This is a genomic window from Bacillus sp. UNC322MFChir4.1, assembly GCF_000746135.1.
Classification (GTDB): domain Bacteria; phylum Bacillota; class Bacilli; order Bacillales; family Bacillaceae_G; genus Bacillus_A.
In genome coordinates this window covers 145,445-203,115 of record NZ_KN050810.1, presented here as the reverse complement: position 1 = coordinate 203,115, position 57,671 = coordinate 145,445, and the positions used below count along the sequence as shown (strand labels likewise).

57 protein-coding genes, 1 pseudogene and 1 other annotated feature (1 of these 59 cut by a window edge) are annotated in these 57,671 nt (G+C 37.9%); of the genes and pseudogenes, 35 read left to right on the top strand and 23 right to left on the bottom strand.

The window, feature by feature from the left end:
* Nucleotides 1-2,310, top strand: the 3' portion of a protein-coding gene (locus BR72_RS20090; RefSeq protein WP_035436087.1) for a collagenase ColA. It extends 327 nt beyond the left edge of the window; 2,310 of the gene's 2,637 nt are visible here — the last part of the coding sequence; its start codon lies beyond the left edge, outside the window; the stop codon is at nt 2,308-2,310.
* Nucleotides 2,311-2,646: 336 nt separating this feature from the next.
* Here BR72_RS20090 and BR72_RS20085 read toward each other — a convergent pair whose 3' ends face one another.
* Entirely contained in the window at nt 2,647-3,075 is a 429-nt protein-coding gene (locus tag BR72_RS20085; RefSeq protein ID WP_035436085.1) for a DUF5412 domain-containing protein, read from the bottom strand.
* A 342-nt stretch (nt 3,076-3,417) separates the two neighbouring features.
* On the opposite strand from BR72_RS20085, the gene BR72_RS20080 reads away from it, so the two are divergent.
* The 4 genes from BR72_RS20080 to BR72_RS20065 all read left to right on the top strand — a co-directional run bounded on the left by BR72_RS20080 (nt 3,418) and on the right by BR72_RS20065 (nt 7,017).
* On the top strand, nt 3,418-3,963 hold the full coding sequence (locus BR72_RS20080; RefSeq protein WP_081904949.1) for an RNA polymerase sigma factor SigX: 546 nt from the start codon (nt 3,418-3,420) through the stop codon (nt 3,961-3,963).
* A gap of 3 nt (nt 3,964-3,966) precedes the next feature.
* Nucleotides 3,967-5,142 carry an anti-sigma factor family protein gene (locus BR72_RS20075; RefSeq protein WP_035436082.1) on the top strand — a complete coding sequence of 392 codons (1,176 nt, stop codon included), beginning with the start codon at nt 3,967-3,969 and terminating at the stop codon, nt 5,140-5,142.
* A 65-nt stretch (nt 5,143-5,207) separates the two neighbouring features.
* Nucleotides 5,208-6,173, top strand: a complete 966-nt coding sequence (locus BR72_RS20070; protein WP_035436080.1) for an ABC transporter ATP-binding protein — start codon at nt 5,208-5,210, stop codon at nt 6,171-6,173.
* Nucleotides 6,145-7,017: an ABC transporter permease gene (locus BR72_RS20065; protein WP_035436078.1), complete on the top strand. Its 873-nt coding sequence runs from the start codon at nt 6,145-6,147 to the stop codon at nt 7,015-7,017. Before BR72_RS20070 ends, BR72_RS20065 begins: the two co-directional genes overlap by 29 nt.
* Before the next feature lie 174 nt (nt 7,018-7,191).
* Here BR72_RS20065 and BR72_RS20060 read toward each other — a convergent pair whose 3' ends face one another.
* On the bottom strand, nt 7,192-7,935 hold the full coding sequence (locus BR72_RS20060; protein ID WP_035436076.1) for a hypothetical protein: 744 nt from the start codon (nt 7,933-7,935) through the stop codon (nt 7,192-7,194).
* A 430-nt stretch (nt 7,936-8,365) separates the two neighbouring features.
* On the opposite strand from BR72_RS20060, the gene BR72_RS20055 reads away from it, so the two are divergent.
* The 3 genes from BR72_RS20055 (at nt 8,366) to BR72_RS26825 (ending at nt 12,673) form a co-directional block, all read left to right on the top strand.
* Nucleotides 8,366-9,556 (top strand): MDR family MFS transporter, encoded by a 1,191-nt coding sequence (locus BR72_RS20055; RefSeq protein WP_035436074.1) that lies wholly within the window; start codon nt 8,366-8,368, stop codon nt 9,554-9,556.
* A gap of 50 nt (nt 9,557-9,606) precedes the next feature.
* Nucleotides 9,607-9,820, top strand: a binding site (T-box leader).
* A 68-nt stretch (nt 9,821-9,888) separates the two neighbouring features.
* The gene (gene leuS, locus BR72_RS20050) at nt 9,889-12,297 is read left to right on the top strand and encodes a leucine--tRNA ligase (protein WP_035436072.1); all 2,409 of its coding nucleotides are present in this window, start codon (nt 9,889-9,891) and stop codon (nt 12,295-12,297) included.
* 34 nt (nt 12,298-12,331) lie between these two features.
* Entirely contained in the window at nt 12,332-12,673 is a 342-nt protein-coding gene (locus BR72_RS26825) for a hypothetical protein (protein ID WP_197059959.1), read from the top strand.
* A gap of 243 nt (nt 12,674-12,916) precedes the next feature.
* Here BR72_RS26825 and BR72_RS20035 read toward each other — a convergent pair whose 3' ends face one another.
* The 5 genes from BR72_RS20035 to BR72_RS20015 form a co-directional block, all read right to left on the bottom strand.
* Complete coding sequence (locus tag BR72_RS20035) at nt 12,917-13,333, bottom strand: pyrophosphohydrolase domain-containing protein (protein ID WP_035436070.1); 417 nt, start codon at nt 13,331-13,333, stop codon at nt 12,917-12,919.
* Nucleotides 13,334-13,418: 85 nt separating this feature from the next.
* The gene (locus tag BR72_RS20030) at nt 13,419-13,601 is read right to left on the bottom strand and encodes a hypothetical protein (protein WP_035436067.1); all 183 of its coding nucleotides are present in this window, start codon (nt 13,599-13,601) and stop codon (nt 13,419-13,421) included.
* Between the two features lie 116 nt (nt 13,602-13,717).
* Nucleotides 13,718-14,824 (bottom strand): Ger(x)C family spore germination protein, encoded by a 1,107-nt coding sequence (locus BR72_RS20025; protein ID WP_035436065.1) that lies wholly within the window; start codon nt 14,822-14,824, stop codon nt 13,718-13,720.
* Nucleotides 14,800-15,894: a GerAB/ArcD/ProY family transporter gene (locus BR72_RS20020; protein WP_035436063.1), complete on the bottom strand. Its 1,095-nt coding sequence runs from the start codon at nt 15,892-15,894 to the stop codon at nt 14,800-14,802. Before BR72_RS20020 ends, BR72_RS20025 begins: the two co-directional genes overlap by 25 nt.
* Before the next feature lie 16 nt (nt 15,895-15,910).
* Nucleotides 15,911-17,962 (bottom strand): spore germination protein, encoded by a 2,052-nt coding sequence (locus BR72_RS20015; protein ID WP_081904948.1) that lies wholly within the window; start codon nt 17,960-17,962, stop codon nt 15,911-15,913.
* A 253-nt stretch (nt 17,963-18,215) separates the two neighbouring features.
* On the opposite strand from BR72_RS20015, the gene BR72_RS20010 reads away from it, so the two are divergent.
* From BR72_RS20010 to BR72_RS19995, 4 genes and pseudogenes are all read left to right on the top strand, one after another.
* A complete protein-coding gene (locus BR72_RS20010; RefSeq protein WP_035436062.1) occupies nt 18,216-19,340 on the top strand; it encodes a homoserine O-acetyltransferase family protein in 1,125 nt (374 codons plus the stop codon).
* A gap of 72 nt (nt 19,341-19,412) precedes the next feature.
* Nucleotides 19,413-19,718: a rhodanese-like domain-containing protein gene (locus BR72_RS20005; RefSeq protein WP_035436060.1), complete on the top strand. Its 306-nt coding sequence runs from the start codon at nt 19,413-19,415 to the stop codon at nt 19,716-19,718.
* Between the two features lie 119 nt (nt 19,719-19,837).
* A complete protein-coding gene (locus BR72_RS20000) occupies nt 19,838-20,062 on the top strand; it encodes a spore germination protein (protein ID WP_035436058.1) in 225 nt (74 codons plus the stop codon).
* Nucleotides 20,063-20,081: 19 nt separating this feature from the next.
* Nucleotides 20,082-20,396: pseudogene (locus BR72_RS19995) on the top strand (hypothetical protein); the annotation flags it as partial.
* Between the two features lie 349 nt (nt 20,397-20,745).
* On the opposite strand, the gene BR72_RS19990 reads toward BR72_RS19995, so the two are convergent.
* Entirely contained in the window at nt 20,746-21,417 is a 672-nt protein-coding gene (locus BR72_RS19990; protein WP_035436057.1) for an NAD(P)H-dependent oxidoreductase, read from the bottom strand.
* Between the two features lie 140 nt (nt 21,418-21,557).
* Between BR72_RS19990 and BR72_RS19985 the strand changes: the two genes are divergently transcribed.
* Nucleotides 21,558-21,884 carry a winged helix-turn-helix transcriptional regulator gene (locus tag BR72_RS19985; RefSeq protein ID WP_081904947.1) on the top strand — a complete coding sequence of 109 codons (327 nt, stop codon included), beginning with the start codon at nt 21,558-21,560 and terminating at the stop codon, nt 21,882-21,884.
* A 41-nt stretch (nt 21,885-21,925) separates the two neighbouring features.
* Here BR72_RS19985 and narI read toward each other — a convergent pair whose 3' ends face one another.
* From narI to BR72_RS19960, 5 genes are all read right to left on the bottom strand, one after another.
* Nucleotides 21,926-22,609 (bottom strand): respiratory nitrate reductase subunit gamma, encoded by a 684-nt coding sequence (gene narI / locus BR72_RS19980; RefSeq protein WP_035436053.1) that lies wholly within the window; start codon nt 22,607-22,609, stop codon nt 21,926-21,928.
* A 17-nt stretch (nt 22,610-22,626) separates the two neighbouring features.
* Nucleotides 22,627-23,157 carry a nitrate reductase molybdenum cofactor assembly chaperone gene (gene narJ, locus BR72_RS19975; protein WP_035436051.1) on the bottom strand — a complete coding sequence of 177 codons (531 nt, stop codon included), beginning with the start codon at nt 23,155-23,157 and terminating at the stop codon, nt 22,627-22,629.
* A gap of 19 nt (nt 23,158-23,176) precedes the next feature.
* Nucleotides 23,177-24,652, bottom strand: coding sequence for a nitrate reductase subunit beta (gene narH / locus BR72_RS19970; RefSeq protein ID WP_035436049.1), 1,476 nt, complete (start codon nt 24,650-24,652; stop codon nt 23,177-23,179).
* Nucleotides 24,642-28,325: a nitrate reductase subunit alpha gene (locus BR72_RS19965; RefSeq protein ID WP_035436047.1), complete on the bottom strand. Its 3,684-nt coding sequence runs from the start codon at nt 28,323-28,325 to the stop codon at nt 24,642-24,644. Before BR72_RS19965 ends, narH begins: the two co-directional genes overlap by 11 nt.
* Before the next feature lie 382 nt (nt 28,326-28,707).
* Entirely contained in the window at nt 28,708-29,400 is a 693-nt protein-coding gene (locus tag BR72_RS19960; RefSeq protein ID WP_035436044.1) for a Crp/Fnr family transcriptional regulator, read from the bottom strand.
* A gap of 297 nt (nt 29,401-29,697) precedes the next feature.
* Here BR72_RS19960 and moaA point away from each other — a divergent pair, with 297 nt between their 5' ends.
* Together moaA and BR72_RS19950 are read left to right on the top strand one after the other, a co-directional pair.
* On the top strand, nt 29,698-30,711 hold the full coding sequence (moaA, locus tag BR72_RS19955; protein ID WP_035436042.1) for a GTP 3',8-cyclase MoaA: 1,014 nt from the start codon (nt 29,698-29,700) through the stop codon (nt 30,709-30,711).
* A 15-nt stretch (nt 30,712-30,726) separates the two neighbouring features.
* Nucleotides 30,727-31,740: a molybdopterin-synthase adenylyltransferase MoeB gene (locus tag BR72_RS19950; RefSeq protein ID WP_035436039.1), complete on the top strand. Its 1,014-nt coding sequence runs from the start codon at nt 30,727-30,729 to the stop codon at nt 31,738-31,740.
* A gap of 30 nt (nt 31,741-31,770) precedes the next feature.
* Here the strand turns inward: BR72_RS19950 and moaC are convergent, their stop codons facing one another.
* The gene (moaC, locus tag BR72_RS19945) at nt 31,771-32,253 is read right to left on the bottom strand and encodes a cyclic pyranopterin monophosphate synthase MoaC (RefSeq protein ID WP_035436036.1); all 483 of its coding nucleotides are present in this window, start codon (nt 32,251-32,253) and stop codon (nt 31,771-31,773) included.
* Between the two features lie 95 nt (nt 32,254-32,348).
* Here moaC and BR72_RS19940 point away from each other — a divergent pair, with 95 nt between their 5' ends.
* The 8 genes from BR72_RS19940 to BR72_RS19905 all read left to right on the top strand — a co-directional run bounded on the left by BR72_RS19940 (nt 32,349) and on the right by BR72_RS19905 (nt 38,239).
* On the top strand, nt 32,349-33,641 hold the full coding sequence (locus tag BR72_RS19940) for a molybdopterin molybdotransferase MoeA (protein WP_035436034.1): 1,293 nt from the start codon (nt 32,349-32,351) through the stop codon (nt 33,639-33,641).
* Entirely contained in the window at nt 33,602-34,123 is a 522-nt protein-coding gene (mobB, locus tag BR72_RS19935) for a molybdopterin-guanine dinucleotide biosynthesis protein B (protein WP_035436032.1), read from the top strand. The genes BR72_RS19940 and mobB overlap by 40 nt, the downstream gene beginning before the upstream one ends.
* A complete protein-coding gene (locus BR72_RS19930) occupies nt 34,120-34,590 on the top strand; it encodes a molybdenum cofactor biosynthesis protein MoaE (RefSeq protein ID WP_035436030.1) in 471 nt (156 codons plus the stop codon). The genes mobB and BR72_RS19930 overlap by 4 nt, the downstream gene beginning before the upstream one ends.
* Entirely contained in the window at nt 34,587-34,820 is a 234-nt protein-coding gene (moaD, locus tag BR72_RS19925) for a molybdopterin converting factor subunit 1 (RefSeq protein ID WP_035436026.1), read from the top strand. The genes BR72_RS19930 and moaD overlap by 4 nt, the downstream gene beginning before the upstream one ends.
* 238 nt (nt 34,821-35,058) lie before the next feature.
* Nucleotides 35,059-36,228 carry a nitrate/nitrite transporter gene (locus BR72_RS19920; RefSeq protein WP_035436024.1) on the top strand — a complete coding sequence of 390 codons (1,170 nt, stop codon included), beginning with the start codon at nt 35,059-35,061 and terminating at the stop codon, nt 36,226-36,228.
* Between the two features lie 196 nt (nt 36,229-36,424).
* Nucleotides 36,425-36,763, top strand: coding sequence for a YmaF family protein (locus BR72_RS19915; protein WP_035436021.1), 339 nt, complete (start codon nt 36,425-36,427; stop codon nt 36,761-36,763).
* Between the two features lie 142 nt (nt 36,764-36,905).
* A complete protein-coding gene (locus BR72_RS19910; RefSeq protein ID WP_035436019.1) occupies nt 36,906-37,745 on the top strand; it encodes a DUF2935 domain-containing protein in 840 nt (279 codons plus the stop codon).
* Between the two features lie 290 nt (nt 37,746-38,035).
* Nucleotides 38,036-38,239 (top strand): hypothetical protein, encoded by a 204-nt coding sequence (locus tag BR72_RS19905; protein WP_035436018.1) that lies wholly within the window; start codon nt 38,036-38,038, stop codon nt 38,237-38,239.
* A gap of 133 nt (nt 38,240-38,372) precedes the next feature.
* Here the strand turns inward: BR72_RS19905 and BR72_RS19900 are convergent, their stop codons facing one another.
* Nucleotides 38,373-40,055 carry an LPXTG cell wall anchor domain-containing protein gene (locus BR72_RS19900; RefSeq protein WP_035436016.1) on the bottom strand — a complete coding sequence of 561 codons (1,683 nt, stop codon included), beginning with the start codon at nt 40,053-40,055 and terminating at the stop codon, nt 38,373-38,375.
* A 234-nt stretch (nt 40,056-40,289) separates the two neighbouring features.
* Here BR72_RS19900 and BR72_RS19895 point away from each other — a divergent pair, with 234 nt between their 5' ends.
* The 3 genes from BR72_RS19895 to BR72_RS19885 all read left to right on the top strand — a co-directional run bounded on the left by BR72_RS19895 (nt 40,290) and on the right by BR72_RS19885 (nt 41,236).
* Nucleotides 40,290-40,694, top strand: a complete 405-nt coding sequence (locus tag BR72_RS19895; RefSeq protein WP_035436014.1) for a VOC family protein — start codon at nt 40,290-40,292, stop codon at nt 40,692-40,694.
* A gap of 121 nt (nt 40,695-40,815) precedes the next feature.
* The gene (locus BR72_RS19890) at nt 40,816-41,052 is read left to right on the top strand and encodes a DUF2553 family protein (protein ID WP_035436012.1); all 237 of its coding nucleotides are present in this window, start codon (nt 40,816-40,818) and stop codon (nt 41,050-41,052) included.
* Nucleotide 41,053: 1 nt separating this feature from the next.
* Nucleotides 41,054-41,236 (top strand): sporulation protein Cse60, encoded by a 183-nt coding sequence (locus BR72_RS19885; protein ID WP_020060291.1) that lies wholly within the window; start codon nt 41,054-41,056, stop codon nt 41,234-41,236.
* A gap of 254 nt (nt 41,237-41,490) precedes the next feature.
* On the opposite strand, the gene BR72_RS19880 is transcribed toward BR72_RS19885, so the two are convergent.
* The gene (locus tag BR72_RS19880; RefSeq protein ID WP_035436009.1) at nt 41,491-42,939 is read right to left on the bottom strand and encodes an MDR family MFS transporter; all 1,449 of its coding nucleotides are present in this window, start codon (nt 42,937-42,939) and stop codon (nt 41,491-41,493) included.
* A 70-nt stretch (nt 42,940-43,009) separates the two neighbouring features.
* Entirely contained in the window at nt 43,010-44,275 is a 1,266-nt protein-coding gene (locus tag BR72_RS19875; RefSeq protein WP_035436007.1) for a BaiN/RdsA family NAD(P)/FAD-dependent oxidoreductase, read from the bottom strand.
* A gap of 153 nt (nt 44,276-44,428) precedes the next feature.
* Between BR72_RS19875 and BR72_RS19870 the strand changes: the two genes are divergently transcribed.
* Both BR72_RS19870 and BR72_RS19865 read left to right on the top strand, forming a co-directional pair.
* Nucleotides 44,429-46,078 (top strand): putative polysaccharide biosynthesis protein, encoded by a 1,650-nt coding sequence (locus tag BR72_RS19870; RefSeq protein ID WP_035436006.1) that lies wholly within the window; start codon nt 44,429-44,431, stop codon nt 46,076-46,078.
* Between the two features lie 44 nt (nt 46,079-46,122).
* Complete coding sequence (locus BR72_RS19865) at nt 46,123-46,851, top strand: pseudouridine synthase (protein ID WP_035436002.1); 729 nt, start codon at nt 46,123-46,125, stop codon at nt 46,849-46,851.
* Between the two features lie 343 nt (nt 46,852-47,194).
* Here BR72_RS19865 and BR72_RS19860 read toward each other — a convergent pair whose 3' ends face one another.
* A complete protein-coding gene (locus BR72_RS19860; RefSeq protein WP_035436379.1) occupies nt 47,195-47,416 on the bottom strand; it encodes a DeoR family transcriptional regulator in 222 nt (73 codons plus the stop codon).
* A 714-nt stretch (nt 47,417-48,130) separates the two neighbouring features.
* Between BR72_RS19860 and pepV the strand changes: the two genes are divergently transcribed.
* The 4 genes from pepV to BR72_RS19835 all read left to right on the top strand — a co-directional run bounded on the left by pepV (nt 48,131) and on the right by BR72_RS19835 (nt 53,641).
* Entirely contained in the window at nt 48,131-49,537 is a 1,407-nt protein-coding gene (gene pepV / locus BR72_RS19850) for a dipeptidase PepV (protein WP_035435998.1), read from the top strand.
* A 302-nt stretch (nt 49,538-49,839) separates the two neighbouring features.
* On the top strand, nt 49,840-50,394 hold the full coding sequence (gene thpR / locus BR72_RS19845; protein ID WP_035435995.1) for an RNA 2',3'-cyclic phosphodiesterase: 555 nt from the start codon (nt 49,840-49,842) through the stop codon (nt 50,392-50,394).
* Nucleotides 50,395-50,461: 67 nt separating this feature from the next.
* Nucleotides 50,462-52,603 (top strand): type I pullulanase, encoded by a 2,142-nt coding sequence (pulA, locus tag BR72_RS19840; protein ID WP_035435992.1) that lies wholly within the window; start codon nt 50,462-50,464, stop codon nt 52,601-52,603.
* A gap of 240 nt (nt 52,604-52,843) precedes the next feature.
* Nucleotides 52,844-53,641 carry a phosphotransferase family protein gene (locus tag BR72_RS19835; RefSeq protein WP_035435990.1) on the top strand — a complete coding sequence of 266 codons (798 nt, stop codon included), beginning with the start codon at nt 52,844-52,846 and terminating at the stop codon, nt 53,639-53,641.
* Nucleotide 53,642: 1 nt separating this feature from the next.
* On the opposite strand, the gene BR72_RS19830 is transcribed toward BR72_RS19835, so the two are convergent.
* Nucleotides 53,643-53,921, bottom strand: coding sequence for a YtzH-like family protein (locus tag BR72_RS19830; RefSeq protein ID WP_035435987.1), 279 nt, complete (start codon nt 53,919-53,921; stop codon nt 53,643-53,645).
* Nucleotides 53,922-54,118: 197 nt separating this feature from the next.
* On the opposite strand from BR72_RS19830, the gene trmB reads away from it, so the two are divergent.
* Both trmB and BR72_RS19820 read left to right on the top strand, forming a co-directional pair.
* On the top strand, nt 54,119-54,772 hold the full coding sequence (trmB, locus tag BR72_RS19825; protein ID WP_035435985.1) for a tRNA (guanosine(46)-N7)-methyltransferase TrmB: 654 nt from the start codon (nt 54,119-54,121) through the stop codon (nt 54,770-54,772).
* Between the two features lie 157 nt (nt 54,773-54,929).
* Complete coding sequence (locus BR72_RS19820; protein WP_035435984.1) at nt 54,930-55,214, top strand: DUF4183 domain-containing protein; 285 nt, start codon at nt 54,930-54,932, stop codon at nt 55,212-55,214.
* 37 nt (nt 55,215-55,251) lie between these two features.
* On the opposite strand, the gene BR72_RS27490 is transcribed toward BR72_RS19820, so the two are convergent.
* The gene (locus BR72_RS27490) at nt 55,252-55,440 is read right to left on the bottom strand and encodes a DUF4183 domain-containing protein (RefSeq protein ID WP_331280401.1); all 189 of its coding nucleotides are present in this window, start codon (nt 55,438-55,440) and stop codon (nt 55,252-55,254) included.
* Between the two features lie 13 nt (nt 55,441-55,453).
* Here BR72_RS27490 and BR72_RS27485 point away from each other — a divergent pair, with 13 nt between their 5' ends.
* Nucleotides 55,454-55,672 carry a hypothetical protein gene (locus tag BR72_RS27485; protein WP_331280400.1) on the top strand — a complete coding sequence of 73 codons (219 nt, stop codon included), beginning with the start codon at nt 55,454-55,456 and terminating at the stop codon, nt 55,670-55,672.
* 606 nt (nt 55,673-56,278) lie between these two features.
* Here the strand turns inward: BR72_RS27485 and BR72_RS19810 are convergent.
* From BR72_RS19810 to BR72_RS19800, 3 genes are read right to left on the bottom strand one after another with little or no spacing between them, the layout of a single operon-like run.
* Nucleotides 56,279-56,503, bottom strand: a complete 225-nt coding sequence (locus tag BR72_RS19810; protein ID WP_051957364.1) for a hypothetical protein — start codon at nt 56,501-56,503, stop codon at nt 56,279-56,281.
* 2 nt (nt 56,504-56,505) lie between these two features.
* Nucleotides 56,506-57,018 (bottom strand): GrpB family protein, encoded by a 513-nt coding sequence (locus BR72_RS19805; protein WP_035435980.1) that lies wholly within the window; start codon nt 57,016-57,018, stop codon nt 56,506-56,508.
* A 23-nt stretch (nt 57,019-57,041) separates the two neighbouring features.
* The gene (locus BR72_RS19800) at nt 57,042-57,557 is read right to left on the bottom strand and encodes a DUF1572 family protein (protein WP_035435977.1); all 516 of its coding nucleotides are present in this window, start codon (nt 57,555-57,557) and stop codon (nt 57,042-57,044) included.
* Between the last annotated feature and the right edge of the window lie 114 nt (nt 57,558-57,671).

Genomic DNA, 57,671 nt, shown 5'->3' with positions numbered 1-57,671 from the left:
CTTCTTGTTACGATTAAGTGGTATCAAATTCCAGAATTATTTCAGTTTACGAATGATAGTTTGAAGTTTTATCAAGATGATAGCCGGATGCAAGCAATCATTGATAAACTAGTAGAACAAGGACAAGCTTATACGAAAGATGATTCAAAAGGAATTGAGACATTAGGAGAAACTCTACGTGCGGCATTTTATTTAGGTTTTTATCATGATGAATTAAGTAAACTAAATGAGCGTAGCTATCATGATAAATGTTTACCAGCTTTAAAATCGATTGCAAGAAATCCAAATTTTAAACTTGGTACGTCGGAACAAAACAAAGTTATTTCATTGTATGGAAAGCTGATTGGAAACGCATCAGCTGATGCTGAAGTTATTCAATATGCAGGTGGAATCTTCAAACAATATAACGATAATCTTGCAACTTTCATTGAAGACATAACAAAAGGAAATGCTGTATATGAATTGCTGAAAGGAATTGATTATGAAGTTCAGTCGTATATGTATACTACGGGCAAGGAACCAAAAGATACGATGTGGTATCGAAACATTGATAGTTTTATTAATGAAATCAATCGTTTTGCATTAATTGGTACGGTAACAGATAAAAACGGATGGTTAATTAATAACGGAATTTACTATGCTGGCCGATTTGGCAAGCTCCATAGTACACCAACAAAAGGACAGCAAGTTGTTACAGAAGCGATGCGGATTTATCCATATTTAGGGGAGCAATATTTTGTTGCGGCAGATCAAATTACTACAAATTACGGCGGAGTAGATGCGAACGGAAAAACAATCAATTTAGATCAAATTCGAGAAGATGGTAAAAAGAAATACTTACCGAAAACGTATACATTTGATGACGGAGCAATCGTCTTGAAAGCGGGAGATAAAGTTAGCGAAGACAAAGTTAAACGCTTATACTGGGCGGCAAAAGAAGTGCGATCTCAATTTTATCGTACAGTTGGTAGTGATAAGCCGCTCGAAAGTGGACATGCTGATGATGTGTTAACAATGGTCATCTACAATAGTCCGGAAGAATATCAATTTAACCGTCAATTGTATGGTTATGAAACGAATAATGGTGGTATTTACATTGAAGGAATCGGAACGTTCTTTACATATGAACGTACACCACAGCAAAGTATTTATAGTTTAGAAGAATTATTCCGTCATGAATTTACACACTATTTACAGGGAAGATACGAAGTTCCTGGACTATGGGGACAAGGAGACTTGTATCAAAATGAACGTCTGACTTGGTATGAAGAAGGGAATGCGGAGTTCTTTGCAGGATCAACACGATTAGATAGCGTTGTACCGCGAAAAAGTATAATTGGCGGATTATCTAATGATCCAGCAAAACGATACACGGCAGAGCAAACATTAAATGCAAAATACGGAACGTGGGATTTTTATAACTATTCATTTGCATTGCAGTCTTATATGTATAATAACCGCCCTGAGATGTTCGATAAAATACATGATTTAATTCGTGCAAATGATGTCCCAGGTTACGATGCATACCGCTCTGCATTAAGTAAAGATAATCAATTAAATGCAGACTATCAATCTTATATGCAAATGCTGATTAATAATCGTGATAAGTATACAATTCCGCAAGTATCAGATGATTATTTAGCACAGCATCCTCAGAAAGCGCTTTCATATGTTACTGCAGATATTACAAATGAAGCGAAGTTAAAAGATGTGAAGGTGACAAAGAATAAATCACAATTCTTTAATACATTTACACTACAAGGAACATATACAGGAAGTGCGTCAAAAGGAGAAACTGAGGACTGGAAAGCGATGAATCAAGCAACGAATGATATGCTAAAACATCTTTCCGAAAAAGAGTGGAGCGGATACAAAACATTGACTGCTTATTTCGTGAATCACCGCGTGAATAGCGCTGGACAAGTTGAATATGATGTTGTGTTTAGCGGCGTGAATACGGAAGAGGATCCTACTGTAGAAAAAGAACCGAATAATGAATTTAATACAGCAAATCCGCTATCTCTGAACATGTTATTACGAGGAAGCCTAAGTGATCAAGATCAAGTTGACCGGTTTGTTATTGATGTAAAGGATCCGAAAGATTTACAGATTACCGTTACGAATGAACAAAACATTGGACTGAATTGGGTATTATATTCTGAATCAGATCTTAATAATTATGCCGCTTATCCAACAAAACGCGACGGAAATAAATTACTTGGAAATTATAATGCGAAGCCAGGGAAATATTACTTGAGTGTATATAAATATGGCGGTGGAACAGGGAATTATACAGTACTGGTAAAATAGTTGAATGAAGAATGAAAGCCAAAACCCACAGAGAAAATAAAATCTTTGTGGGTTATTCTTATTCATCCCGCTATTCGTGGGCAGTAATACTCCCACCTCAAAATTCAGCGGAAGCATTGTCCAGCTCCAGCGGCTAGAACCTCCGGTCGTTTCGCCCCCTCGGACGAGGCAAAAAGCGCCTCTCTGTCAGGGGCGTGGGCGTCCTGCGATTCTGAGCGAGCCGCTTCCGCTTTTCTTAAGAAGTTAGGTAGGAGATAAACTGCCCGTAAAAGCCCGATTGGTTCAACTAATAATCAGTGGGGGATGAAGAAAACCTCCACTGATTAAAGTTTCACTTTATTTCATAAATTGTTTAGGATATGCTCCCGTATGGTTTTTATCGTCACGCCAATCATATGTTTCTTGTTTCGGAATATGTAAAGTTTGATCTCCAATTTTAACTGTAGTTTCATTAAGCCATTCAACAAATGGATCTTTATCTGGATAATTCCAGTATATCGTTTTAGTAGAATTCGTTTTCAGATGGACTAATTCGCCTCTAACATCGTCTGCACTTAATGATCCGCCATCATGGAAATAAGTTTTAATTTTATACTCTCCATTTGGGGACTCAATTGTTCGAATTAGTTTTCCAGTTGGAACACCTTGCAAACTAAAAAACTTCCAATATACAAAACCAACTCCGATAATCAACATAGAAAGTAATACAATTCCTACTTTTCTCTTTGTTTTCTTGATTTCTTTTTGTGCTTTTTTAGTATTCATTTGCTTCTCCTTGAAAAATGGTTATATGTATTTTGTACCATTTTGTGGATAAATTGTAACTATTCAGCTATACATTTCATTTAGAAGTTTTCGGCATATAGATTGCTGCTACGAAGACAAAAATGACAAAGCACCTTGCTACCTTTCTTTGTTTTAAAACTTCGCGCGTGGCAGGAAAGGGCCCTGACCGCTCCTATACATCGCCAGTCCCTCTCGCCCATTTAAAAAAAATGCTTTTTTCTTTTTTTCATAGGGTGATAAAATATTTTTTATCTTTTTGTCACAAACCGCAAATTTGTGGTTTCTTTATAGTGACAGTAGCCAATAAGGAGGAAGAAACGAGTGGAGGTGAAAGCTTCATTGTTAAATATATATGAACAAGATTCAGTTTCCAATATAGAGTTTCAAGATGTATTTAAACAATATTATGCTCACGTTGTGAGACAAATTATGAGGATTGTGCGAGAGCAAGCAATTGCTGAAGATTTAGCGCAAGAAGTATTTTTGCAATTATATCATACAGAATGGAAACAAATTGAAAGTGTATCGGCATGGCTTGCAAAAGCATCTATTTATGCAGCATATAACTATTTACGATCTGAAAAAAGGCATCAAGCAAGAATCGAAAAAGAAGCAAATTATAAGCAGTCAATTAGCAGTCCGTCATCGGAAGAACAATGTATTCAAAAAGAAGAAATTACTCGTGTACAAAGTACATTAAAAGAGATGGATGAGCGTGAACGTACCCTCTTATTAATGAAGTTTTCAGGGTTTCAATATAAAGAAATCGCGGAGGCTACTCATATGGAAGTGTCTTCGGTTGGAACAATGCTAGCACGAGCTAAGGCAAAATTTCGGAAGATGTATAGAGGGATAAAGGAGGAGTGACAAATGAAATGCCAAGATATTGGATTTATTCAGGCGTACTTAGATGGAGAGTTAAACCGCGATGAAAGAAAACAATATATTCAACATCTTGACCAATGTAAATCATGTCAACAGAAGTTAGAAGAAATGAGCAAGCTTAATCAATGGGGACAAGTGGTATTGGATGATGAATTCACAAACGTTGGTCAAGATGTTGATATCGACGTTGATCGAGCTTGGAACACCTTTGAACAAAATATACAAAATCATAAGACGGAAAAAACAAATAGTGAGGAAATTAAAAAGAAGGGAAGATGGGAGAATATGAAGAAATCATCTAAACGTTGGATTACTGCAGCAGCGGCAGCAGCAGTTGTGTGTGTGTCTTTAACAGTTCCAGAAGTACGGGCAGGAGCAAGTAACTTGTTATCGATTTTTCGAGTAAAGGATGTACAGCTCGTTCAACTTACTGATTCGGACTTACGTGAAATTGAAGGATGGATCTCTAAAACGGAAGAAGGAGAAAAGTCTATTAAAGGAATTGGGAAAATAGGAATCAAAGATAATGGAAGCAAAAAAGATGCTCACTTTCAGTCGGATCAACAAGCAAGAGAAGCTGGATATGCTGTTCCAAAAGTGCCAAATGGATACCGTGTAACGAATGTAGATGTGAACCCATCATTTATTATGCAATTTGAACTCGATACAGAAAAAGCTAATAAGTTGTTGAAACAACTACAAAGCAATACGCAGTTTGAGAGTGCTTTGAATGGCAAACAGTTTTCGGTCACAGTTCCGGAATCAGTACGCACACAAATAGAAATTGAGGGCAATCGAGCATCAAGTGGTTTTTCTTATAATGTAATTGATGCACCAAAGATTTCTGTTCCAGAAGGTGTAGATGTTGCGAAATTACAAAAAACAGTTTTAGAGCTTCCGATTATTCCTGGGAATGTGAAAACACAACTTGCAGGTATTCAAGATTGGACACATACATTGCCGATTCCTTATGTAGCAAAAGATGCAAAAACATCAGAAACAAAGGTTCAAGGAGTAAAGGCCGTTTTATATAGTGCTGAATATGAAAACGTGTTGATTTGGGAGAAAGATGGGAAAATGCACATGATCGAGCAGCATAAAGGGCAAGGAAAAGATATGGATGCAAACGATCTTATGAAACTGGCAAATGAATTAAAATAATGATTGAACAAGAGCGGCTCCGCAAAAAGGGGCGGCTCTGTTCCTGTATTGAGCGGAGGTAAAAAATGAACCAAGACTGGATTATTCAAACAAAGAATTTAACAAAACAATATAACGGAAAAGGAGGGATCCGCAACATTTCATTAGACGTGCCGCGTGGTACTGTATTCGGATTTATAGGTCCTAACGGTGCAGGGAAAAGTACGTTTGTGCGAACGATGCTTGGGTTGATTCACCCTGATTCTGGAACAGCACAAATGCTAGGACAGCCGATTGGGACAATTGAATCAAAACGGCGCATTGGCTATTTACCTGAACTGTTTCGCTATCCTGATTGGCTGACTGGTTGGCAGTTACTTGAAACGCATGCGAAATTATGCGGTCTTCCTTTTCGAGAGAGGAAAGAAAAAATGAATGAGGTTATTGAAAAAGTCGGTCTAAAGGGAAGGGAAAAAGAAAAAATTCGTGGTTATTCAAAAGGAATGCAGCAGCGTATTGGACTTGCTTGTGCCCTGCTTTCTGATCCGGAATTGATTTTTTTAGATGAGCCAACATCTGCGCTTGATCCAATTGGACGAAAAGAAGTACGTCATTTAATGGAAGAGCTTCGGGACCAAGGAAAGACCGTATTTTTAAACAGTCATCTATTAAATGAAATTGAACATGTATGTGATCACGTCGCGATTATTAATAAGGGAGAGTTAATCGTACAAGGAGATTGGCGCTCATTGATGATGATTCAAACAGAAGTTGAAGTAACACTTGGTGAAAAGAGCGAATTATTCTTTAAACAACTGCCTTCGTTTATTAAAAATGTAAGGAAGATAGAAGAACAGCAAAATCGTAAACGTTGGATTATAACTTTGCAACAAGAAAATGACATTCCTAGATTGTTAGAAGCATTTGTATCACTACACATTCCTGTATATCAGTTAAATCCGGTTCACCCGCATTTGGAAGATGTGTTTATGTACTGGGTAAATAAGAAAGAGGGGACGCAGCATGTGGACAATCGCCAAGTTATCATTTAAAGAAATTCTGTTAAAGCGTATTTTTACTATTACGTTATGTATGACCTTTGCCTTTTTAATATTTTATGGAGTGGCCATTCATTATGCCGTCAGTGAAATCCTTCCAGGAGAATCTAGCGGTCTTTCGGCAACTCAAGATTTTATAAGCAAAAGTTTTATTTCTACACAGCTTCTTGGTGTGGGGTTATATTTTTCTTCATTTATTACTGCGCTGCTAGCTATTCTAAGTAGTGTTGGCAGCATTGCAAATGAAATTGAAAGTCATCAAATTGATACGTGGCTAACGAGGCCAATCTCACGCTTTTCATTTTTAATGGGGAAATGGATCGGCTTATGCTTGTTACTGATTGCGTACGCAGCTTTTCTATTTATAAGTATCGTGCTCATTCATCAAACAATGGGAGGGAGCACGTTTCATTTAGATTTCACGGCGACGCAGATTATAAAAGCATTGGCTCTTTTTTTAATACAGCCCGTTATTTTAATTAGCATCGCGATCTTACTAAGCACGCGTATGGCGACATTAAATGCTGGCATTGTGTTAATTATTTTGTATGGAACTGGATTTATTGGCGGATTTGTTGAACAAATCGGTACATTGGCACAAAAAACAGCACTTGTAAACATGGGCATAATCGCAAGCCTGTTATTCCCAATTGATACAATGTATCGTAAAATGACAATCTATTTATTTGATTCATCAGACAATCCTTTATCAATCGCGTCACAAGGAGTGTTTGGGAGTGTGTCAACACCGAGTAACATGATGATTGTTTACGCTATTTTCTATGTATTAGCAGCTATTTTTATAGCGATTCGTACATTTAAATCGCGTGATTTATAAGGAGGATGAAACTTCAGTGTATTCTCCCAATCCTGTAAAGTATGAGAAATAACCATTTTGATTTTTGGATTAGCATAAGCTTTACTCCACTATTTGCAGGAGATGAAAAAATAATGGCGGAAGATTCACTTTATATATCATAGTTAAAGCTCCTTCAATTGAAGAGAAGGAGCTTTAACTATGAATTTTTTTCTTATTTATTCTTAATACAATTGCTATAATTAGCAATATAACGCCTAATAAACATGTGAGTATTGGATAAAGTAAAGGAAAGAACACGTTTGGATATGCTCCCATTATGTCTGAATGATGCCCCATCGACATTAAACCCGTATCCGAGAAATTAATAAGTTCTACACCAAGATTATGATTACTTCGTTCGGCATAAGTGAAGCGTTTTTCGAAAGAGGTGCCATCTTGATTGATACAAATAATTTTCCATTTTCTTTTTTTCATAGGATCATGATCATTTGTTAATCTCTGCACAAAATAAACTTGCTGTTCATCAGTTCGTTTATTTTTTACGGTTAATACATCTAACCATGAAAAATACTTTCCACCTTTTTGTCGATTGGAGAGCCATATCTCATCAGGGATAGAAACTTCTTTATTATTTATAAAAAGATGAATCTTAACGATTTCACCAGGAGGAACGTTTTCTTCTGCATCAAAAATAGTAAGTGGTGCTAGTTTATTTGTTTTTTCTTCCTCTATTTTAAGATTGATGCCATTCACATTTAATTCTTGGACATCTAATGAACTTTCAAATCCATCTTTATCTATATAGGCTTCGTGTATTTCATAAGTGTTTTCTATTTTTGTTACAATCCATAACTCTCTTAGTATATGAAACATCGGAATACAAGAAAGAGTGAGTAAGATGAAAGCAAAAATAAAATAAAAACGAGCTTTTTTCATAATTTTTCCCCTAATATAAATATTTGTATGTCATTACATTATCTTTAATTTCTTCTATAATACACCATATTTGTATTTGGTTTGTATAAAACGGTATTTCGAAGTAAAAACCCTTCGGTAATTATTTTTAAAATTTTTCGACATATAAGTTGCTGCTATGCAGAATACATTATGACCTGCACTTGTTTGCTCCCTTTGTTTTAAACCATTGCATGTGGCAGAAAAAGGTCCTAACCGCTTCTATGCATGGCCAGACGCTCTCGCCCACCTAAAAAGAAAAGGCTTTTATGTTAGTCTTTTAACCTATATTTATATAGTTTACATCTCATTATCTGAATGTCACTAACTATTAATCAGTTGCCTTCTTATTTAAAAACGACTACAATTTTACTGTTATATAGGAACGAAAAAATAGAATAGGAGGGGAAATATGCCAAGGAAAGTATGGCTATTAGTAGCCGGGATGATTATTAATGTCACGGGTGCTTCTTTTTTATGGCCTTTTAATACGATTTATTTACATGATCATTTAGGCAAATCATTATCTGTGGCTGGAATGGTATTAATGATTAACTCGTTAACAGGAGTAATTGGTAATTTACTCGGCGGTGTTTTATTTGATAAATGGGGCGGATATAAGTCCATTTTAGTTGGAATTGTAATTACATTATTATCAATTTTAGGTCTTGTATTTTTCCATGGCTGGCCATTTTATATTGTATGGCTTGCGTTAATTGGATTTGGTTCTGGAATGGTCTTTCCGGCGATGTATGCGATGGTCGGATCGGTTTGGCCAGAAGGCGGCCGAAGAGCATTTAATGCGATGTATGTTGGACAAAACGTCGGGATCGCTGTTGGGACGGCGTGTGGTGGTTTAGTTGCTTCTTATCGCTTCGATTATATTTTCTTAGCGAACTTTATTTTATACTTTATTTTCTTCTTAATCGCTTTTATTGGCTTCCGTAGTATGGAGGATAAGAAAGAGAAACGTGTAGCAGTAAAAGAAAAAACGAAAAATGGTTGGCCACTTACACTAGAATTCAAGGCGCTTCTTATTGTATGTGTAGCATATGCTTTATGCTGGGTTACGTATGTACAGTGGCAAGGAGCGATTGCGACGCACATGCAGGAGCTGAATATTAGTCTTCGTCATTATAGTTTATTATGGACGATCAACGGAGCGATGATTGTTTGTGCACAGCCATTAATAAGTATGATTATTCGCGCGATGAAACGTTCTTTAAAACAACAAATTATGATTGGAATTGGTATTTTCGCAGTGTCGTTTATCGTGTTAAGTCAAGCGCAGCAATTTACAATGTTCCTTGTCGCAATGGTGACATTAACAATTGGTGAATTATTTGTCTGGCCAGCTGTGCCAACGATTGCGAATATCCTTGCACCAAAGGATAAAATCGGTTTCTATCAAGGTGTTGTAAATAGCGCAGCGACTGTTGGGAAGATGTTTGGACCGGTTGTTGGCGGCGCAATTGTAGATTTGTATAATATGGAAGTATTGTTTATAGCGATTATGGTCATGCTTGTAGTAGCTATTATCGCAACGAGTATGTATGATAAGAAAGTACGTGTTGAAGAAGCAGAAGAAAAAATTGCAGTTTAGTTTGACGGAACATGCAACTTGTTTTAGAATATACTTTAAATAACTCATATGTAATAACAGTGAGAAGGAGTAGTAGTAATAGAAGCTGGTTTAGAGAGTTGACGGTCGGTGCAAGTCAATCCACGTTTCGTTATGAACTCGCCTTTGAGTTGCAGTTGTGAAACAAAGTAGCAATTGCCGTTTATCCACGTTACGGATCTAAGCGAATGTATTATTACATTAATTTAGGGTGGTACCGCGGGAATATAACCTCTCGTCCCTTTTCTGGGATGAGGGGTTTTTTGTATTTTTGGCGGTGAAAAAATATAGAAAATTTGAATGGAGGGTATTTCATGAGCTTCAATCATCAAAAAATTGAAAAGAAGTGGCAAGCGTATTGGGAAGAAAACAAAACATTCCGTACGCCAGATGAAACAGACAAACCAAAATTTTACGCACTAGATATGTTCCCATATCCATCAGGTGCAGGGCTGCACGTAGGGCATCCAGAAGGATATACAGCAACGGATATTTTATCTCGTATGAAACGTATGCAAGGCTACAACGTTCTTCATCCAATGGGATGGGATGCATTCGGTCTTCCAGCAGAGCAATATGCACTTGATACTGGAAATAGCCCAGCAGAATTTACAGAGAAAAACATTAACACGTTCCGTAATCAAATTAAAGCATTAGGCTTCTCTTACGATTGGGACCGTGAAGTAAATACGACAGATCCAAACTACTACAAATGGACACAATGGATCTTCTTACAGCTATTTGAAAAAGGATTAGCTTACGTAGATGAAATCCCTGTAAACTGGTGCCCAGCACTTGGTACTGTACTTGCGAACGAAGAAGTAATCGATGGCGTGAGTGAGCGCGGCGGACATCCTGTTGAGCGTCGTCCAATGAGACAATGGATGCTGAAAATTACAGCTTATGCAGATCGTCTACTAGAAGATTTAGATGAGCTTGATTGGCCAGAGAGCTTAAAAGATATGCAGCGCAACTGGATTGGTCGTTCTGAAGGTGCAGAAGTTCACTTCGCTATCAACGGTACAGATGAGAAATTTACTGTATTTACAACACGTCCGGATACATTATTCGGTGCAACGTACTGTGTACTGGCTCCAGAACACGCACTTGTTGCCGAAATTACAACAGAGAAGCAAAAAGAAGCAGTAGAAGCTTATATTGATTCTGTAAAAGCGAAGAGTGATTTAGAGCGTACAGAGCTTGCGAAAGAAAAAACAGGTGTATTCACAGGTGCTTATGCGATTAACCCAGTAAACGGTGAAAAATTACCAATCTGGATCGCTGACTATGTGCTTGCAAGCTATGGAACAGGTGCAGTAATGGCGGTTCCAGCGCATGATGAGCGTGATTATGAGTTTGCGAAAACATTTGATCTTCCTATGAAAGAAGTTGTAGAAGGCGGAGACATTACGAAAGAAGCACATACAGGTGATGGTGCACACATTAACTCTGCATTCCTAGATGGATTAAATAAAGAAGCAGCAATTGTGAAAATGATTGAATGGCTTGAAGTAACAAGTGCAGGAAATCAAAAAGTAACATATCGTCTTCGTGACTGGTTATTCAGCCGTCAACGTTACTGGGGTGAGCCAATTCCAGTTATCCATTGGGAAGATGGCACAATGACAGCTGTGAAAGATGAAGAATTACCATTAGTTCTTCCGAAAACAGAGAACATTCGTCCATCTGGTACAGGTGAATCTCCACTTGCGAACATTGATGAGTGGGTAAATGTGGTTGACCCTGAGACTGGTAAAAAAGGTCGCCGTGAAACAAACACAATGCCGCAATGGGCAGGTAGCTGCTGGTATTACCTGCGCTACATTGATCCAAACAACAGCGAAGCACTTGTAGATCCTGAAAAAGTAAAACAATGGCTTCCAGTTGATATTTACATTGGCGGTGCGGAGCATGCGGTACTTCACTTACTATATGCGCGCTTCTGGCATAAAGTATTATATGATATCGGTGTGGTTCCAACGAAAGAGCCGTTCCAACAACTATTTAACCAAGGTATGATTTTAGGAGAAAACAACGAGAAAATGAGTAAATCAAAAGGTAACGTTGTAAATCCTGATGATATCGTAGCAAGCCACGGTGCAGATACACTTCGTTTATACGAAATGTTTATGGGACCATTAGATGCTTCCATTGCTTGGTCTGAAAATGGTCTTGACGGAGCACGTCGTTTCTTAGATCGTGTATGGCGTCTATTTGTTCAAGATAACGGTGAACTAAGCGAGAAAATTACAGATGCACCAAACAAAAATCTTGAAAAAGTATATCACCAAACAGTGAAGAAAGTAACAGAAGACTATGAAGAGCTTCGCTTTAACACTGCAATTTCTCAAATGATGGTATTCATTAACGATGCATATAAAGCAGAAACACTTCCGAAAGAATATGTAGAAGGTTTCGTGAAAATGCTAGCGCCAGTTGCACCGCACGTTGCGGAAGAACTATGGAGCAAGCTTGGATATAACGAAACAGTTTCATATGTAAGCTGGCCAACATTTGATGAGTCTAAACTTGTAGAAGATGAAGTGGAAATCGTTGTTCAAGTCATGGGTAAAGTACGTGCGAAGTTAACAATGAAAAAAGACGCATCAAAAGAAGAAATGGAACAACTTGCAGTTGAAGCAATTAAAGAACAAATTGAAGGGAAAACAGTTCGTAAAGTAATTGTTGTTCCTGGAAAACTTGTAAATATCGTAGCAAACTAATGAGAAAGAGCACCTGTTTTTAGGTGCTCTTTTTATGTTTTATACGGGATGGAAGAACTCAATTTTAGAGAAGACAAACACCTATTTTCCTTTTCGCAATATGATAACTAAGGCAAAGCCAATCGTGAAGAAGAAGGTGAATCGAATGAATTATAATGAACAACGACAAATGCCGAATCCATACGGTATGGGGGGATTTCCACCGGCACAAGTAGGGCATTATCCACATGGAGGATATCCTTATGGCTATCATCATGTAGGGTATCATCCATATCATCCACATCACCACCATTATCATGGCTATCAACATGTTATTTATCACCCACATCATCATCATCATGGCCATCATTATGGAACGCCGTATCAAGGCCAATAAAATGTAAAATTAATCAATTATGTAAAATCTCCTTCCATGCAAGGAGATTTTTTAATTGGGAATGATAAAAAAGAAGGAGGTGTTACATATGGGAAAAGGTAGAAGTAACAATACTGGTCAAAGACAGCCTAATTTCGATACAAATGCTTCGAAAGGAAAGCAACCCCAAATGGGAGATTCGAAAAAGAAATAGAGAAAAGGAGCCATTTAACAGGTGGCTCCTTTTCAAATGGAAATCATATATTATTTTTTTGCTTCTTGACGCTGACGCTCGATTTCCGCACGAAGTTGTGGTTCTGGTGCTTCCCATCCTTCAGGTTTTAAAATTTTGCCGTCACCTTCGCGGAAGCGTGGTTTACCGTCTGGGAATAATTTTGCCATGTTTGCATTATTAACAATTTCAAATCCTTTATCAGGGCGTACACCCATTTCAGCAAATGTTCCAAATGCAAAATAAATTAAGTCAATTAGTGCATCATATTGGTCTTCCACTGTGTTTGCTTCTAAGAACTCTTCTAGTTCTTCTTGCATGAAGCTCGCACGAATTTTTGCACGCTCTTCTGTTAATTTTGTTGGTGCATCTGCAACTGGGTGACCGAATACTTCATGCATTTTCGCAACAAGTTCGTAACCTTTATCTAAACCCTTTTCGTTTGTCATGTTGTTTCATCCTCTCTCGTTTTTGTCCGATTGTTATTGTAACATGATTTTGATTAGGGCAGTGTACATTCTACTTTTATAAATGCTATTCCTTTTTTTCTATTAAGGATAACGCGATATCTATTCCAAACATTCCAATGATAAGAATTGGCACTGTTACAAGGAGATAACGAGTAAGCGAGGCATTTTTTAAATAGGTATGAGCAAATAAAAAGACAGTACAAAAGAGAATGATATGTAACATAGGCTTTATTAATTTTTTAGGCATGAGATCCCCCCGTTTAAAACTCTTACCCTTTAGTATATGGAATGAAATGTAATATGAAAAGCCATTTTGAGGGGAAGCCTCTTTCCGGTTTCGAATTAGGAAAGAGGATGAAATATTTATTCAATAACTCCTGAATTTGTAATATCAACATCATATTGTACTTTTACAGGAACGTCTTTGTACATTTTTCTCCATTCCTTTAATTGAAACGGTCGGTAGTGCTGTTTAAATCTCGCACCTAAAGCGAGTGGATCTGCACCTAGAGATTGAAGCTTTTTTACTAATTTTTCTCCATCTGTATTCAAACTCTTTACAATGTCTTTTCGTATTTTTTCTACATTTTTTTTGTTTTCTAAGTTGGTATGCTTCGAAATTTCCTGAATACGAGCTGCCATTTTTACGTGAATAATAAAGGAAGGCTTTCCGTCCTTTACATATACATGATAAGAAGGAGAGGAACGAATGTTGTTAATCGTTGTGTAGCCTAACTTTGTTTTAAATTCATGTGAGTCGAGTTGACTTTTATCGAGCAGCGTTTTAAGAAGAAACATATCTTTTTCTTCTACTTTTCCCACATATCTATCTTGTTTGAAAAGAGCTATACTGGTAATTTTAATGCTGTTCTTTTTCTTTTTTAATATAGGCATATATGTATCTTGACCTTCACGATAATATCGGAAAGTTTGCATGTATAAATTATCGCTTGGTACGTCACCTGATTTCATATTCTGTTCTAACATTTTTTTGATATAGATTGCTACGTTAGAAGCAGTGTTGTATTTGCCTAATAAAAGTTTTTTGCCTTCTCCATTGCCGCCTCCTTCAAGGATACCAATATATACTAAGTTTCCAATATTCACATCGCGAATCAGCGTATCAAATACACTAGAAAGGCCTTTTTTAGCTAATTTTTCTGTGAAAAGAGTAACGCGTATTTGCCCGCTTGCAAGAGGTTGTCCCGATTCTAAAGAGGTTGTTGTTTTCACTTGTTTAATTGTATTTCCGTAGCCTTGAAGTACTTGTACTTTGTTCCCTTTTCTCTGAATTGGACAAACGTAAGTCACTTGTAATCTTTCACGGTTTGAATCTGTATTTGGAGCGACATCGAAAACAGCACCTTGAATGAGGCTAATGTCGTCAATGATACTTTTTGGGACACATGCTGTTGTCAAAAATAAGCATAAACAAAAAAGGAATATTACTTGCTTCTTAAAGTTTTCCATTTCTTTTTCACCCACATTATGAGAAATAAGATTGGGATGTACACAAAAACAAGCCAAAAGCTTGCTTTGGAGATATAAGTAATAAAATTATTGATGTCATGGCGTTCGGTTAGGAGTTGTGAAATGACGACAGTTATAAATAATAAAGAAATTAATATGTACTTTTGTTTGACATGAAAGACTTCGTATAATCCTCTTGTTGCAGCCCATAATGGTAAGATAATACTTGTAATGACAATGAGTGCATAGCCAGAAATCGCAATATATTCTAGGCGCTCGATGAAAGGAAGGTGAATGACTTGTGTGATCGATAGCTGCGACCAAATTGTTTTTGACAATTGTTTTTCGCTAAAGAATGTAAAAGCAAGGATTGTACTTAATAAATATAAAAAGTTAGAAAATAAAATACCATATTGTGCAAATTTATGAGATTTCTCAGGCGTTTTGATAAAGGGATACATCATCAAAATAACTTCAAAACTAATCATTGTATAAGTTGATGCTTGAGCCGCTTTTAAAATATCTCCAAAAGAATGAGAAAATATAGGAAGCAGGTTTCCGAAATTTGCATATTTAATAACTATAAATAGCTGCATGATATATCCACATGTAGCAATAACAGAAATGACACAAATGCCGGTCATAACCCGAAAGCCAGATGAAATAATGTAATAACTAAGTATGGATAAAAAGATTGTTACTTTCCATGTAGCTGCCGTTGGGAACATCCAAACTTGAATAATCTCTACGTATGTGCGCATAACGGAGACACTGACAAGAAAGAAATATGCCATAAAGATTAGATTGAATGCATTTCCTATCCGTTTTCCGAATAGATGATGATGCAATGTAATCAAATTTCCATTTATACTTTCTAATAAATAGTAAATCATCCACATAATAATATGAATGATGATACCTGCAATAATAACGCCCATCCATGCATCGTATCCGGCCGCTTTTGCAATAACACGTGCAAATCCAAGAACACCAACACCAAATTGCGCGCTATGGACTAAGAAAAAAACAAAAATGGGAGATACTTTATAGTTGATTTTAACTGTACTCATATGCGCTCCTCACTTTTTACTCATCGAAATCTGTCATCCGTTTTTGAAACACTTCCTTTATATAACGCCCAGCATGTTGTGGCCTTGCTTGAACGCCGCGCTTATCTATTTTAGATAATGGCATTCGTACGAAAGAGTCTTTCGTCGACTGCTTGCGAAATGGATAAACAAACCCATACGGCTTTCGAAGAGATGATAATCGAAAAAGCCGTGTTAATAGAAAGATAAATCCTAAAGAAATTCCAAATAATCCCCATAACTCAGCAAGTATGAGAAAGGGAAAGCGAAGTAAACGAACGGCATTGCCCATTTGATAAATCGGTGTAATAAACGATGCAAGCGCAGATAAAGCGACAATGATTAGCAAAATATTACTTGTTAATCCTGCTTGGACAGACGCTTGTCCAATTACGATACCGCCTACAATGCCGAGCGTTTGCCCGACTTTCACTGGTAATCGTGCTCCTGCTTCCCGAAGAAGATCAATAGCTAACTCTAGGAAAATGGCCTCTATTATAGGCGGAAATGGTACTTGTGCCCGCGATAAAATTAATGTCTCCAGCAAATCACTTGGAATTAATTCATAGTGATAACTAAGCACAGCTACATATAGGGGCGTTGCACAAATGGAAAACGTAACTGCGACAAAACGTAATAAACGGGAAAAAGTTGCATAAAACCATGACACGCTGTAATCCTCTGGAGAGATGAAGAAATCCAGTAGAGATACAGGTGATAACAAAACATTTGGTGAGCCATCAACAAATGTAGCAATTTTTCCATCAATGAGCCCGTTGCTGACACGATCAGCCCGTTCTGTATTAATAAATGTTGGGAAAATAGATGTATTACCCATGAGCTGGGGAATATAATAGCTATCATTAATTTGTTCATACTTAATTGTGTTTAAGATATCTTCTAAATATGTAACATTTTCTTTTTCTGCTACATTGCTTAAATACATGATAACGACTTTCGTTTTGGATAATTCTCCAACTAATAGTTCTTTTGTTTTTAATTCAAGAACTGGCAACCGTTTTCGAACAAGATTAATGTTTGTGTCGATATCCTCTACGAATCCTTCTTGCGGTCCTATAACTGTTGATTCGTTAAATGGTATAGTTGGTAATCTATATTTTTCAATTGCAATGTTTGCAAGTAGACATTCCGTATCATGTTCTTGTAGTTGAATGATAGCATGCCCCTTTAAAACCATTTCTTCAATTTTTTTTACGTCACTTGTAATAATGAGTCCGCTGATTGGAATCATTGCTTTTACTTCTTCTAATGTTGGTGCAGTATGATGCAATAAAGCAGGCATTAAATAATTCTGTAATCTCATACCATCCATTGACGTACGAAAATATGAAATCCAATACGGTTTAGTAGGGTCTTCAGAAGTATGATAGTGAACAAAGTCGCTTGATTCTCGTAATTTTTGGATCAATTCTTGTAGTGAATGAGCGGTTTCGTGCTCTGGCTTACTAAAATCGAAAATGTTGTTTTGACTTTGCTTTGATTGTTGGTTTGCTTGCTGCTTGTTGTTTTGAGTTTGTTGCTGGTTTGTTTGCTGTTTGTTGTTTTGATCCTGCTGTTGGTTTTCTTGCTGTTTATTGTTTTGAGTCTGTTGTTGATTTTCTTGCTGGTTTGTCTGCTGTTTGTTGTTTTGATCCTGCTGTTGGTTTTCTTGCTGTTTATTGTTTTGAGTCTGTTGTTGGTTTTCTTGCTGCTTGTTGTTTTGAGTTTGTTGCTGGTTTGCTTGCTGTTTGTTGTTTTGATCCTGCTGTTGGTTTTCTTGCTGTTTATTGTTTTGAGTCTGTTGTTGATTTTCTTGCTGCTTGTTGTTTTGAGTTTGTTGCTGGTTTTCTTGCTGTTTATTGTTTTGAGTCTGTTGTTGATTTTCTTGCTGTTTGTTGTTTTGAGCTTGTTGCTGGTTTGTCTGCTGCTTGTTCGTTTGCGCTACTTGATTGACGTTTGTTTGTTCATTTTGCTTCTTCTTCGTATCTGTATTGTTCTTCTCTACTTGCTTATTATCGTTCTTTTTTTTGCGAAACCATTTGAAAAACATATGTATTCCCTCTTTATCCAAATTAGATAACTTTAGTCTGTGGGAATTTTTATATATTATGCATATATTTGTGGGTGAAAAAGTGAAATGTGAATAGTGAGGGAAGCAATTTTGGATACATAGTGATATGAGTTTTAGAGGAAATAATATTTGAACAAATAAAGGAAATGTGTTTTCTCTTTTTGAATAGTCTTCTGTAGCGCACTTCATTTGTTTTATGTAGAAACGAAGTGTGAATTAAGGAGGCGAAAAGATGTTATATGTACAAAAACAAGTATTTCGGCTAAAGAAATATACATTTGAAAACGGTACATCAATTCCAATCCAAATTGGTTATGAAACATACGGTACGTTAAACAGTGAGAAATCAAATGCTATTTTAGTTTGTCATTATTTTAGTGCAACGAGTCATGCGGCAGGAAAGTATACAGAGCACGACCAGGTTCCAGGTTGGTGGGATGAGTTAATTGGACCAGGGAAAGCAATTGATACAAATAAATATTTTGTGATTTGTACAGATAATCTTTGTAATGTACAAGTGAAAAATCCTTATGTTGTGACGACAGGACCAAAAACGATAAATCCGGAAACAGGCGCAGAGTATGGAATGGAATTTCCAGTCTTCACGTTTCTTGATATGGCTCGTATTCAATATGAATTAATAAAGGATATGGGAATTGCTAGACTGCATACAGTCATTGGTCCATCTGCCGGAGGGATGATTGCTCAGCAATGGGCTGTTCATTATCCGCATATGATGGAACGGGTGATTGGGGTAATTACAAGTCCGCAAAATCCAGTTGTAACGTCGATTAATGTTTTACAACATGCAATCGGTGCAATTCAATTAGACACAGCTTGGAAAGAGGGTAATTACGGAGAGGAGCAGCCTGTAAAAGGATTGCACTTAGCGGCGAAAATGATGTTCATAAATGCATATGATGCCCACTATTATGAAACGACATTTCCGCGGGACAGTACAGAATCGGCGCCTTATCAAAATTTCAGTACATTCACTTCATTTGAAGAGACAATTAATGAAGCAACATTACAGAATATCGCCTTTGTTGATGCAAATTCATGGATGTACACCGCAAAAGCAACTTTATTACATGATATTGCTCACGGTTTTCCTTCATTAGAGGAAGCGCTTCGGCAAGTAGAAGCGAGCGTTCTAATGATTCCTTGTAAGCAAGATTTGCTGCAGCCTCCTCGTTATAATTATAAGATGGTTGAATTGCTTAGAAAGAATGGGAAATTTGCAGAAGTATATGAAATTGAAAGTATTTACGGACATATGGCAGGTGTGTTTGAGACGCATTTATTTGCCGGGAAAGTGCATCAATTTCTTAATCAGCAAATTTCAAGAATGATGTAGCTTTTACACATAGCTTGTTTTCTAAGTGGTCCATGCTAAAATTGAGGAGAAAGAAGGAGGAGAGTTTATTTTATGACTGAAGTGAAAACAATTATGCCAGAAGAGGTACAAGAGCGTTTAGAAAAAGGAGAAACGCTATTTTTAGTAGATGTGCGTGAAGATGAAGAAGTAGCATATGGAAAAATTCCAGAAGCAGTTCATATTAAAATGGGTGATATTCCGCATAAATTAGACTTCTTTGATAAAGAAAATGAATATATTTTTATTTGCCGCTCTGGTGTACGCAGCGAAAATGTTTGTCATTATTTAAATGAACAAGGTTATAAGACACTGAACATGGTTGGCGGCATGATGCAGTATGAAGGAGAAGTAAAGTAACTACTATTTGCTAAAACGTAATTATTCTTTTGAAAACTTGAAACGCGTCCGTTTCAAGTTTTTTTCTTTTGCATACAGTGTAGAAAGCAGGAGATAGTGCTAAGGAAGGTGGTTCAAGAGTGAATTCACTTATTCGAAAAATTAAAGTCATAAATAATAGAGGAGCAATTAATATGGGGGATTGTTACGATCTTTCTCCATTTATTGCGAGGAAGGCATTTAGTGGTGCTGGTGGGTCGAGCGTTGCGACATTTTTAAATGGGAAGTTAGCGCCGCCGATAACACCGCAAACTACTGAATTTACTCCGCCTTTACCAGCTGGTTCATTAACAGCAGGAGTATAATAGAAAGGTTGTATAAAAAATGGGGGTTTGTATTAAGGAATTTGTTATTGTCAATAATACTGGGAATATTTTTACAGGGGATAATTTGCGAGATACTTCGTTTGTTGCTTCGAAGACATTTACAGGATCAACAGGACCAACATGTATGGATGTTGTCGTTGTTATCGGGAATACAAATGAAGTTTGTTTACGCCCTGGAGACGTAGTGACAACTACAATTACACGGGGTACTGGACTAACAGGTAGTAGCCCAAGCAGTGGCGGTGGGATGACCGATGCTTTACAGGGAACTCCGAGTAGCAGTGGGATGACCGGTACTTTACAGGGAACTCCGAGTAGCAGTGGGATGACCGATGCTTTACAGGGAACTCCGAGTAGCAGTGGGATGACCGGTGCTTTACAGGGAACTCCGAGTAGTAGTCAAAGCAATGGCCTAAGTAGTAGCCCAAGCAGTAAACCGGGTGGTAACTCAGGTAGTAGCTGCGAGAGCGCTTTATTAGTAGTTAATAAAACAGATCATACAGATTCTGGAGTAGGATTTTCGTAAAAGAATGATTATTTATTTCAATAAAATGCTTTATAAGTAAGCCCTCCGTTTCTTTAGAAGCGGAGGGCTTATTACTGTTTCTAAAAGCTTTCACCAGTGGAGAATGAAAAACTTCCCCATTGATGGAAGCTTTACTTTAATTGATCCATTCAACAACCATATCCATTGTTTGACGGGTTTTTTCATGTTGTGGTTCTTCTAATCGATAGCCGAAAGCCACTAAACAAGAGACACCGAATGTATCTCCAAAAATAATTCCTTCTTCTCGTAAAAGCGATTCTACCTTTTCTTGATGAAAGCCTTCCATTGGACAAGAATCGATACCGATTTGAGCAGCTGCAGTCATCATATTACCTAGAGCAATGTATGTTTGTTTAGAAGCCCAATCAAACATAGCGCGATCACTTTCTAATAAATTGAAATCAGATTCTTGGAACGTTTTATAAAAATCACCTTTCATATTCACTGCTTCTTGTGGAAGTCTTTGGATGTTTGTCATGAAGTTAGAAATATAGGAAGAGTTATACATCATATCTTCTTTTTTTCGAGCTAATATCACAACAAAATGGCTGGCTGTTGGTAATTGTTTTTGTGCTCCCCATGCTATCGGTAGAAGCTTCTTGCGAATATCTTGATTTTGAATTACGACAAATTTCCAAGGCTCAAAGCCAAATGAACTTGGAGAAAGACGGCCTGTTTCGAGAATAAAATGAAAATCTTCATCAGAGATTTTTTTATTTACATCAAATACTTTGCATGCATGTCTAAACTGATAGGCTTTTAAAATTTCTTCTTTTGTATTTTTCATTCCAATTACCACCTTTTAATAATTTACTTTCTATTTGTAAGTTGGTTACAAAATAAATTTTACTATAATATATTTATAAGTGTAAGTACGCACATTTTTGACATATAGTATCAAAATGTATACTAATGGAGAGTGATGAGATGGAGAAGGAGAATATACGTCGTTGTTCAGTAGAGGTCACATTAGATGTAATCGGCGGGAAATGGAAAGGCGTGATTCTATTTCATTTAATAAATGGAGAAATTCGCTTTAATCAATTTTTACGATTGATGCCTGGTCTCACGCAGCGAATGCTAACGAGACAATTACGAGAGCTTGAAGCTGATGGTGTGATTCATCGTGAAGTATATAAGGAAGTGCCTCCGAAAGTTGAATACTCATTAACTGAATTTGGAAAGTCGTTAGTTCCAATTATCTTAATGATGCGAGATTGGGGAAATCAGTATCGAATACAAATAGAGCAATGAAAAAGTGTGCAACACCTTGATCGCACACTTTTTTATTGCTATTAAAATTTTATCGGTTTTCTTTTTCGGTAAATAACATAACTGCGTCGTAAGTATTTCACTGGTACGCTAAAGACATGAACAAGTCTTGTAAATGGCCATGTTGCAAATAGTCCCATTGCGGCGATGATATGAATTTTGAACCAAATTGGCACCTCTGCCATATATTCCGCTTTAGGTTGGAAAATAAAGAGGCTGCGGAACCATGGGCCAATCGTTGTTCGATAATCAAAACCGTTTGAATCGATATTTAAAAATGTAGAAGAAAGTCCGGCAAGCATTACGATGAGCAACAAGATGAGAGCGATGTAATCCCCAGTTGTACTTGTTGCGATAATTCGTTTTACGGTAAAGCGGCGATACGTTAAAATGAATAATCCGATTACAGAAGCAATACCTGCTGGAAGACCGAAGCTGATTGCCATTATATGATACGTATGTTCAGAAATGCCGAGAGAACTGTAGACGGATTCAGGGATTAAAATTCCCATGACATGACCGCCAATTACGAACATAATACCAAAGTGAAATAGTAAACTTCCGATTCGGAGCATTTTCTTCTCTAATAATTCACTAGATTTTGATGTCCAGCCAAACTGATCGTAGTTGTATCTAAAAATATGTCCACCAATGAAAATGACTAAAATGATATAGGGAAAGAGTACCCATAAAAATTGATCCATCATTCTTGTCCCACTCCTTTCTAGTTTATTTCATACTGCCATGCACGAATAGCAGTAAGGATGCACCTTACAATTGGTTCGTGCATACTGTTTATGCTTGTTAATTGTTCATGCAATGCTTCGATATTGTTTTCATATTTTTTCATAATTGGTTCACTATCTTCTTCATCAGCATTTGCGAGAAATTCTAACATAAGCGGTAAATAATCAGGCAGTTCTTTATCAGTTACAGCGAGACCTGCTTTTTTATAGTGTTGTTTTAGTTCTAGCAGTTCAATCCCTCGTTCTCGTTGTTCACCAGTATTCAAATAAGTGAGATACATATTTGTTTTTTTGCCAAAATCAAATGTATATACAAACGATTGAATTAATTCATCATTTGTTTTTTGCTTTGCTTGTTCGATAAATGTTGTTAGATTAGTACGAATTTCCTCATGTTCGATAGTTTGAACATCATTTTGTAAATGAGTAAGTGCTTCTCTCCATCCTTGTTCAGGATAGGAGAGAAGAAAGGAAGAACAAGAGAAAGCTGTTTGTAAACTTTGATTCATAATTGTTACCTCCTTTATTTTAAGAGATTGTCATGCAAGAGCCAGGACCGCCAGCGAAGGAAAGACCACAGCTTCCTTGCTCGTTATAAAGATCTGCCACTTGCTCACGGTGAGAAGTTGGAATGACGAAACGATCTTTATATTTTGCAATTGCAAGAAGGCGATACATATCTTCAATGTCTTCTTTTGTTAAGTTCAGTTCTTTTAATATAGCTTCATCTGGTTCTTTATTAATTTGCAATGCTCTCATATGAGTACGCATGACAGCCATTTTTTTCAATGTAAGACGAATATGAGATTCATCGCCTGCAGTTAATAGATTTGCTAAATATTGAATTGGAATCCGCATATTATCAATAGCAGGGAAAATGTCTTTTGCTTGCCAGTTGCTTCCTTTTCCTTCGACCATATTCATAATTGGGCTTAATGGTGGGATGTACCAAACCATTGGCAATGTACGATACTCTGGATGAAGAGGAAGAGCAATTTTCCAATCGATAATCATTTTATAAATTGGTGACTGCTGAGCAGCTTTGATCCATTCTTCTGTAATACCCTGTTTCTTTGCTTCAGCAACTATTTCTGGATCATTTGGATCTAGAAATACGTTAAGCTGAGACTCGTATAAGTCTTTTTCATCTTCTACAGATGCTGCTTCTTTTACTTTATCAGCGTCATATAACATAACTCCGATGTAACGAATGCGTCCAACGCATGTTTCCGAACAAATTGTTGGCATACCAGCTTCGATACGCGGGAAACACATTGTACATTTTTCAGCTTTATTCGTTTGCCAGTTGAAATATACTTTTTTATATGGGCAAGAAGATACACAAAATCTCCAAGCACGGCATGCATTTTGATCAACAAGGACAATCCCGTCTTCATCCCGCTTATACATAGAACCAGATGGACAAGAAGATACGCACGACGGATTCATGCAGTGTTCGCAAATACGCGGTAAGTACATCATGAACACATTTTCAAAATCTGTTTTAATTTCATCTTCCATTTTTTTAACGTTCGGATCTTGTAAGCCTGTTATATGTCCGCCTGCTAAATCATCTTCCCAGTTTGGTCCCCATTCAATTTTATCGATAAATTCACCTGTAATAGCTGACTTCGGCCTAGCAACTGGTTGGTGCTTTCGCTGTGGACTGTTTGTTAATGTTTCATAATCGTAGTTCCAAGGCTCAAAGTAATCATCAATTGTTGGTTGATCTGGGTTATGGAAAATGTTCATGAGACGTTTCATTTTTGAACCGGATTTCAACTGAAGGTCTCCGTTTTTCAGCTCCCAGCCACCTTTATATTTTTCTTGATCTTCCCATTGTTTTGGATAGCCAATGCCCGGTTTTGTTTCTACATTGTTAAAGTACATGTATTCAGCACCTGGACGATTCGTCCAGGTGTTTTTGCATGTTACGCTACAAGTGTGACAGCCGATGCATTTATCAAGATTCATTACCATTCCGACTTGTGCTTTAATCTTCAAGCCAATCTACCTCCTTCAGTTTGCGGATGACAACATTTAGGTCGCGTTGGTTTCCAGTTGGGCCATAGTAGTTAAAGCCGTAACTTAATTGACCGTATCCGCCAATCATATGAGTTGGTTTTACGTGAATACGCGTTGGGCTATTATGTGTTCCGCCGCGGTTACTTGTTAAATTCGTACCAGGTACGTTAATATGACGATCTTGTGCATGATGCATAAACGCCATTCCACGCGGCATGCGGTGTGTGACGACAGCGCGGGCAACAACGACGCCGTTTCGGTTGAAGCATTCAATCCAGTCATTATCAGCAACACCAGCATCAGCGGCGTCATCTTTATTCATCCATACTGTCGGCCCGCCGCGGAACAGCGTTAACATTGGCAGTGAGTCAAAGTACATACTATGAATAGACCATTTATTATGCGGTGTTAAATAGTTTAGCGTAATTTCTTTTCCTTCTACTTCAGGGCGAGATTTTCGGAACGGTTTATGCTGCAGTATTGGTTTGAACGTTGCCATTGTTTCACCAAATTCTTTCATCATGTCGTGATCTAAGTAGAAAGATTGACGCCCTGTTATTGTTCGCCAAGGAATGAGACGCTCCACATTTGTTGTAAACGGTGAATAGCGGCGTCCTCCTTTTTCTGAACCAGTAAAAGCAGGTGATGTAATAACTGTTTTTGGCTGCGCTGTAATTTGTTCAAATGTGAAGCACTCTTCTTCACGCTCTTCTGCTAAATCGCGCAGTTGTAAATCTGTTTGTTTTTCAAGTGCCTCCCATGCTTTTACTGCCATATGACCATTTGTTGTTGAAGAAAGAGTTAACACAGCTTCAGCAGCATTGATTGCTTCTGTTATGTTAGGGCACCCTTTTGCGATAGAATCAGTGCGAATAACACCTAATTTACTCTTTAATTGTTCGTATTCTTTTTCCGCAGACCAAGAGATACCTTTCGTGCCAATTGGCTGTTTTCCGACGTTTGGTCCAAGTGCGGTCATTTTGTCATAAATCGTTTTATAATCATGTTCCACAACATGTATTTGCGGCATTGTTTTGCCTGGGATTGGTTCACATTCTCCTTTGCTCCAATCTTTAATTTGTCCAAGCGGCTGTGCTAATTCTTGTGGTGTATCGTGAAGAAGCGGCGTTGCAACAACTTCTTTCATTGGCTCAAGATCTAACTTTTGTGCTAAATCAGCGACTGCTTTTGAAAGGGAGCAGAAAATATCCCAGTCAGAGCGTGCTTCCCACGGTGAACCGATTGCCGGGTTAAATGGATGTACGAACGGATGCATATCTGTACTGCTTAAGTCATGTTTTTCATACCAAGTTGAAGCAGGAAGAACGATGTCAGAGTACAGTGCTGTTCCAGCCATACGGAAATCTAAGTTAATTAGTAGATCGAGTTTTCCTTCAGGTGCTTCTTCCTGCCACTTGATTTCCTCTGGTCGTAGTGAATCACTATCGTCGTTCATTAATCCGTTTGTTGTACCTAATAAATGTTTTAAGAAATACTCGTGTCCTTTACCAGAACTTGAGATTAAATTCGCGCGCCATACGAATAAATTGCGCGGGAAGTTATTTTTGTTATCAGGGTCTTCAATCGCAAATTTGAGTTCTTTGTTTTTTAGCTTCTCTGCAACATATTTCCCGATTTCCTCCTGGGTTGTTGCACCATTAGCGACCGCTTCTTTATATAATTCAATTCCGTTTTTCTCGAATGTTGGATAGGATGGTAACCAGCCAAGGCGAGCTGCCAACACATTGTAATCACCGTGGTGCTGATAGCGTGAGTTGCCGACAACTGGTGATGCTAAATGACCAACTGGTGTATCTTCATAGCGCCACTGATCTGTAACGAAATAGAAGAACGACGTCCCGTTTTGCAGTTTTGGCGGACCTTGCCAATCTCTTGCCATCGCAATTGTTTGCCAACCTTCTGCTGGACGTAATTTTTCTTGGCCAACATAATGAGCCCAACCGCCGCCGTTTACCCCTTGTGCTCCAACGAGAAGAACGAGGTTTAACACAGCGCGGTAAATCGTATCAGAGTTAAACCAATGGTTAATACCAGCGCCGACAATAATCATCGAGCGTCCATTTGTATCAACGGCATTTTGCGCAAATTCACGAGCGATTTGAATAATCAGTTCTCGTTTTACACCTGTCATTTTTTCTTGCCATGCTGGCGTAAATGGAACATCTTCATCGAAACTCTTCGGTTCTGGGCCGCCAAGACCGCGGTCTACGCCGTAGTTTGCTAATGTTAAATCGTAGACAGTTGTTACGAAAAGATCTCCGTTTGGCGTTGTAATCTTTTTCACTGGAATCGTACGTTCTAATACTTCATTTCCGTCATCAGAGAAGTACGGAATTTGGACAGTTCCAATTGAATCTTCCATACCAAGTAAAGAAAGACGTGGGTCGATTTTTTCGCCTGTTTGTTCATCTTCTAAACGTAAGTTCCATTTTTTCTCGTTATCCCAGCGTGATCCCATTGTGCCGTGCGGCGTAGCGAAATCATGACTTTTATCGTTCCAAAGAACAGGTTTCCATTCGCCAAGTTTTGTTTCCCGGCCAATATCAGTCGCATTTAAGAAACGATCTGCAACAAATTGACCGTCTTGCTGTTTTAACGTGACAAGGAACGGGAAATCTGTGTATTGCTTTGCATAATTTATGAAGTAGTCTACTTGTTTGTCTACGTAGAATTCTTGTAAAATGACGTGTCCCATTGCCATTGCAAGTGCCCCGTCTGTCCCTTGTTTTACACTGATCCAGTCATCAGCGAATTTTGTTGATTCGGCAAAATCAGGACTAACAGAAACAACTTTCGTCCCTTTATAGCGCACTTCCGCTAAGAAGTGAGCATCTGGTGTCCGCGTTAGCGGTACGTTGGATCCCCATGTCATAATGTAGCCAGCGTTGTACCAATCACTACTTTCTGGCACATCTGTTTGATCACCCCAAATTTGTGGTGAAGCTGGTGGTAAGTCAGCGTACCAATCGTAGAAGCTCAGCATCGGCCCGCCCATCAGCTGCATAAAGCGGCTGCCAGCTGCGTGACTTAGCATAGACATCGCTGGAATTGGTGAGAAACCAACATTTCGATCAGGACCATATTTGATTACTGTATATAGTAAGGAAGCAGCAACGAGCTGTAATACTTCATCCCAACTTGCACGAATGAAGCCGCCTTTTCCGCGAGCACTTTTATATGCGCGTGCTTTTTCTGGATTTTCAACAATGCTTTTCCAAGCATCTAATGGTGATTCATGTTTTTGCAGTTCTTCTTGCCACATATTCCAAAGAACGCCGCGTACATATGGATATTTCACACGAAGCGGACTATAAATGTACCAAGAAAAGCTTGCTCCTCGCGGACATCCGCGTGGTTCAAAATCTGGCATATCAGGACCAGTAGACGGATAATTTAGTTCTTGTCCTTCCCAAGTGACAATTCCATCTTTTACGTAAATGTTCCAGCTGCAAGAACCGGTGCAGTTTACGCCGTGTGTGGAGCGGATAACTTTATCATGTTGCCATCGTTTTCGGTAGGCATTTTCCCATTCTCGGTCTTCATATGTTTCTTGCGTATGATTATCGTTATAACGATCTATTGGAGAAAAATATTTTAAACGTTGCATAAATGGTGATAGTTTCTTCTTCATATCGTTCACTCCTTTATTGCGTCTCTCTTGCTTACTTTCACTATAAGAGGGCACACAAAATAGAGATGTGATATCTATCACAGTTCAACAGATTGTCAAAATTCATAAGAGTGTAAGGAAAAAAATAGAGAAGATGTGATATTTTGCACATCGCAAAATATGTTTTGTATGTAAAGTAGGGGGAGAAAGAAAAAGAGCAGCATCTTCAATAATATATCCATGTTAATTTTCTGGCAGCTGCTGCTATGCAGAATAAAACGCTTGAAACCTTGCATGTGGCAAGAGAAAGTACTGACCGCTTCTATACACGGCCAGAAGCTCTCGTTCCTCACTAAAAGAAAAGGTTTTTATGTCGTTTTTTTAACTTGTATATATAGGAATGCTACTCAATACTACAAATAGAAGTAGGGCAATCTTCACAAGAGATTGCACATTTTAAAAAATGTAAATTATGAATGGTGATTTTGCCTTTATGAATAGAAATAATATCTTGTTTTTTTAAATCATTTAACATGCGATTGACACTTTCACGGGAGGTTGCACAGAAGTTGGCAAGATCCTGATTTGTTAATGGAAGATCAATCAGAATACCATCTTCTTTTAAAATGCCATAACTATTCGTCATGCGAATGAGAGTGGAGTATAGTGCTCCTTTTTTGCCATGCAATACTAGATCACGGAACTTCGTTTGCATTCTTCGTAAATGTTCACTAACCCACTTCATAAATTCAAAGGCAAGAGCTGGTTTTTCCAGCAATGCTTTTTCTAATGCATCCCGCTTAATGACGCCGATTTCTGCACGTTCAAGTACTTTTGCATTTAATAAATATTTGGCGTTTTCCGTAAATAATGTAAGTTCCCCAATAATATCATTCTCCGAACAAATGCGCAGTGTCAATTCTTGACCATCGGCGCTAATTTTACTAATTTGCACTTTTCCAGAGCGAATAATGTATAGTTCTTTTGCCTCCATACCTTCTTGGAAAATATAATGGGATTTGTTCACTTGCATTTTATATTCAACAGATGCGAGTAATTCATTTAAATCATTTGATAATGCAGTACTGTTTGTCACAGCAGTCACCCCTTTTTTCCGAATAGTCTATCCCTTATTTTGAATATAAATATAGTGAAAATGCAAGAGATTTTTTCCTTTTCCTAATTGTGAACAGTTTTTGACTGGATTTGTGAAGAATTTTTGAATGAGGAAATTGATGTGAGAAATATCACAACATAGATTGTAGTTCTTTTTTATGATGAAGACAAATGAAAGGCATCCAAAAAAAGATAAAGTGCAAGAGCAAAACACCCTAGTTTAAAAATATATTATAATAGAATAAAAGTATATATGCAGCAAGAAGGAGGGGTGACGATGACTGAGAAGATTGTAGATGTATGGCAGCGTCCACTTCAAGATTTACGCATTTCTGTCATTGATCGTTGTAATTTTCGGTGCACGTATTGTATGCCGGCTGAAGTGTTTGGACCAGATTATGCTTTTTTAAAAGAAGAGTTTCTACTTACGTTTGATGAGATTGAACGATTAGCTAAGCTGTTTGTTCGTATGGGAGTTAAGAAAATTCGCTTAACTGGCGGTGAACCGCTACTTCGTAAAGATTTACCACAGCTCATTAAACGTCTTGTGAAAATAGAAGGCTTAACAGATATTGGGCTAACGACGAACGGCATTCATTTAACGAAACAGGCAAAGGCATTAAAAGAAGCTGGTTTAATGCGAGTAAACGTCAGCTTAGATGCGTTAGATGATGATGTATTTCGAAATATTAATGGCCGCAATGTAAGCACAAAACCTATATTACGAGGAATTGAAGAAGCAAAATCTGCTGGGCTCGACGTGAAAGTCAATATGGTCGTGAAAAAAGGAATGAACGATAACCAAATTTTGAAGATGGCCGCTTATTGTAAAGAGCAGTGCATCCCTCTTCGCTTTATCGAATTTATGGATGTTGGAAGTACGAACGGCTGGAACTTTGAACAAGTCATTACGAAGAAAGAGTTAATCGATATGATTGGACGTGTATATCCAATTGAACCGATAGATCCTCACTATTTCGGTGAAGTAGCCAAGCGATATCGATATGTTGGAACTGAGGCTGAAGTTGGTTTTATTACTTCTGTTTCTGAATCATTTTGTTCTTCTTGTACGAGAGCGCGCATTTCAGCAGAAGGACGATTGTATACTTGTTTATTTGCAACGACAGGAACAGATTTACGCACGCTAATCCGGGGTGGAATAGATGATGAGAAATTGTTCCAAATCGTGCAAGATGTATGGAATAAGCGTAATGATCGTTATTCGGATGAACGAACGGAAGAAAGTGCAAATAACCGCCCAAAAATTGAAATGTCATATATTGGCGGATAGAGAGAAGGGGTTAAGATGCAAGAGCGGTATTCACGGCAAATACTGTTTTCTGAGATTGGGGAAGCTGGTCAGCGTAATTTAAGTGAAAAACACGTATTAATCATTGGCGCTGGTGCACTTGGTGCAGCAAATGCTGAGGCGCTCGTTCGAGCAGGCGTCGGCAAGTTGACGATTGCAGATCGTGATTATGTCGAATGGAGCAATTTGCAAAGGCAGCAATTATATACAGAAGAAGATGCGAAGTGCTATGTGCCGAAAGCAGTGGCAGCGGCGCAGCATTTAAGGCAAATTAATTCTGAAGTAGACGTTGAGCCGGTTGTAACGGATGTAACGGTGCAAGAAATCGAGCGGCTTGTGCAAAATGTGGATATCATAATCGATGCGACGGATAATTTCGATACACGTCTTCTTATTAATGATATTTCACAAAAGTATAACGTTCCGTGGATATATGGCGGCTGCGTTGGGAGTTACGGTGTAACGTATACGATTATTCCAGGGAAAACACCATGCTTTCGCTGTTTAATGGAACATCCAACGAGCAGCGCAACGTGTGATACAGCGGGAATTATTCAACCAGCCGTGCAAATGGTCGTTGCTTATCAAGTTGCTGAAGCTTTAAAAATATTAGTTGGAGACTTCGCGGCACTGAGAGAAACGATGGTATCATTCGATCTTTGGAACAATCAATATATGGCATTTAAAGTAAACCGGCAAAAAAAAGAAAACTGTCTATCATGCGGCAAGCTTCGTACATATCCAAGCTTAGCATTTGAAGCGCAAACGAAAACAGAAGCGCTATGCGGCCGCAATACAGTTCAAATTCGTCCAGGCGTAAATCAGCCTCTTAACTTAGAAGAAATAGAAAAGCGCTTACAAAGAAGCGTGCCAGTACAGAGGACGCCGCACCTATTATCATTTCATGCTGATGAATATCGCTTCGTTTTATTTCAAGATGGGCGAGCCTTTGTTCATGGTACAAATGATATACAAGTGGCCAAACGATTATACGCGCGTTACATAGGGTGAATCCAAAGGGGAATCCCCCTTGGATTAAGATTAATTTCTTGAATAATCACCGCTTTTGCCGCCCGTTTTTTCAAACAGGTATGTTTCACCGATAATCATGCCTTTATCGACAGCTTTACACATGTCGTATACGGTAAGAGCGGAAGCGGAAGCGGCAGTTAAGGCTTCCATTTCAACGCCAGTGCTGCCTTCTGTTTTTACTTTTACTTCAATAAGCAAACGATATTGTTCATCTGTAATGTGCCAGTCAAAGGAAATATCGACACCTTTTAGAAGTAGTGGATGACACATCGGAATAATATCCGAAGTACGTTTTGCGGCCATAATACCAGCGATTTGGGCAACGGCTAGGACATCGCCTTTTCCGATTTCATTATGAGTGATTTTCTCGTAAATTTCTTTCGTCAAGGTGATGCTTGAACGAGCAATAGCTGTGCGCACAGTAACTTTTTTATCACTAATATCGACCATTTTAGCACGGCCTTGATCGTTAAAATGAGTAAATGAAGACATGAAATTCCTCCTTGAAGTAATTGCTATTATGATTAGCATTGTACAACAAAAAGTGTAATAAAGATGTGATATTTTGCAAATGCGGGGTGAAAATGATGCTAGAAAAACGAATACCAATTGCTGTTAGCGAGGCAGTAGCACGTGTGATGGAGTATGCAAAACACGGAGAAATTGAGCGAGTACCGCTTACAGAAAGTTATGGACGAATTCTAGGTGAAGATGTAGTTGCCGATCATGACGTGCCTCATTTTGACCGCTCGCCGTACGATGGGTTTGCGGTTCGGGCCGAAGATACGAAGAAAGCAAGTTATGAACATCCGACCGAATTTGAAGTTGTTGGAGAAATTGGTGCTGGTTTTGTTTTTAACGAGGAAGTGAAGGGATTTCAAGCGGTGCGAATTATGACCGGCGCAGCGATTCCAACTGGCTGTGATGCGGTTGTCATGCTTGAGCTTACGGAAGGCTTTCAAAAAGACGAAAAGACATATATGAAATTGAAGCGTCCGTTTCAGTCAGGCGATAATATTTCACGTAAAGGTGAAGATGTCAGGAAGCATCAAGTGCTTGTAGAAAAAGGAACGATGATTAATCCAGGAGTGGCAGCGCTTCTTGCAACGTTTGGTTATAGTGAAGTAGCTACTGTAAAACGTCCGGTGATTGGCATTGTGACGACAGGAAGTGAATTGTTAGAAGTTCATGAGCCGCTTGAACCAGGGAAAATTCGCAACAGTAACTCATATATGATCGGTGCACAAATTATGCGAGCAGGCGGAACGGTCCGGTATTATGGAAAGTTTGCAGATGACTTCGACACTTGCTATGAGATGGTAAAAAAGACAATGGAAGAAGTCGATATTCTCATTACGACAGGCGGTGTGTCAGTTGGTGATTATGACTACTTACCGGCCATTTATGAAAAGCTTGGAGCAAACGTACTATTCAATAAAATAGCGATGCGTCCGGGAAGTGTAACGACAGTAGCAGAAGTAGACGGAAAGTTATTGTTTGGATTATCAGGAAATCCATCTGCTTGCTATGTTGGGTTTGAATTGTTTGTCCGTCCGGTTGCTCGAACGTTTTTACATATGAAAGAGCCTCATATGTACCGCGGCGACGCCATTTTAATGAAGGGGTTCCCGAAAGCAAATCCATTTACACGCTTTGTTAGAGGGAAAGTAGAAATTGGAAACGAAAGGCTGCAAGCTGTGCCAGTTGGACTGGATAAATCCAGTGCTGTTTCTTCACTCGCTGATGCGAATGCGTTTATTGTCTTACCAGGTGGAACGCGCGGATTTGAAGAAGGGATGACTGTGACTGTCCTATTGTTAGACAGAGAGCAAGGAAGTGAGTGGCCGTGGAAAGAACCGTTCCAGTCTTACAAATCGTAGGGTATCAAAATAGCGGGAAGACAACGTTGACAGAGAAGCTGATTAAAGCATTAACGAATGAAGGCGTGAAAGTAGGTGCGATTAAGCATCATGGGCACGGAGGATATCCGGAAGTGCCGCTGCAAAAAGATAGCGAACGTCATCGCCAAGCTGGAGCGATTGTCAGTGTGGTGGAAGGGGACGGATTATTATCTTTATCCGCTAAGGAAGACTGGTCTTTAGAAAAAATCATTCGTTTGTATACATGTTTTGAAGCGGAAGTCATAATTGTTGAAGGCTATAAAAAAGAGCGATACCCGAAAGTCGTTTTACTTCGATCAGAGGAAGATGCTTCTTTATTAGAAAGTGTAGAAAATGTGATTGCTGTTATTACATGGAATAAGGCTCTAAAAACAGGGCAAGAACATTATCAAGTTTTTCATATAACAGAAGATGAAAAGTATATAAATTGGTTTGTAAAAAGAATGAGGGATGCAAAATGACAAATACGTATTTTGAAGTAGTGGATACACCGATTTCGATTGAAGAAGTAGCGCAGAAAGTTATTCAACGTGAATGCGGGGCTGTGACGACATTCATTGGTACAGTGCGCGAATTTACGAAAGGCCGCCGTACGCTTTACTTAGAATATGCTGTGTATCGTTCGATGGCTGAAAAGATGCTTGCCAAAATTGGGGAAGAAACGAAAGAAAAATGGCCGGGAACATATGTGGCAATTTCACATCGCATCGGCACATTGCAAATTTCTGATATTGCGGTAGTTGTTGCTGTAGCGACGCCGCACCGAAAAGCAGCATACGAGGCAAATGAGTACATTATGGAGCGCATTAAACAAATCGTTCCTATTTGGAAGAAAGAGTTTTGGGAAGACGGTGAGAACTGGATTGGCGATCAATTAGAGCAAACACCGTATCCAAACGGAGAACCAGGAAAGGAGAATGCAAAATGATTACAGTATTATTATTTGCTCACCTGCAAGAAGAAGCTGGAACACACCAATTACAAATGGATGTCCAAAACATTGCAGTAGCAGAGCTGAAGGAGCTTGTAACGAAAGACTACAATGTTTCCCTTTCAGAGCACACAATGGTAGCAATTAATGAAGAATATGCAAATGAAGACGATATGATTCAAGATGGTGATGTTGTTGCATTGATTCCACCAGTAAGCGGCGGGTGATTCTTTCCTGCCTAATCATGATAAAGTGAAACTTCCATCAGTGGGGGCTTTATCCCCCATTGATGGAAAGCTCTCACCAATCGGGCACATGCCAGCAGTTATCCTTCACCTATCTTCTTCGCTTCACTCAATCTTGAGGTGGAGGATTATTGCCCGCGAATAGCGGGAAAGAGCGTGATTAGGCAGGAGGGAAGCAATAGAAAATGTGAAATATTGAACAAAATAGGGGGAGAGACTAATGAAAAATCCGAATTTTCAGTTAGGATTACAAACTTCAAATCTTATACTTGGCTTTATGGTATGGGTAATTTTATCTTCTTTAATGCCATTTATTAAAGCAGACATTGCGTTAACAGCAGGACAGATTTCTCTTGTCACAGCAGTACCAGTTATTTTAGGTTCTATTCTTCGCATTCCAATTGGTTACTGGACCAATCGTTACGGAGCAAGAAAATTATTCTTTATTAGTTTTATTATTCTATTATTCCCGGTCTTTTATATTAGTATGGCAACATCGATGCTAGATTTAATTATTGGCGGTTTATTTGCTGGGGTTGGCGGAGCTGTATTCTCTGTAGGGGTAACATCTCTTCTAAAATACTATCCGAAAGAAAAACATGGCTTTGTAAACGGAATATACGGAATAGGAAATATAGGGACAGCGGTTACATCATTTCTCGCACCAGTACTTGCAACTTCATTTGGCTGGAGAACAACGGTACAAATGTACTTAATCTTACTCGCTACATTTGCATTAGCAAACTTCCTGTTAGGAGATCGTAACGAGAAAAAGGTACATACATCATTAACGGAACAAATTAAAGGTGTATATAAAAATGAAAAGCTTTGGTTCTTATGTATTTTCTATTTCTTAACATTCGGTTCGTTCGTCGCATTTACAGTTTATTTACCGAACTTCCTTGTATCTCACTTTGGTTTAGCGAAAGTAGATGCTGGATTACGTACAGCCGGTTTTATCGCTTTAGCAACAATCATGCGTCCGATTGGGGGCTGGCTCGGCGACAAATTTAATCCATTTAAAATTTTAATCTTTGTCTTTACCGGTTTAACATTAGCAGGAATTATTTTATCATTCATGCCACAGATGAATGTATACACATTCGGTTGTTTATTAGTTGCTTTTTGCGCTGGTACTGGAAATGGAACAATCTTTAAGCTTGTACCAATGTATTTCTCTAAGCAAGCTGGTATTGTAAATGGTCTTGTATCAGCACTTGGCGGACTTGGCGGTTTCTTCCCGCCATTAATCTTAACACTCTTATTCCAACTAACAGGTCATTATGCAATTGGGTTTATGGCGTTATCAGAAGTAGCGCTTGCTTGTTTAGTTATTACTGTTTGGATGTATAGTCAAGAGAAGTTAGTTGCGATGTTACAACATAGATAGTAGAAGAGGGTGTCTCCAAGTTGCGATTTTGGAGACACCTTTTTTTATTTTTTAGGAGAGATTGTTCATGGAAGGCTCTCACCAATCGGGCTCTCCTTTCCAAAAAGCAGCAGGATACATGTGAGAGGAATTATCTCGATAGTATAAGCATACTAGTTTATAGAGTTTATCTTTATGCATAAGGGGAATGAAGAGAATGAACAGGGTAGGAAAAAATGATTTTGTTTCTGGTTTTGTGCCACATCATAACCATGGGTCAGTGGATTATACATCTGTTGTGGGAGGTCATGTCCATCAGTGTCTAGATATAACATCCCCGCCAATTCAGACACAGGAAGGAGGGCATATACATTATACAGAAGGATATGTTTTGTTCGAAGATGGACATACACACTATTACAAGGCGTACTCAGGACCAGCAATTCCAGTTGGAAATGGGATGCATGTTCATTATTACGATTTTTATACGACGGAAAATAATGGGCATAAACACCAGGTTAAGGGAGTGGATCAGCCCGCCCCAGGTGATAAATAAATTAGAATTATTATTTATGTTGGGATGAATAGAAAAAAATAAGATTATTTTTATAGCCAGACTGAACTTTTATTGCTGATATGTTTATATATATCTATTCATAAGAATAGAACTAGCATAGTATTTACTGGAGGGATTGAAAATGAATAGGATACATCCTGATACGGGTGTTACATCTGGAGTGTTTGTTGAACGATCATTAAATGAAATTCGTTTTTGGTCTAGAATCATGAAAGAGCATTCTTTATTTCTTCGATTGGGGTTTAGATGTGAGGATACGCAACTAATCCAAGAGGCTAATCAATTTTACCGATTGTTTGAACATATCGAACAAATTGCACATTCCTATACAAATCAAACAGATCCTGAGCAAATAAAAAGGTTTAATTCAGAAGTACAACAAGCTGCAACTAATATTTTCGGATTTAAACGAAAAATTCTAGGATTAATTCTCACATGTAAATTGCCAGGGCAAAATAATTTTCCACTGTTAGTTGATCATACAAGTAGGGAAGCTAATTATTTTAGAAATCGTTTAATTGAATTAAATGAAGGTAAATTGGATGCTCTTCCTGATGCTATTATTAAAGAAAATGTTTTCTTTTTAAGGATTATGGCAGACCATGCTAAATTTATTGGTCATCTTCTTGATCCATCAGAAAGAAAGCTTGTAGATATGGCCCGGAATTTTAGTAATGATTTTGATGAATTGATGTACCAAGCAATTGACTTAGAATCTATGAAACCACAATCTCAAACAGTTCCTCTTTTAGATCAATTTCTGGATCAAAATCGTGTGTCAGTCACATCTCTTCGGGACTTTAAGAAAACGGCACGTGATTTAATTGAGCAATGTAAAATAAAGAGTATCATTCACCCACTATTAGCAGACCATGTTTTCCGTGAAGCTGATAGATTCCTTGAAATAATTGATATGTTTGATGCTCATCTTACAAGCGCTAAATCACAATCTAGAATGTAATGAATCCTTTACTAGCGGATCATGTTTTAAGAAAAGCGAATCATTTCTTCTTTATGATTCACGTTTTAGAACAGCGATTAAAACAAAAATAAATGGAACAATCTGGACAGTAATCATATAGCTAAGATCTCTAGTTGTAATATGGATATTGAATCATACTCTACAAACCTTTATTATGAATATATTGGATGTTATGTATTATTTTAGGGTTTTTATTTTTTGACATATCAATCGCAGGATTTACGCTGGCTTTTATGTCAATTGTATATACATAGTAAAGGTGGATTTTCATGTTCTTTCAGAAATATAAAGGCTCAATTCTTGCAATAGCTGGTGCTGTTATTTACATGGTTACAACACTTTATTTTAAAGATTTGGAGTATGTATATAGAGTGTGTATCAAAATATCAGCAGGAATCATGATAATTATTGGAGGCATTATGATTGAGGAATCAAATCGCTTCTATAAAAAGCAGAGAGATAACAATGTATGATTGTTTAGAATGATACATGCAAAGTAGAGTGCCTACCGAGTATAAGCTTGGAGGCGCTTTGTTTTTATAAGATAAAAAGAAATCAAATTTATCCTCATAAAAGGATTCAATCTGATTTCTTTTTTTATTTCTGTTATTCTCCTTCTCGCTGTGCCTTTCTTCGCAAGAACCAAGCTCCAAGGAGTGCAAGAGCTCCAGCGATTCCAGTTGTTTCAACAGCAGAACCTGTTTTTGGAAGTGACTGGGATTCTGTTGATTTGTTAACTTGACCTGTTCCATTTGTGTTACTGTTATTAGAACTGTTATTGTCACCGTTAGAATTTCCATTGTTACCGTTATTAGAATTGTTATTGCCACTGTTGGAATTTCCGTTATTACCGTTATTCCCATTTCCATTGTTTGTATTATCTGTTTGTGAGAATACTAGTTTTGTTGCTTCACTTTCTAACCATTTATCAGTCTTTTTGTATCGAATGAGGGCTTTTTTGCCTTCTTCAACTGAAAGGTGTCCATCAATCGCAAAGTTATTCCATGTTTTCCCTTCATCAAGAGAGTATTCCATATGCCCAGATACACCGAAAATCTTCTTGTTTTTCATATCAGCAAGGACAACTGGTGCATCTGGACGATCACTGTGAGCTGAGAATTGATAATCAAAAAAATAACCAAAAGCCTCTTGCCCATTATCAGGCTTAAAATTTTGTTGTAACAATTCAAGATGCTTTTTCGCAAATGGTCCATTTTTCAAATCAAATTTATTTTCTTCAATATTTAAATAAAAAAGTTTAGATGTGTTTAAGTTAGGCAAATCAGTCAGTTTATTGTTATTTAATTGCACATTGCGAAGTATTGCGTTTGGATTGAATTGTATAGAAGAAAGCGCATTTTCTTCTGCAAAGAGATCGTGCAATGCGACATGATTTTCTAAGTTTAAATTTGTTAGGTTGTTGTTAGATACATCGAGTATTTCTAGTTTCGATTCTTTTGGTAAACGTAATTCTTTTATGCCATTATGTACAGCTGACAGAGCAGTTAATTTCGTTTGGTTAGATACATCTAATACAGCAATTTGATTGTTTTCTAAACCCAATGATTGTAGATCTTTATTTTCAGATAATGAAAGTGCGTTGAGCCCTAAGTTGCTTATAGCTAAGTGCTTCAGTTTCTTATTGTTTGATAGATCAATAGAAAGAGCAGATTTGGTTAATGCCTTGTTTACTTTATTATTTGCATACAAATTGAGATTTTCTAAATTTGGTAATAAGTGAAATCCTTGTAAGGAAGTGAATGTCCCCTCATTCGCAATTTCAAGCGTTGTTACTAGCTTTAATTCTTCTTCTGTTACTTTATCATTAGGTGTTTTTCCAAGCTCACTAGCAACTGCGCTGGCGATGGTTGCGTCAGGGAACATTTCTGCGATTGTTTGTTTTACTGGCGCTTGTGCTTGTTGGTTTGCTTCCTCTGTTAATTTTTCTTCTTTTGTAGGTGCTGTTTGCTGAGGTGTTGGTTTATTTTCTTGAGAAGGTGGAGCGGTTGTTTTGCTTTGTTCTTGTACAGGTTTCGTTTGTTCAGTTGGCTTTTGCTCTTGTACAGGTTTTGTTTGTTCAATTGATTGTTGTTGTTCGGACTTTGATTCTTGCTTTTGCGCAGTTTCAGAAGCATTCGTTTGTTTTGATTCAAGTTCTTTTTGATTTACAGTTTCTTTTTTTTCTTCTGAAATGACAGTCTTCGTTTCGTTCGTTTGAGCAAACGTACTCATAGGTTGCAGTAATAAAGATGTAGCTGCGACTGCTGGTAAAGCGTATTTTTTCTTCACTAGAAACCACCTCTGGATTTTGAATTTTAAAAAAACATCACAAGAAATTTATACCAAAAATTACAATAATAATCAATAAAATTAAATTTTTTGTAGGTTTTTCTGCTAATTTTGCTAGATGTATATAAGTCTTTTGTGCTACTTTATCTAACCCTAATGAGTGATTTTAAGAAGTATACAGCCATTTTATAATAGAAGTTGAAAGTATTCTAAAATGGATGGAGAGGGAATTGTATGGAAAAGTGGGTTCAATTTAGAATCGCAAGACCGACAGATAAATTTGAAGAAGTAATTCGATTTTACGAAGAAGGATTAGGGTTAAAACGTATAGGTGTGTTTCATAATCATGAAGGTTATGATGGAGTAATGTTTGGATTACCTGGTGTAGAATATCATTTAGAGTTTACAAGGCATGTAAGCGGAACTCCATGTCCTGCTCCGACAAAAGATAATTTACTTGTATTTTATATACCGGATAAAGTTAAAATTGAAAATGTAAATAATAGATTAAATACAATGGGATATTTTGAAGTTGAACCAGAAAATCCTTATTGGAAAGAAAAAGGAACTACAATAGAAGATCCCGATGGATGGAGAATTGTACTTATGAATACAGAGGGGTTACGCTCCAATAATTAAAGCTATAATCTCACTAATGAAATGAGAATTCTACGGCACGTCCCCTTAATTTTTATTCATAAAATAAAAAATCCTTAATACAATAAACCAATCCGTTCTTTTTCGAAAGGAGGGGTGGGAGATGAGCCGTACAATTAAAATTGATATTACAGACAAGGTAGTGGCGAAGTTTAAGACAGATTATTTGGAATTATACTCTAATAAATTTATGATTGGTAAATTTTATGTCTATACTGAAGAGAAGCAATATGTATTAGAAGATGGTTACTTATATGAAGATGGCAAGTTTTATCGCATCATTGATACACACCGAGATAACAGTCCAGCAGTAGAAGGTTGCGACTTAGGATGGTGTTAATGTGATTCGCGTAAAGATCTTTGATGAAAGTCATGAAAAGGATTTAGAAGAGGCAATCAATGTCTTTTTGAAAAAAATGGACGAAGAACAAATTGTAGATATTAAGTACCAAGTATCGGTTTCGAACAATGATGAAGAGAGTCAGATTTATTGTTTCTCTGCGATGGTTGTATATCGGTCTTAAATACAAAAAGACGGCTTCGTGTCGTCTTTTTTGTATGTAACTAATGATTGGTTTCACTTTATCGGCGGAAATCCCTCATATATCGGCGACTTTTCAAATATATCGACCACTTTTAGCGATATAAAGATTCTTCGACACAATATAAAGACACCTCGGCAAAACTCGACACAATACATCGAAGATACAATCCATCACGAGACGTTTAAATAGGCAGTGTATGAAAAAAAGTGTTGAGAGATTCTCAACACTTTCTTTTACAGTGCGGTGCCTTTTTGCTGCGGTGCAACTGTTTCTTGTTGTTTGGATTTTAAGCATATCCATGCAATAACTAAACTGATAACGGCTAATATAAATGTGCCGCTAAAGATAATATGAACACTAGAAGCGAGCACTTCTTGCGAACGCGCTGCAGTACTTCCGTGTTCTGAAGTTACTAAGTTTACATTTCCGTCTCCAGCGCTGTGGATCACTGTATTGAACATTGTTCCAAATACTGCTGCACCTAGCGTTTGACTAAATGTATTAATAAATGTATTTAAACCGACTGCTGTTCCGCGTTTATTCGCAGGGACAGAAGCTTGAATTGTGACCATAAAGATTGGTGTGATAAGTCCCATTCCAAGGCCAAACATCCCCATTGCAATGTAAATAAGAGATGGATGTGAATGAGTAGATAGTATGAATAATAAGAACGTTGAAGCCGATAAAATGCTGCTGCCAAGTAAAATAATTTGTTTTGTTTGTAAACGGCCAACTAAGTTACCAGACATCATCGCACCAACTGTCCAAACTACAGGAATTGGCATTAAAATCATACCAGCTTCCGTTGCATTTTTTCCTAATACCCCTTGTGTCCAAATTGGAAGGTACATTGTAATACTAATAATCATCGCACCAGCAATTAATGTTAATACGTTTACGATAGATACAGTTCGGTTAGAGAACAACTCTAACGGAATTAATGGTTCTGGTGATTTTTTTTCTACAAGTAAGAAAAGAATAAATGCGATAACGGCAAATACTAGCAGACCGATAATTGTGATATCGCCCCAGTTTTGCTGCTGACTTCCTGTTAGTAGTGCATAAAGTAAGGCAATCGTACTAAGTGAGAAGATCATCGCACCTGGATAATCGATATGATGTTTTGCTGGTTTGATAGATTCTTTATAAGAAATCGCAATCATTGCACAAGCAAAGATTCCAAATGGAATGTTTAAGAAAAAGATATAACGCCAAGATAGTGAATCAACTAAAAATCCGCCAACTAACGGTCCGACAACACCAGATACACCCCAAACAGCGCTCAGCCAACCTTGTGCTTTTGCTCTGTCTTTTGCTTCGCTATATAAGTCACCGATAATTGTCATTGTAATTGGCATAACAGCACCTGCTCCTACTCCTTGCAGGGCGCGGAATAGAATTAATTGCTCCATCGATGTTGCAACGCCGCATAATGTCGAGCCGATTAAAAAGATGGCAGCTCCAGTTAATAGTACTTTTTTACGTCCAAATAAGTCGGCTAGCTTCCCGTAAATCGGTGTTGTGACTGCGGTTGCTAACATATAAATGGCATACACCCAGCTTACAAGTCCTACTCCTGAAAGTTCGCTTGTAATGCGAGGTACCGCTGTGCTAACAATCGTTCCTTCAACAGCAGAAAGAAACGTCATTAGCATTAAAGACATCATTACTTTTTTTCTCATCTGTTTTCCCCTTTAGCTTTTTTACAATTACAAATGAAAAGGAGACTATAATTAGGCTCCTTTTTTACTACTATATGGTAGCATTTTGACCAGCAGTCATTCCAGCAATTCGGCCTGTAACGAATGCGGAAGTAATATTATACCCGCCCGTATAGCCGTGAATATCAAGAATTTCTCCGCAGAAATATAAGCCGTTCATGAGTTTTGATGACATTTCTTTCGGATTAATTTCTTTCACCGACACACCGCCGCCTGTTACGAATGCTTTTTCAAGAGGCTGCGTTCCGTTTACGGTAAAGGTAAATCCTTTGAAGTCAGCAGCAAGAGCACGGATCTTTTCGTGAGAAATTTGTCCGCATTGCTGACTGCCGTCAATTTCATTTTTCTCTAATAGGAATAAGAAATAACGCTCAGGCACATAACCTTTCAGTACATTCTTTATTGCCTTTTTCGATTCTTCTTTCATTTGTTTCATCATGCGCTGGAAAAGTTGTTCGCCATGTTCTTCTGGCAACGCATCAATGCTCATTGTGACGTTGTTTGTTTTGAACTTTTTCATTGTTTTCAGGGCGAATTGACTACAGCGAAGAGCAGCTGGTCCAGACACACCAAAGTGAGTAAAGAGCATATCCATCTTATGAGAGATAACAGGTTTCCCTTTTGGATTTAATACGCTTAGTTCTACATCACGAAGCGCTATGCCTTGTAATGTACGGTCACGAATAAATGGTTCATTCGAAAGAAGTGGTACTTCCGTTGGGAATAGTTCTGTAATCGTATGCCCTGCTTTTTCCGCCCAAGCGTAGCCATCCCCAGTAGAGCCTGTATGCGGCACTGATTTCCCGCCAACGGCAATCACGACATGATTTGTTTCCAGCACTTCACCATTTTGCAGGATAACAGCTTTCGTTTGGCCATTTTCATACTCTACAGTTTTCACAGGAAGATTTGTCCGAATCGTTACGCGCAGTTCCTTTAAACGCGTGAGCAGTGCATCTACAACGGACTGTGCTTTATTTGATACAGGGAACATACGACCATGATCTTCTTCTTTTAATTTAACGCCCAGCTTTTCGAAAAACTGAATAATATCTTCATTATTAAAAATCGAAAAGGCGCTATATAAGAAACGACCATTTCCCGGAATATGTTTTACAATTTCATCGAGCGGCAGACGGTTCGTTACGTTGCAGCGTCCGCCGCCAGAAATCGCAAGCTTTCTTCCTAATTTGTCGCCCTTATCAAGAAGTAAAACGCGTGCACCTTCTTCAGCAGCACCGATCGCTGCCATTAAACCAGAAGGACCGCCACCAATGACAATTACATCATAATGCATATAAATCGACCTCATTTTCTTATTTTGCTGCATTCAAGAATATCATGTTTTCATAGAAAAGAAAAATGAAGGGATATACTGTTAAGAGGATAAAGTGTGATACAATACAAAGGTTGGAGTACAGGGTTTTGAATAATGTAGGAGGATTTTTTTATGTCCGATTCAAAATTTTTACGCGGAACGCTTATTGTGACGCTTGGGACATTTTTAGTAAAGTTCCTCGGCATGATTTATGTTTTTCCGTTTCATGCGTTAGTTGGCACAGAAGGCGGGGCGCTATACACGTATGGATATATTCCATATACAATCTTTTTAAGTATCGCAACGGCAGGGGTGCCGCTTGCAGTTTCGAAGTTTGTTTCGAAATATAATGCACTTGGAGATTATAAGACGAGCCGAAGAATGTTTCGCTCCGGTATGGTTATGATGATCATAAGCGGAATCCTTTCCTTTTTAGTCTTATATATGACAGCGCCGTTCTTTGCTGAGGCGATGCTAGGGAAGCAAAATTTACATAATAGCTTAGAAGATGTAACAATGATTATTCGTCTCGTTAGCTTTGCGCTTCTTGTAGTACCAGCGGCGAGTTTAATTCGCGGTTATTTTCAAGGATTCCAATCAATGGGACCAACGACCGTTTCACAAATTATTGAACAAATTATTCGGATTGTATTTTTACTTATAGGTAGTTTTATCGTTATAAAAGTAATGAAAGGTTCGGTCGCAACAGCAGTTGGGGTGGCGACATTTGCAGCGTTTGTTTCCGCTGTCGGAGCATTGGCTGTCCTCATTTGGTATTGGAGGAAGCGAAAGCATCATTTAGAGCAACACATTATCAATCAAACAGCACCAGAGTCAACCGTTAAAACAGTTGACTTATTTAAAGAACTGTTTGCGTATGCAATTCCTTATGTTGTGATTGGGTTAACGATTCCGCTTTATCAGCAAATTGACACGTTAACGTTTAATGCCATTATGCAAGCAATTGGACAAGGGGATATTGCAGAACGTGCTCTTGGTATTTTTACAATGTGGACACATAAGTTAATTATGATTCCAGTATCGCTTGCAACGGCGTATAGCTTAACGCTCGTACCGGCAATTACAAAATCGTTTACAGAAGGACAGTTCAGTTATTTGAAGCAGCAAATTACCCAAACGTTTCAAGTGAATATGTTTTTAACATTACCAGCAGTCATTGGAATTTCCACGTTAGCGTATCCAATTTATACCGCATTTTATGAAGCTGATCCGCTCGGCGGAAAAGTATTAATGTGGTATGCTCCAGTTGCGTTATTGTTTGCATTGTTCACAGTAACAGCAGCTATTTTGCAAGGGATTAACCAGCAAAAGCATGCGATCATTGCACTTGGCATAGGCGTTATTTTAAAATTCTTATGTAATGTGATGTTTATTCGTTATTTTGGAACGGTTGGTGCGGTCGTAGCAACAGGTGTAGCGTTCGCTGTATCCATTTGGTATACAAATAAACAAATTCAAAAATATGCGCAATTTTCATTTGCACTTGTGTATAAACGAACGTTTCAAATTGCAGTATTAACAGCTGTGATGGTTGTAGTTGTTAACATATTATTATGGATTCTTTCCTTTATGCTTCCATATGAGACAAGTCGATTTGCAGCATTAGTTGCAGTTTTCATTTGTGCAATGGGAGGAGCAGCTGTGTATGGATATTTAGCATTCCGTACCGGCGTAATAGAGCGAGTATTTGGCGGTGAATTTTTAAAGAAGATTCAGCGTAAACTTGGTGGTAGATTGAAGATAAAAACGAAAGGGGCGTAAATGGTGCGCCTCTCTTTTTCTAATTATATAAAGCAGGTGAAATGATGAGATTAGATAAGTTATTAGCAAACATGGGCTATGGTAGCCGTAAAGAAGTGAAAAAATTATTAAAAGATGGCGTTGTCAAAATAGATGGCGTATCAGTGAAAGATGCGAAATATCACGTGAACGTTGAAGAACAAGAAGTTATGATTCACGGTGAAGTAGTAGAGTATAAAGAATTCATATACTTAATGATGCATAAACCACAAGGTGTCATTTCGGCAACAGAAGATGACAATCATGAAACAGTTATCGATTTATTAGAAATGGAAGATGCGATTTTTGATCCATTCCCAGTTGGAAGACTCGATATTGATACAGAAGGTTTTCTGTTAATAACAAATGACGGAAAGCTAGCGCATCAACTTCTTTCTCCGAAAAAGCACGTGCCGAAAAAATACTTTGCAAGAGTAGCAGGGAAAGTGACAGAAGAAGATGTTGCAGCGTTCAAAAAAGGCGTTATTTTAGAAGATGGATATGAAACAAAGCCAGGTGATTTAACAATTCTACAAAGCGATGACGTGTCTGAAATTGAACTCGTTATTACAGAAGGAAAGTTTCATCAAGTAAAGCGCATGTTTGAAGCGGTTGGCAAAAAGGTTGTGTACTTAAAGCGTACAGAGATGGGGCCTTTAGTATTAGATGAGGAATTAGAGCTTGGGCAGTACCGTGAATTGACAGACGAAGAAGTAGAGATGTTGAAGTCTTGTCATACGCAAGTAGAAAGATAAGTTGAAAAACCGAAAAAACCTTTCTTTTTAAGGTGGGCGAGGGGTTCTGGCGATGCTTAGTAGCGGTCAGGGCCTTTTTTTGCCACTTGCGGTGTTAAAACAAAGGGATGAAGCGAGTGGGGGTTACTTTTTGTTTTCGTAAGCGGTGAATTAGAGGTTGAGGTATCGAGATGAAAAGGTATGCAACCCTCTTTTTTTGTCACCTGCTTTGTTAAAACAAAGAGAGAAAACAAGTGCAGGGCACGTTTTGTTTTAGTTGGCAGTGAATTATATCATAATCAAAAAGACCCCCATTCTTTTTATTAAGAATGGGGTATGTATATAATAAATCAAGTTATACTCATCACGAGGTCATTCTCACTTTCTTTCCTGTTGTTGTCCACTTGCCGCGGCAAGGGCTATACACGAGTTCATTAAATTGCAACACATTCAGATCGCGCTGTATCGTTCGCGGTGTGATCCCGAACTCATCTACAAGGTCTTGCGTCGTTACGGTGCCTTTCTCATTAATGTACATATAGATTGATTTAATACGTGTTAGCATACGAGTAGTTGTAGGTTTTATCAAAAAAACCACTCCTCTACAAGTTTTTTGACCCATTCAGGAAAGAAGGTCGTTATTTTCATTGTACTCCAGATGAAAAAAAACATGCTCTAACTTGCTCAATTTTTACGAAATTTTAACATATTCCCGAAAAAAGTCCCATTTTCAAGCGCGTGACGGACAGCAACCCAGAGGTAAGGGGGAATTTCGGTTAGGTATAGCATAAAGTAATTCTTGGCAAATACACGCATGTTTTGCCCATCCATATGAGGATGTAGTTTCCCTTCGCCAATGTTTGTAGGTGTTGGCAACTTCTTATATGAAGGCTTGTGGTTGACCGTTCTTTCCCAATCAGAACTGTTACAGAGCCACCATAGAGCCAAGAACTAGGGAATCATTCACCTACAAACGGAGTCCACGAAAGACTTAGGCTAGACAACCAGGGCTTATTTCAAGCCCCCACTTCAAACCGGGTTAGCGTTTAAGTGGTGGGTAGTTGACCATCTGCTAGAGTCTATAGAAAGAAAGTTGTTGACATTCTGTTTCTCTTTACCAACTATCTTATAAATTTCTACGTAAAACGTCAAATTCCTGCAAATAATTTAATAAAAATAAGAAAAAACTAATTTTAATAATCTGAAATATTATAATTGTTCGTTATTGAACTTGAGCTTGCTAGCATAAAAAGAGATCGTTTGCTATGATGAAAAAGAGAATATAGAAGAGGGTGAAAGTATGACAAATATAAATTGGATGCAAGAAGTAGAGAAACGAAAAGATGCTCTAATCCATGATGTACAGCAATTTTTACAAATTAAAAGTGTATGGGAAGAAGAAACGGCAAAAGAAGGTGCACCGTTTGGAGAAGGTGTAGCAAATGCATTATCTTTCATGCTAGATAAGGGAGAGTCTGACCGATTTCTTTCGAAAAATTTAGAGGGATATGCAGGGCATTTAGAAATGGGACAAGGAGAAGAAATCGTTGGTATTTTATGTCACGTCGATGTCGTACCAGAAGGAGACGGCTGGACAACGCCGGCATATAGCGCTGATATTCGTGACGGTAAAATCTTTGCACGCGGTGCGATTGATGATAAAGGCCCAACAATGGCAGCTTACTACGCAATGAAAATTGTAAAAGAACTAGAATTGCCACTTTCTAAACGCGTTCGCATGATTTTAGGAACGGATGAAGAAAGTAACTGGAAGTGCGTAGACCATTACTTTAAACACGAAGAAATGCCAACGATGGGCTTTGCTCCAGATGCAGATTTTCCAATTATTAATGCGGAAAAAGGAATTTGCGATTTATATGTTGTCCAAAATAAAAAAGAACACGTAGCAGGAGAACATATATTAGTATCCTTCTCATCCGGACGCCGATTAAATATGGTTCCTGATTTTGCAGAGGCTACCCTAACGAGCGAAAAAGCAGCAGAACTTGCAAATCAGTATGAACAATATATACAAGAAGGAAAGAAAAACGGGAAAGCAATTGTCGATGGAAATACAGTTACACTGCAAGTAGAAGGGATTTCGGCACACGGTTCTACACCGGAACAAGGAGAAAATGCTGGCTTAACACTTGTGAACTTCTTAACGACAATCTCTTTAGATGAACAAGGCGGCGCATTTGCTAGTTTAGCGGCAGAAACATTTACAAATGATACGCTTGGAGAAAAAGCTGGCATTGCGTATGCAGATGAAATTACAGGTCCATTAACAGTAAACGTTGGTCTTCTCTCTTATACAAAAGAAGAAGGCGGTAAACTAGGATTAAACATTCGTTATCCAGTTACAACAAACTTAGAAGGAACGCTGCAAACATTAACAAATTATGTGAATGCAAAAGACTTTGCTATTACAAATGTCTCAGATTCTCGTCCGCATCACGTTGATAAAGATCACGTATTAATTCGTACACTTCAGCGTGTATATGAAGAACAAACAGGAGAAAAAGCCGAGTTACTAGCAATTGGCGGCGGTACATATGCACGTTCATTGAAAGCTGGCGTTGCGTTCGGTCCGCTATTCCCAGGAAAAGAAGAATTAGCGCATCAGAAAGATGAGTATATTGAGATTGAGGATTTGCTTAAGGCAACAGCGATTTATGCACATGCGATTTATGAATTAGCGAAATAGAAGTATGGGAATGAAAAAACATAAAACCTTTCTTTTTTTAGGTGGGCGAGAGGTACTGGCTATGCATAGAAGCGGTTAGGGCCAGTTTCTGCCACGTACTGTGTGAAAACAAAGGGAGGAAACGAGTGTAAGTCACTTTTTGTTTTTCGTACATGCGATTTATGTGTTGAAAAATTGAACTTTTATTAGTGGAGTAAACAGTGGATGAACCGCTCTCGATCAGGGGAGCGGCTTCTTTCATATGTATGGAGAATCAGCTTCACACGAATAATAGGTGTATCCTAAAAAAGGAGAGAGAAAAGATGGCGAGACATTATTTTCTTGCGGTGAAGTTACCAAATGAGATAAAGAGCATATTGGCAGAGTGGAAAGAATTAATAGAAGAAACGACGCCGTTTCGTTCTTGGGTTCATAAAGAAGATTATCATATTACACTTTCGTTTTTAGGAAGTGCTGAGGAAGGGCAGCTTGAAAAATTGAAACAAGATTTGCAGCAACTGGCTAAAATATCTCGTTTTTTACTTACATTGCAAGGGTGTCATACATTTGGTGTAAAGGAACAGCCGCGTGTGTTTTGGGTTGGAGTGAAAGAAGAACAGGCTTTGTTTGATTTACAAAAACAAGTGTATACGATATGTGAGCAAAATGGTTTTCAATTAGAAACGCGTCCGTATCATCCTCATATTACCGTGGCTCGAAAATGGAAGGGAGAAGAAGCGTTTGATAAAAATCAGCTTCCAGCCCTGCCGTCGCGTATATTTGAAGTGGAAACAGTAGCGTTATACGAAACACATGTAGAACGGATGCCGAAGTATGAGGCAATTTATGAAATATCTTTACAGAATGCACAAGCTTGAAAACGTTTTCTGATTTTTTGAATATACTATAGAAAATGGAATGTCTCTTGGGAGGGCGTGGATACATATGTTAAGCGTACAGCGTACATTTGAAGCATATTTAGATGAAATGGATAAAATTACAGTTTTACTTCCGCATGCGTACGGGACGAGTAGCGTATTCCATTTAAAACAAGGTGCGAATGAATGGGAGCTTTCCATTCATAGTATCACCTCTCTTCCAGATGTAATGAAATATGAATGTAAAGTGAGTGAACCCATTATATTGAGTAATTGTTATATCATACGCGATGAACGTAAGGTAGAAACCGACTTACAGATGGGTGCTGTTATTCGGACAGAGAAATTTGATGAGTTATATATGTATGAAGGACGCGATTTAGGTGCTTCTTATTCCAGTGATCAAACTGTATTTAAAGTGTGGGCGCCAACAGCTACAAAAGCAAAAGTTCGCATTTATGAAACCGGGGCAGTGTATAAAGATTATGAAATGGAAGCACAGGAAAAAGGGGTTTGGAGTTACGAGTTAATGGGCGACTGGGACGGTGCAAAGTATACCTTTCTTGTGTGCATTAATTTAATTTGGCGAGAAGTGGTTGATCCATATGCAAAATCAGTGTCTGTAAACGGTACGTACGGAATTGTCGTTAACCTTGCGAAAACATATGTGCAAGATGAGGAATCATTACCTCTCATGGCTTCTATGACAGATGCTGTTATTTATGAGGCGCATATTCGTGATATGACAGTTCATCCTCATAGCGGAGCAATGTATAAAGGGAAATATCTCGGTTTAGCAGAAGAAGGAACGACAGGAGAACGAGGGACGTTAACAGGTCTGTCTTATATAAAGGAATTAGGCGTTACCCATCTTGAACTATTACCGATTCATCAGTACGCCGGAGTCGATGAGGAGCAACCATTTGCAGCATATAATTGGGGGTATAATCCGTTATTTTACAATGTTCCAAATGGTAGTTATGCAACAAATCCTCTCGATCCGTACAATCGAATTGTTGAATGTAAACAAATGATTCAAGCACTTCATCGAAATGGTTTGCGCGTCATTATCGATGTGGTTTATAACCATGTGTATGAAAGAGAAACATCTTCTTTTGAAAAGCTTGTTCCTGGCTACTATTTTCGGCACGACGAAAATGGAATGCCGTCAAATGGGACGGGGGTTGGGAACGATATTGCCTCAGAGCGTAATATGGTGCGTAAGTTTATTGTCGATTCTGTTTTATATTGGTTAACAGAATATAAAGTGGATGGTTTCCGGTTTGATTTAATGGGAATTTTAGATGTTGCGACAATGAACGAAATTCGTCAGAAAGTAAATGAAGTAAAAGAGCATGTCATATTATTAGGTGAAGGATGGGATTTACAAACACCGCTTGCTTCGGACCAGAAGGCAACATTACAAAATGCAGCGAAACTACCATGTATCGCTCAGTTTAATGATCAATTTCGCGATGGGATTAAAGGAAGTACATTTGACGTGCAAAAACGCGGATATGCGCTTGGGGAGACAACAAATAAAGAGCATATCCAATACTTGGTTACGGGAAGTATCCCTTATGTAAAACAGAAAAGTTTATTTATAGAACCTATGCAAAGCATTAATTATGTAGAATGTCACGATAATATGACGATGTGGGATAAGATTATCGGCAGTAATAAAGAAGAGGAGCCTATGCAAAAACGTCGTCATCGCCTTGCGACAACGATGACATTATTATCGCAAGGTATTCCGTTTTTACATGCTGGTCAAGAATTTTATCGCACAAAGCAAGGAAATGAAAATAGCTATAACGCCCCGGACTGTATCAATCAAATAGACTGGGATCAAAAAGAGCGAGAAGAAGAAACAATTTCTTATATAAAGGGAATCATTCGGATTCGCAAATCACACGGGGCCTTTCGTTTTCCGTCTTCTGAATGCATGAAGAGACATGTGTCTTTTTTTGATACAGCTCCTTCTGTCATTGCCTATTATTTACAAGATGTGCAGCAGTTTGGGGTGTGGAAAGAAATTGTTGTGTTATTTCATAACGGAACAGAGAAGCAAACAGTTTCCTTGCCTAAAGGTGGTACATGGCATATTCTTGCAAATGAGGGAACGGCACATGAAAATCCAATTTCTTCATTTGAGGGAGATACAATTGTCATTGCTCCAATTAGTACGTATATATTGACGAAATTGTGACAAATCGACCCTTGACGATGCGAATATAATAAATGTAGAATTGAACAAGGTGGCTATTTAGTTAAGTTGCCAGTCTATTATTATTTTTGTAAAATAAAGTAAGAGAGAGCAGCTTGTCTGTTTCTTTTTCACTTTTATTTACTACTTGAAGCAGAATGGATGGAAGCCATGGGTATATATTTAAATATGTTGTGGTTTTTCTGTTCATAACTATAAAAGATAAGGAATTGTTAACGGGTAATGAACATGGAATGGTTGGAACAATTGTTAGGAAAAGAATGGAAAATAATACCGGCTGGAGGGGCGACAGGAGATGCCTACATTGCGCATAATGAACATCATAAACTCTTTTTAAAGCGCAATTCATCGCCCTTTCTTGCGGTATTGTCAGCAGAAGGAATTGTTCCGAAGTTACTTTGGACAAGGCGATTAACAAACGGTGATGTGATTTCGGCACAAAAGTGGCTCCCAGGACAAAAATTAGAACCAGAAGATATGAACGATGAGCGAGTGGCAGCATTGCTGAAAAAAATTCATTCTTCTGAAGCGTTAGTGCACATGATTCAAAAGCTTGGGAAACAGCCTTTGCATGCGCAAGATATTCTAGAAGAAGTGCTCATCACTTTGCAAGAGGATGTAAAGAAAAATGAAATCATTCAAAAAGGGCTTCAGTATTTACAAAAGTCCCTTCAGAATGTAGAATTTGAACATCTTGCTGTTTGTCATTGTGATGTGAATCATAACAATTGGTTAGTAACAGATGATAACGAATTGTTTTTAATTGATTGGGATGGAGCAATTATTGCAGATCCAGCTCTTGATATTGGGATGCTGCTTCATTGGTATGTTCCAAGAGATGAATGGCACGAATGGCTTGAGCATTACGGATTAGAACTTACTGATTCTTTGCTAAGCCGTATGAAATGGTATGTTACACTGCAATGTATGATTTTTGTACAATTGTATAGAACGAAAAATAAGCAAGTAGAAGCAGAATATTGGCTCCAATATTTAATGCAACTACTCGCTTCAGAATAAGTTAAGAAAAACTATCCATTCCTGTAATCCATTGTGACAGTTGTTCTTGATGACCAGAAATATGGTTATCTAAATCAGGAGAATGTTTACCCGATTGACTATAGTAATATACATCGTTTAACATCGATTTAACATCATTACTTACATTGTCATTTACGAGTAATGATTGAATGAGACGTTCTAATTGTTCACATTCAGAAACCGTTCCACAGCAATCACTTTGATGATTGACTAAGATGTCTTTTAAGATTGCCATTTGATGTTCATGATTAAGTGGCATTTTGACACATCCTTTTCAGTTGTTATCGTAACAATGAAACGAGCGTAACGAACCGCTGATGGAAATTGTATTTCATACACTTTGTAGTTTCCGTCAAAATAGTAAATTTTATACTTGAAAGAAACGGACCGAGTGCTCGTACGTACTTGGTTTTTTATGTGATACACACATCTTGGAGTGCAGAGAGGAAGAGAATTATGCGTTTAAGACATAAACCATATGCAATGGACCGAACGAAAGAATTTTCACATTTTGTAATTGGAAATCCAGAAGAGCATAACGGAAAATGGAAAGAGTTATTTGGAAATGATAACCCGATTCATATTGAAGTTGGGACAGGCCGCGGCCGCTTCGTTTATGAAATGGCAAAAGCAAACCCAACCGTAAACTATATTGGAATTGAAAAATTTACAAGCGTAGTTGTAGATGCACTTGATAAATTAATTGAAGAACCACTGCCGAACTTAAAACTAATTAATAAAGATGCCGAAGATTTAACTGTATTCTTTGCGGAGAATGAAATTGATCGCGTATATTTAAACTTCTCTGATCCATGGCCAAAAAATCGCCATGCAAAGCGCCGTTTAACGTATAAAACATTTTTACGCAACTATGAAACAGTACTTGTAAAGGGCGGAGAAATTCACTTCAAAACAGACAACCAAGCCTTGTTCGAATACTCTCTTACAAGTATGGCGGAATATGGCATGCTACTGCCTTTTATTAGTTTAGATCTTCACAACAGTGATTTTGAAGGCAACATTATGACGGAATACGAAGAAAAGTTCTCAAGCAAGGGAAATCGTATTTACCGCGTTGAAGCAAAATATCGTACAGAACCTGCGCAATAATGCGCGGGTTTTTTTATCCTTGGTAAAGAAATAGATTTTTAATAGTAAGTAGCTAGGAAAAATAAGTAACTTGCCGTTCCTATTAATAAATATTTACATACTATGTATAGAGTAGGACAAGTCCTACTAGATTTAAAAATGAAAGGGGTGAGGTGGAATGCCTATTATTAAACCTTTTTTAGCTGCTAGAAGATATAATGCAACAATCGGTGCTGGAACGGGAACTGGAGCAACGTTTAATATTTTAGCAACTGCTTGTACTGATGACACGGGAGCTGCTGCAACAGCATTTCCTGCGTCATTTGCTTATTACAATTTATATGTGAGTGGACAGTTGCAACCTGTGGTTAACTCAAGTGTTACCACAGCAGCAATTACAATTCCAGATGGAAATACTTTAGACCCTGGAGTTGTTGTTAGTGTTGAATTTGTCGTGAACTAGTCAATAAAAAGCGGATTCCTTTAAAGGAATCCGCTTTTTATTGATTGATTAAAATAAACTGAAGTGTGATTATAACACCAGCTGGTGGTGCCTCATCAGCCAATAGTGTAAGCATCCCCGTCTGTACGACATAAGAATTTTGCGACTGAATAACGCCATTAATAAATAAATTCATATAGGATACTTGACTTGGTGCTAAAATCTGCGTCATTCCGAATTGAGGCAAACCGTCGGCATTTGTGTATACAAGACTCGTGCCATCTGAAACAGCAAAATACATTAGATTTGTGGCAGGAATTAGTCCTTGGAAGGTCGGTCCAGTAGCGCCAGTCGGTCCGGTAGCGCCAGTTGATCCAGTAGCGCCAGTCGGTCCAGTAGCGCCAGTTGATCCAGTAGCGCCAGTCGGTCCGGTAGCGCCAGTTGGTCCGTCCGGAACGGGAAGCGCACAAGGAAAATAATAAGGATTGCAGTTCCTTCTAGAATAAAATGACTCCAAAAGAGTCCCCCCTTTTTGACGAACAGAATAAACTTATTATCAGTATATGAACAGATGTAATATTTGACTGTACGGTGGGGGTAGTTTAATTGGGTTTTTACAAGATATTTATGGGCCACCTAAATTATTTCTTATATCGGATCCGGTAGAGGTAGGGTTTGTTTTAATTGTTTTAGTTTGCTTAAAGTTGATAAAAAGTCCTATTGAGCAACAAACAATAAAGAATAGTGCAGGGATGTAAGAAAAATAAAAAAAGCCGCCACAAAGTACTAGCTTTGTGACAGCTTCTTAAAAGGATAAAGAAAGAGCGGGAGCGGCACAAGAATGTCAATGAAGTTAAAAAAGTTTTGAAAACTAAATTTTCAGAAAGTTTATAAACTTAAGGGTTTTTCGCTACTCTTTCTTTATTGTTAAGAGTTTAACATGTATAGTAAAAGAAATCAACGGAAAATAGACAATTTTCTTTTAAATTCGACATTTTAATATATTTAAAATGCAAAAAGCTAGCATTTTGCTAGCTTTTATAGCGCTATAAAGAATCAACATAATGTTTAGCTTCAAGCAATGATCACCCTAAAATCTCTCGTGCCTTCTTGATTGCTTTGATTTTATCCCCATCTTTCACTAGTTGGCTAAGTTCTTCGTTAATTTCATGCTCAGGGAGTCCCATATGTTTAGCGATTCGATCTAATTTTTCCTCTGTTCGCTTTAATCTTGTATGAATGTTGTTTAACTGACCGGAAATATAAAACATACCCAAAGCGATTACTGCTGTAAGAAGTAAAGAATCCACATTTATCTCTCCTTTTCCGCTTTTCTTATAATATCTACGATAAATGGCGCTTTTGCATTTGTGTATGCAACTCTATCAAAACGATGCTTAGTCGCTAATTCTCTCTTTAATTGCTCATATTGCCTACGTACATCAGGATGATTTATTAAATAGTTTCGAAATGAAAGGTTGTTTTGCCAGTCCTCACTACCATATTGATAAATATGTAAATGATGCGTACCTGCTCTCCACAATCCTTTCCGAAAGAATCTTCTATTTGGAAATTCTTGATGAAATACATGTTCATATCCGATTGTTTTCAGTGGTTCAATGAACGTATTTATTTCGTTAAGATCATGAACGCCAACCATTATATCAAGGATAGGTTTTGCGCTTAATCCTTCGACAGATGTACTTCCGATATGTTCAATAGCAAGCACTGCATCACCTATAATATCTTTAATGATTTTTTGTTCTTTCTTAAATTGTAATGCCCACTTTGCCGTATATTCTTCAATTACAACTGGTTTGTCCATATATCGCTCCTTTCTTATTGATTTTATTTAACAAAGTTTTTAGATTGTCCTCTCGGAATGCTTAATATTTTCCACTCTGAACCTTTAATTTGCTTACCGATATATAGAATTTGTCCTAAGTGATTGCTGCAATGGGCAATTTCAATTTGAATGGCCTCTAAAACCGTTAAGGGATTTTTTCTAATGGTCACAACCTTCAGTAGATCATCTGTTTTGAGTTCTTGAATAGTTGAAAATAGAAGGAACCATCCTTTTTCCAAAATATGGAGTAATTCTTCTTTTGATTGGATCGTATCAACGAATTCATCGTCGCGATCTCTTTCTTCTTTTTCTCCATCTGTTGTTAAAAAGCCAGTCCATCTTGAATGCATATTTCCACTTAAATGCTTCATAATGATTGCGACGCTATTAGATTCTTCATTAGGTTGCCAATGGAGTTCTTGTTCGGTTAATTGTTCAATTGCTTGTCCAGCACGTTCTTTTATATGTATAAATTGAGAAAGTATAGTAGACAAAAACTTGTCTTCAACTCGATTCATCCCCAAGTCCCCCTTCTATTTCCTTAATTTACCTTGATTTTATCACAAAAAATATGTGTGATGAGAAAAGGAATACCTTACATAAATGTAATCTTGCTGTCACGTAAATCGATA

What these genes read in the sequence shown, in the direction of transcription:
- BR72_RS19905 (WP_035436018.1), top strand. Translation starts at nt 38,036, where the DNA reads ATGTTCTTTCAGAAATATAAAGGCTCAATTCTTGCAATAGCTGGTGCT.
- BR72_RS19875 (WP_035436007.1), bottom strand. Translation starts at nt 44,275, where the DNA reads ATGCATTATGATGTAATTGTCATTGGTGGCGGTCCTTCTGGTTTAATG.
- BR72_RS19920 (WP_035436024.1), top strand. Translation starts at nt 35,059, where the DNA reads ATGAAAAATCCGAATTTTCAGTTAGGATTACAAACTTCAAATCTTATA.
- narI (WP_035436053.1), bottom strand. Translation starts at nt 22,609, where the DNA reads ATGATGGATCAATTTTTATGGGTACTCTTTCCCTATATCATTTTAGTC.
- BR72_RS19865 (WP_035436002.1), top strand. Translation starts at nt 46,123, where the DNA reads ATGAGATTAGATAAGTTATTAGCAAACATGGGCTATGGTAGCCGTAAA.
- BR72_RS19910 (WP_035436019.1), top strand. Translation starts at nt 36,906, where the DNA reads ATGAATAGGATACATCCTGATACGGGTGTTACATCTGGAGTGTTTGTT.
- BR72_RS19870 (WP_035436006.1), top strand. Translation starts at nt 44,429, where the DNA reads ATGTCCGATTCAAAATTTTTACGCGGAACGCTTATTGTGACGCTTGGG.
- BR72_RS20030 (WP_035436067.1), bottom strand. Translation starts at nt 13,601, where the DNA reads ATGCCTAAAAAATTAATAAAGCCTATGTTACATATCATTCTCTTTTGT.
- BR72_RS19895 (WP_035436014.1), top strand. Translation starts at nt 40,290, where the DNA reads ATGGAAAAGTGGGTTCAATTTAGAATCGCAAGACCGACAGATAAATTT.
- trmB (WP_035435985.1), top strand. Translation starts at nt 54,119, where the DNA reads ATGCGTTTAAGACATAAACCATATGCAATGGACCGAACGAAAGAATTT.
- BR72_RS20020 (WP_035436063.1), bottom strand. Translation starts at nt 15,894, where the DNA reads ATGAGTACAGTTAAAATCAACTATAAAGTATCTCCCATTTTTGTTTTT.
- moaD (WP_035436026.1), top strand. Translation starts at nt 34,587, where the DNA reads ATGATTACAGTATTATTATTTGCTCACCTGCAAGAAGAAGCTGGAACA.
- BR72_RS19890 (WP_035436012.1), top strand. Translation starts at nt 40,816, where the DNA reads ATGAGCCGTACAATTAAAATTGATATTACAGACAAGGTAGTGGCGAAG.
- BR72_RS26825 (WP_197059959.1), top strand. Translation starts at nt 12,332, where the DNA reads ATGTTTTATACGGGATGGAAGAACTCAATTTTAGAGAAGACAAACACC.
- BR72_RS20075 (WP_035436082.1), top strand. Translation starts at nt 3,967, where the DNA reads ATGAAATGCCAAGATATTGGATTTATTCAGGCGTACTTAGATGGAGAG.
- leuS (WP_035436072.1), top strand. Translation starts at nt 9,889, where the DNA reads ATGAGCTTCAATCATCAAAAAATTGAAAAGAAGTGGCAAGCGTATTGG.
- BR72_RS20085 (WP_035436085.1), bottom strand. Translation starts at nt 3,075, where the DNA reads ATGAATACTAAAAAAGCACAAAAAGAAATCAAGAAAACAAAGAGAAAA.
- BR72_RS20005 (WP_035436060.1), top strand. Translation starts at nt 19,413, where the DNA reads ATGACTGAAGTGAAAACAATTATGCCAGAAGAGGTACAAGAGCGTTTA.
- pulA (WP_035435992.1), top strand. Translation starts at nt 50,462, where the DNA reads ATGTTAAGCGTACAGCGTACATTTGAAGCATATTTAGATGAAATGGAT.
- BR72_RS19930 (WP_035436030.1), top strand. Translation starts at nt 34,120, where the DNA reads ATGACAAATACGTATTTTGAAGTAGTGGATACACCGATTTCGATTGAA.
- moaA (WP_035436042.1), top strand. Translation starts at nt 29,698, where the DNA reads ATGACTGAGAAGATTGTAGATGTATGGCAGCGTCCACTTCAAGATTTA.
- BR72_RS20025 (WP_035436065.1), bottom strand. Translation starts at nt 14,824, where the DNA reads ATGGAAAACTTTAAGAAGCAAGTAATATTCCTTTTTTGTTTATGCTTA.
- BR72_RS19835 (WP_035435990.1), top strand. Translation starts at nt 52,844, where the DNA reads ATGAACATGGAATGGTTGGAACAATTGTTAGGAAAAGAATGGAAAATA.
- BR72_RS19985 (WP_081904947.1), top strand. Translation starts at nt 21,558, where the DNA reads ATGGAGAAGGAGAATATACGTCGTTGTTCAGTAGAGGTCACATTAGAT.
- BR72_RS19940 (WP_035436034.1), top strand. Translation starts at nt 32,349, where the DNA reads ATGCTAGAAAAACGAATACCAATTGCTGTTAGCGAGGCAGTAGCACGT.
- BR72_RS19830 (WP_035435987.1), bottom strand. Translation starts at nt 53,921, where the DNA reads ATGCCACTTAATCATGAACATCAAATGGCAATCTTAAAAGACATCTTA.
- BR72_RS20015 (WP_081904948.1), bottom strand. Translation starts at nt 17,962, where the DNA reads ATGTTTTTCAAATGGTTTCGCAAAAAAAAGAACGATAATAAGCAAGTA.
- BR72_RS20010 (WP_035436062.1), top strand. Translation starts at nt 18,216, where the DNA reads ATGTTATATGTACAAAAACAAGTATTTCGGCTAAAGAAATATACATTT.
- BR72_RS20055 (WP_035436074.1), top strand. Translation starts at nt 8,366, where the DNA reads ATGCCAAGGAAAGTATGGCTATTAGTAGCCGGGATGATTATTAATGTC.
- pepV (WP_035435998.1), top strand. Translation starts at nt 48,131, where the DNA reads ATGACAAATATAAATTGGATGCAAGAAGTAGAGAAACGAAAAGATGCT.
- thpR (WP_035435995.1), top strand. Translation starts at nt 49,840, where the DNA reads ATGGCGAGACATTATTTTCTTGCGGTGAAGTTACCAAATGAGATAAAG.
- BR72_RS19950 (WP_035436039.1), top strand. Translation starts at nt 30,727, where the DNA reads ATGCAAGAGCGGTATTCACGGCAAATACTGTTTTCTGAGATTGGGGAA.
- BR72_RS19965 (WP_035436047.1), bottom strand. Translation starts at nt 28,325, where the DNA reads ATGAAGAAGAAACTATCACCATTTATGCAACGTTTAAAATATTTTTCT.
- BR72_RS20060 (WP_035436076.1), bottom strand. Translation starts at nt 7,935, where the DNA reads ATGAAAAAAGCTCGTTTTTATTTTATTTTTGCTTTCATCTTACTCACT.
- BR72_RS19990 (WP_035436057.1), bottom strand. Translation starts at nt 21,417, where the DNA reads ATGAAAAATACAAAAGAAGAAATTTTAAAAGCCTATCAGTTTAGACAT.
- BR72_RS20035 (WP_035436070.1), bottom strand. Translation starts at nt 13,333, where the DNA reads ATGACAAACGAAAAGGGTTTAGATAAAGGTTACGAACTTGTTGCGAAA.
- narJ (WP_035436051.1), bottom strand. Translation starts at nt 23,157, where the DNA reads ATGAATCAAAGTTTACAAACAGCTTTCTCTTGTTCTTCCTTTCTTCTC.
- BR72_RS19915 (WP_035436021.1), top strand. Translation starts at nt 36,425, where the DNA reads ATGAACAGGGTAGGAAAAAATGATTTTGTTTCTGGTTTTGTGCCACAT.
- BR72_RS19820 (WP_035435984.1), top strand. Translation starts at nt 54,930, where the DNA reads ATGCCTATTATTAAACCTTTTTTAGCTGCTAGAAGATATAATGCAACA.
- BR72_RS19800 (WP_035435977.1), bottom strand. Translation starts at nt 57,557, where the DNA reads ATGAATCGAGTTGAAGACAAGTTTTTGTCTACTATACTTTCTCAATTT.
- BR72_RS19805 (WP_035435980.1), bottom strand. Translation starts at nt 57,018, where the DNA reads ATGGACAAACCAGTTGTAATTGAAGAATATACGGCAAAGTGGGCATTA.
- BR72_RS19880 (WP_035436009.1), bottom strand. Translation starts at nt 42,939, where the DNA reads ATGAGAAAAAAAGTAATGATGTCTTTAATGCTAATGACGTTTCTTTCT.
- BR72_RS20070 (WP_035436080.1), top strand. Translation starts at nt 5,208, where the DNA reads ATGAACCAAGACTGGATTATTCAAACAAAGAATTTAACAAAACAATAT.
- BR72_RS20065 (WP_035436078.1), top strand. Translation starts at nt 6,145, where the DNA reads ATGTGGACAATCGCCAAGTTATCATTTAAAGAAATTCTGTTAAAGCGT.
- moaC (WP_035436036.1), bottom strand. Translation starts at nt 32,253, where the DNA reads ATGTCTTCATTTACTCATTTTAACGATCAAGGCCGTGCTAAAATGGTC.